51 protein-coding genes (2 of these 51 cut by a window edge) are annotated in these 57410 nt (G+C 64.3%); 18 read left to right on the top strand and 33 right to left on the bottom strand.

The window, feature by feature from the left end; genetic code table 11:
- The 5 genes from QM672_RS18365 to QM672_RS18385 form a co-directional block, all read right to left on the bottom strand.
- Window positions 1-397: the 5' end (the start) of an alpha-N-arabinofuranosidase gene (locus tag QM672_RS18365; protein ID WP_415084283.1), read on the bottom strand. It extends 1115 nt beyond the left edge of the window; only the first 397 of its 1512 coding nucleotides appear in the window; it begins with the start codon at window positions 395-397; its stop codon lies beyond the left edge, outside the window.
- Between the two features lie 194 nt (window positions 398-591).
- Window positions 592-1914 (bottom strand): extracellular solute-binding protein, encoded by a 1323-nt coding sequence (locus QM672_RS18370; protein ID WP_367624071.1) that lies wholly within the window; start codon window positions 1912-1914, stop codon window positions 592-594.
- Window positions 1915-1992: 78 nt separating this feature from the next.
- Window positions 1993-2838 (bottom strand): carbohydrate ABC transporter permease, encoded by an 846-nt coding sequence (locus QM672_RS18375; protein WP_311933393.1) that lies wholly within the window; start codon window positions 2836-2838, stop codon window positions 1993-1995.
- A 3-nt stretch (window positions 2839-2841) separates the two neighbouring features.
- The gene (locus tag QM672_RS18380; RefSeq protein WP_415084285.1) at window positions 2842-3771 is read right to left on the bottom strand and encodes a carbohydrate ABC transporter permease; all 930 of its coding nucleotides are present in this window, start codon (window positions 3769-3771) and stop codon (window positions 2842-2844) included.
- 10 nt (window positions 3772-3781) lie between these two features.
- The gene (locus tag QM672_RS18385; protein WP_415084287.1) at window positions 3782-4861 is read right to left on the bottom strand and encodes an ABC transporter ATP-binding protein; all 1080 of its coding nucleotides are present in this window, start codon (window positions 4859-4861) and stop codon (window positions 3782-3784) included.
- A 260-nt stretch (window positions 4862-5121) separates the two neighbouring features.
- Between QM672_RS18385 and QM672_RS18390 the strand changes: the two genes are divergently transcribed.
- Together QM672_RS18390 and QM672_RS18395 are read left to right on the top strand one after the other, a co-directional pair.
- A complete protein-coding gene (locus tag QM672_RS18390) occupies window positions 5122-5865 on the top strand; it encodes a FadR/GntR family transcriptional regulator (RefSeq protein WP_415084289.1) in 744 nt (247 codons plus the stop codon).
- A 91-nt stretch (window positions 5866-5956) separates the two neighbouring features.
- Window positions 5957-6298 carry a cupin domain-containing protein gene (locus QM672_RS18395; protein ID WP_311933397.1) on the top strand — a complete coding sequence of 114 codons (342 nt, stop codon included), beginning with the start codon at window positions 5957-5959 and terminating at the stop codon, window positions 6296-6298.
- Between the two features lie 37 nt (window positions 6299-6335).
- On the opposite strand, the gene QM672_RS18400 is transcribed toward QM672_RS18395, so the two are convergent.
- Window positions 6336-7376: an alpha/beta hydrolase gene (locus QM672_RS18400; RefSeq protein ID WP_311933398.1), complete on the bottom strand. Its 1041-nt coding sequence runs from the start codon at window positions 7374-7376 to the stop codon at window positions 6336-6338.
- A gap of 323 nt (window positions 7377-7699) precedes the next feature.
- Complete coding sequence (locus QM672_RS18405) at window positions 7700-9163, bottom strand: NAD-dependent succinate-semialdehyde dehydrogenase (RefSeq protein ID WP_415084292.1); 1464 nt, start codon at window positions 9161-9163, stop codon at window positions 7700-7702.
- 151 nt (window positions 9164-9314) lie between these two features.
- Here QM672_RS18405 and QM672_RS18410 point away from each other — a divergent pair, with 151 nt between their 5' ends.
- The gene (locus QM672_RS18410) at window positions 9315-10319 is read left to right on the top strand and encodes an asparaginase (RefSeq protein WP_311933400.1); all 1005 of its coding nucleotides are present in this window, start codon (window positions 9315-9317) and stop codon (window positions 10317-10319) included.
- A 24-nt stretch (window positions 10320-10343) separates the two neighbouring features.
- On the opposite strand, the gene QM672_RS18415 is transcribed toward QM672_RS18410, so the two are convergent.
- Window positions 10344-10781, bottom strand: a complete 438-nt coding sequence (locus QM672_RS18415; protein ID WP_311933401.1) for a hypothetical protein — start codon at window positions 10779-10781, stop codon at window positions 10344-10346.
- A 234-nt stretch (window positions 10782-11015) separates the two neighbouring features.
- Between QM672_RS18415 and QM672_RS18420 the strand changes: the two genes are divergently transcribed.
- From QM672_RS18420 to QM672_RS18430, 3 genes are read left to right on the top strand one after another with little or no spacing between them, the layout of a single operon-like run.
- Window positions 11016-11381 carry a MerR family transcriptional regulator gene (locus QM672_RS18420; RefSeq protein WP_311933402.1) on the top strand — a complete coding sequence of 122 codons (366 nt, stop codon included), beginning with the start codon at window positions 11016-11018 and terminating at the stop codon, window positions 11379-11381.
- The gene (locus QM672_RS18425; RefSeq protein ID WP_311933403.1) at window positions 11378-11713 is read left to right on the top strand and encodes a DUF1330 domain-containing protein; all 336 of its coding nucleotides are present in this window, start codon (window positions 11378-11380) and stop codon (window positions 11711-11713) included. The genes QM672_RS18420 and QM672_RS18425 overlap by 4 nt, the downstream gene beginning before the upstream one ends.
- A gap of 39 nt (window positions 11714-11752) precedes the next feature.
- Window positions 11753-12517 (top strand): metallophosphoesterase family protein, encoded by a 765-nt coding sequence (locus QM672_RS18430; RefSeq protein WP_415084295.1) that lies wholly within the window; start codon window positions 11753-11755, stop codon window positions 12515-12517.
- Window positions 12518-12557: 40 nt separating this feature from the next.
- Here QM672_RS18430 and QM672_RS18435 read toward each other — a convergent pair whose 3' ends face one another.
- The 8 genes from QM672_RS18435 to QM672_RS18470 all read right to left on the bottom strand — a co-directional run bounded on the left by QM672_RS18435 (window position 12558) and on the right by QM672_RS18470 (window position 20164).
- Window positions 12558-13055 carry a hypothetical protein gene (locus QM672_RS18435; RefSeq protein WP_415084297.1) on the bottom strand — a complete coding sequence of 166 codons (498 nt, stop codon included), beginning with the start codon at window positions 13053-13055 and terminating at the stop codon, window positions 12558-12560.
- Window positions 13056-13177: 122 nt separating this feature from the next.
- A complete protein-coding gene (locus tag QM672_RS18440) occupies window positions 13178-14194 on the bottom strand; it encodes an aldose epimerase family protein (RefSeq protein WP_367624077.1) in 1017 nt (338 codons plus the stop codon).
- 64 nt (window positions 14195-14258) lie between these two features.
- Window positions 14259-15197 (bottom strand): phosphatidate cytidylyltransferase, encoded by a 939-nt coding sequence (locus QM672_RS18445; RefSeq protein WP_311933407.1) that lies wholly within the window; start codon window positions 15195-15197, stop codon window positions 14259-14261.
- Window positions 15197-15829, bottom strand: coding sequence for a lysophospholipid acyltransferase family protein (locus tag QM672_RS18450; protein WP_311933903.1), 633 nt, complete (start codon window positions 15827-15829; stop codon window positions 15197-15199). The genes QM672_RS18445 and QM672_RS18450 overlap by 1 nt, the downstream gene beginning before the upstream one ends.
- Before the next feature lie 29 nt (window positions 15830-15858).
- Window positions 15859-16302, bottom strand: a complete 444-nt coding sequence (locus QM672_RS18455; protein ID WP_311933408.1) for a hypothetical protein — start codon at window positions 16300-16302, stop codon at window positions 15859-15861.
- Between the two features lie 5 nt (window positions 16303-16307).
- The gene (locus tag QM672_RS18460) at window positions 16308-17660 is read right to left on the bottom strand and encodes a phosphatase PAP2/dual specificity phosphatase family protein (protein WP_415084300.1); all 1353 of its coding nucleotides are present in this window, start codon (window positions 17658-17660) and stop codon (window positions 16308-16310) included.
- A 115-nt stretch (window positions 17661-17775) separates the two neighbouring features.
- A complete protein-coding gene (locus tag QM672_RS18465; RefSeq protein WP_415084302.1) occupies window positions 17776-19536 on the bottom strand; it encodes a bifunctional alpha/beta hydrolase/class I SAM-dependent methyltransferase in 1761 nt (586 codons plus the stop codon).
- Window positions 19520-20164 carry a CDP-alcohol phosphatidyltransferase family protein gene (locus QM672_RS18470; protein ID WP_415084304.1) on the bottom strand — a complete coding sequence of 215 codons (645 nt, stop codon included), beginning with the start codon at window positions 20162-20164 and terminating at the stop codon, window positions 19520-19522. The genes QM672_RS18465 and QM672_RS18470 overlap by 17 nt, the downstream gene beginning before the upstream one ends.
- 534 nt (window positions 20165-20698) lie before the next feature.
- Here QM672_RS18470 and QM672_RS18475 point away from each other — a divergent pair.
- Window positions 20699-21427 (top strand): SDR family oxidoreductase, encoded by a 729-nt coding sequence (locus QM672_RS18475; protein ID WP_415084306.1) that lies wholly within the window; start codon window positions 20699-20701, stop codon window positions 21425-21427.
- Here QM672_RS18475 and QM672_RS18480 read toward each other — a convergent pair.
- The 3 genes from QM672_RS18480 to glgX are packed head-to-tail and all read right to left on the bottom strand — an operon-like array spanning window position 21378 to window position 26661.
- The gene (locus QM672_RS18480) at window positions 21378-22328 is read right to left on the bottom strand and encodes a LysR family transcriptional regulator (RefSeq protein ID WP_415084308.1); all 951 of its coding nucleotides are present in this window, start codon (window positions 22326-22328) and stop codon (window positions 21378-21380) included. The two genes, QM672_RS18475 and QM672_RS18480, sit on opposite strands and share 50 nt — an antisense overlap.
- Window positions 22329-22378: 50 nt before the next feature.
- Entirely contained in the window at window positions 22379-22822 is a 444-nt protein-coding gene (locus tag QM672_RS18485; RefSeq protein WP_367624082.1) for a hypothetical protein, read from the bottom strand.
- A gap of 2 nt (window positions 22823-22824) precedes the next feature.
- The gene (glgX, locus tag QM672_RS18490; RefSeq protein WP_415084310.1) at window positions 22825-26661 is read right to left on the bottom strand and encodes a glycogen debranching protein GlgX; all 3837 of its coding nucleotides are present in this window, start codon (window positions 26659-26661) and stop codon (window positions 22825-22827) included.
- 198 nt (window positions 26662-26859) lie between these two features.
- Here glgX and QM672_RS18495 point away from each other — a divergent pair, with 198 nt between their 5' ends.
- Window positions 26860-27801, top strand: coding sequence for a lysophospholipid acyltransferase family protein (locus tag QM672_RS18495; RefSeq protein WP_415084312.1), 942 nt, complete (start codon window positions 26860-26862; stop codon window positions 27799-27801).
- Between the two features lie 136 nt (window positions 27802-27937).
- On the opposite strand, the gene QM672_RS18500 is transcribed toward QM672_RS18495, so the two are convergent.
- The 4 genes from QM672_RS18500 to glgB all read right to left on the bottom strand — a co-directional run bounded on the left by QM672_RS18500 (window position 27938) and on the right by glgB (window position 34928).
- Window positions 27938-29566 (bottom strand): alpha-D-glucose phosphate-specific phosphoglucomutase, encoded by a 1629-nt coding sequence (locus QM672_RS18500; protein WP_415084314.1) that lies wholly within the window; start codon window positions 29564-29566, stop codon window positions 27938-27940.
- A gap of 243 nt (window positions 29567-29809) precedes the next feature.
- On the bottom strand, window positions 29810-31243 hold the full coding sequence (gene glgA, locus QM672_RS18505; RefSeq protein WP_367624312.1) for a glycogen synthase GlgA: 1434 nt from the start codon (window positions 31241-31243) through the stop codon (window positions 29810-29812).
- 86 nt (window positions 31244-31329) lie between these two features.
- Window positions 31330-32601, bottom strand: coding sequence for a glucose-1-phosphate adenylyltransferase (gene glgC / locus QM672_RS18510; protein WP_311933417.1), 1272 nt, complete (start codon window positions 32599-32601; stop codon window positions 31330-31332).
- Window positions 32602-32711: 110 nt separating this feature from the next.
- Window positions 32712-34928 carry a 1,4-alpha-glucan branching protein GlgB gene (gene glgB, locus QM672_RS18515; protein WP_415084344.1) on the bottom strand — a complete coding sequence of 739 codons (2217 nt, stop codon included), beginning with the start codon at window positions 34926-34928 and terminating at the stop codon, window positions 32712-32714.
- 386 nt (window positions 34929-35314) lie between these two features.
- Here glgB and QM672_RS18520 point away from each other — a divergent pair, with 386 nt between their 5' ends.
- The 8 genes from QM672_RS18520 (at window position 35315) to QM672_RS18555 (ending at window position 44194) form a co-directional block, all read left to right on the top strand.
- Window positions 35315-36361: a LacI family DNA-binding transcriptional regulator gene (locus QM672_RS18520; protein WP_367624086.1), complete on the top strand. Its 1047-nt coding sequence runs from the start codon at window positions 35315-35317 to the stop codon at window positions 36359-36361.
- A gap of 95 nt (window positions 36362-36456) precedes the next feature.
- Window positions 36457-38106 carry an ABC transporter substrate-binding protein gene (locus QM672_RS18525; protein ID WP_311933420.1) on the top strand — a complete coding sequence of 550 codons (1650 nt, stop codon included), beginning with the start codon at window positions 36457-36459 and terminating at the stop codon, window positions 38104-38106.
- The gene (locus QM672_RS18530; protein WP_415084317.1) at window positions 38106-39089 is read left to right on the top strand and encodes an ABC transporter permease; all 984 of its coding nucleotides are present in this window, start codon (window positions 38106-38108) and stop codon (window positions 39087-39089) included. Before QM672_RS18525 ends, QM672_RS18530 begins: the two co-directional genes overlap by 1 nt.
- Entirely contained in the window at window positions 39086-39976 is an 891-nt protein-coding gene (locus QM672_RS18535) for an ABC transporter permease (protein ID WP_415084319.1), read from the top strand. Before QM672_RS18530 ends, QM672_RS18535 begins: the two co-directional genes overlap by 4 nt.
- Window positions 39973-40785 carry an ABC transporter ATP-binding protein gene (locus QM672_RS18540; protein ID WP_415084321.1) on the top strand — a complete coding sequence of 271 codons (813 nt, stop codon included), beginning with the start codon at window positions 39973-39975 and terminating at the stop codon, window positions 40783-40785. Before QM672_RS18535 ends, QM672_RS18540 begins: the two co-directional genes overlap by 4 nt.
- Before the next feature lie 5 nt (window positions 40786-40790).
- The gene (locus tag QM672_RS18545; protein WP_415084346.1) at window positions 40791-41738 is read left to right on the top strand and encodes an ABC transporter ATP-binding protein; all 948 of its coding nucleotides are present in this window, start codon (window positions 40791-40793) and stop codon (window positions 41736-41738) included.
- Between the two features lie 12 nt (window positions 41739-41750).
- Window positions 41751-42227, top strand: coding sequence for a GNAT family N-acetyltransferase (locus QM672_RS18550; protein WP_367624090.1), 477 nt, complete (start codon window positions 41751-41753; stop codon window positions 42225-42227).
- A gap of 23 nt (window positions 42228-42250) precedes the next feature.
- Window positions 42251-44194 carry a beta-N-acetylhexosaminidase gene (locus tag QM672_RS18555; protein ID WP_415084323.1) on the top strand — a complete coding sequence of 648 codons (1944 nt, stop codon included), beginning with the start codon at window positions 42251-42253 and terminating at the stop codon, window positions 44192-44194.
- A 76-nt stretch (window positions 44195-44270) separates the two neighbouring features.
- Here QM672_RS18555 and QM672_RS18560 read toward each other — a convergent pair whose 3' ends face one another.
- Complete coding sequence (locus tag QM672_RS18560; RefSeq protein WP_415084325.1) at window positions 44271-46784, bottom strand: glycogen/starch/alpha-glucan phosphorylase; 2514 nt, start codon at window positions 46782-46784, stop codon at window positions 44271-44273.
- Between the two features lie 388 nt (window positions 46785-47172).
- On the opposite strand from QM672_RS18560, the gene QM672_RS18565 reads away from it, so the two are divergent.
- Both QM672_RS18565 and nagA read left to right on the top strand, forming a co-directional pair.
- Window positions 47173-48036, top strand: coding sequence for a BadF/BadG/BcrA/BcrD ATPase family protein (locus tag QM672_RS18565; protein ID WP_415084327.1), 864 nt, complete (start codon window positions 47173-47175; stop codon window positions 48034-48036).
- 2 nt (window positions 48037-48038) lie between these two features.
- On the top strand, window positions 48039-49187 hold the full coding sequence (gene nagA / locus QM672_RS18570) for an N-acetylglucosamine-6-phosphate deacetylase (protein ID WP_415084329.1): 1149 nt from the start codon (window positions 48039-48041) through the stop codon (window positions 49185-49187).
- 138 nt (window positions 49188-49325) lie between these two features.
- Here nagA and QM672_RS18575 read toward each other — a convergent pair whose 3' ends face one another.
- From QM672_RS18575 to hutC, 9 genes are all read right to left on the bottom strand, one after another.
- Window positions 49326-49655: a YnfA family protein gene (locus QM672_RS18575; RefSeq protein ID WP_415084331.1), complete on the bottom strand. Its 330-nt coding sequence runs from the start codon at window positions 49653-49655 to the stop codon at window positions 49326-49328.
- Between the two features lie 106 nt (window positions 49656-49761).
- The gene (locus tag QM672_RS18580; RefSeq protein ID WP_311933431.1) at window positions 49762-50451 is read right to left on the bottom strand and encodes an outer membrane protein; all 690 of its coding nucleotides are present in this window, start codon (window positions 50449-50451) and stop codon (window positions 49762-49764) included.
- A 278-nt stretch (window positions 50452-50729) separates the two neighbouring features.
- Window positions 50730-51764 carry an L-glyceraldehyde 3-phosphate reductase gene (mgrA, locus tag QM672_RS18585; RefSeq protein ID WP_415084334.1) on the bottom strand — a complete coding sequence of 345 codons (1035 nt, stop codon included), beginning with the start codon at window positions 51762-51764 and terminating at the stop codon, window positions 50730-50732.
- A gap of 265 nt (window positions 51765-52029) precedes the next feature.
- Window positions 52030-53580: a monocarboxylate uptake permease MctP gene (mctP, locus tag QM672_RS18590; RefSeq protein ID WP_367624095.1), complete on the bottom strand. Its 1551-nt coding sequence runs from the start codon at window positions 53578-53580 to the stop codon at window positions 52030-52032.
- Entirely contained in the window at window positions 53580-53747 is a 168-nt protein-coding gene (locus QM672_RS18595; protein WP_082979752.1) for a DUF3311 domain-containing protein, read from the bottom strand. Before QM672_RS18595 ends, mctP begins: the two co-directional genes overlap by 1 nt.
- A 255-nt stretch (window positions 53748-54002) precedes the next feature.
- Entirely contained in the window at window positions 54003-55034 is a 1032-nt protein-coding gene (locus QM672_RS18600) for an ABC transporter substrate-binding protein (RefSeq protein ID WP_311933434.1), read from the bottom strand.
- A 33-nt stretch (window positions 55035-55067) separates the two neighbouring features.
- The gene (locus tag QM672_RS18605; RefSeq protein ID WP_311933435.1) at window positions 55068-55838 is read right to left on the bottom strand and encodes an ABC transporter permease; all 771 of its coding nucleotides are present in this window, start codon (window positions 55836-55838) and stop codon (window positions 55068-55070) included.
- Between the two features lie 161 nt (window positions 55839-55999).
- The gene (locus tag QM672_RS18610) at window positions 56000-56788 is read right to left on the bottom strand and encodes an ABC transporter ATP-binding protein (RefSeq protein ID WP_311933436.1); all 789 of its coding nucleotides are present in this window, start codon (window positions 56786-56788) and stop codon (window positions 56000-56002) included.
- A gap of 128 nt (window positions 56789-56916) precedes the next feature.
- Window positions 56917-57410, bottom strand: partial view of a histidine utilization repressor gene (hutC, locus tag QM672_RS18615; RefSeq protein ID WP_394310221.1) — the 3' portion only. It continues 244 nt past the right edge of the window; only the last 494 of its 738 coding nucleotides appear in the window; the start codon falls outside the window, past its right edge; its stop codon occupies window positions 56917-56919.

The raw sequence follows: 57410 nt of genomic DNA on the forward strand, positions 1-57410 counted from the left end.
CATGGTCGCGGGTGCCGAGATTGACGCCGAACATCGGCTCGACCCCGACCTTGCGGGACCAGTCGATGAACTCATTGGTACCGAAGGCATTGGTCTCGGTCGAGAACCAGGCGAGGTCGAGCCGGCGCGGCCGCTCTTCCACCGGGCCGACGCCGTCTTCCCAATTGTAGCCGGACAGGAAATTGCCGCCGGGATAGCGCACGATGGTGGTGCCGAGTTCGCGGGTCAGCTCGGCGACATCCTGGCGAAAACCCTGGTCATCGGCGCTGGGATGGCCGGGCTCGAAGATACCGGTGTAGACGCACCGTCCCATATGCTCGACGAAGGTACCGAAGATACGGCGGTCGAGATCGGAGATGATGAAATCGTGATCGACGATCAGGCGGGCGGACGGCATGGCGAAAACTGACCTTTGAACCGGGGAAATATCGGGCGGAAAAGGGACCCACGGCGGGAGGAGAGCCGTGGGTCCTAGAGCGTTTTCCAGAAAAGCTGATAGACTTTTCGATTAAGAAAACGCGTCAAAACAAAGAGTTAGAGAGAGTGGGATTTAAAGAAATCATACTTTCTCTAGCTGTGGCGAACGCGGCCTTACTTCGCGTTCGCCAGCAATTCGTTGATGCGGGACTGGGCATCGGCGAGCGCGGCGTCGATCTCCTTGTCGCCGGTCACGCCGGCGGTGACCTCGTCATTCTCGATCTCCTGGATCGCGAATTGACGCTTCACCGCCGCCGGACGGGCGGCGCCGTTGGTGGTCAGCGGTGCGAGATCGGCCCGGTGCGGCAGGGCCTTGAACTCGGCGCTGTCGGCCACGGACCTGCGGATGGGCAGATGGCCGGTGCGCGCCCACTGGAAATCATTGTCCCACAGGAATTTCAGGAATTCGTAGGCCGATTTGCGCTGGGCATCGCTGAGATCGGCCTTGAGGACCACCCAGCTATGCCCATCGGCCCAGACGCGCGGGCTGCCGGGATAGAGCTGCGGGAAAGGCACCACCGCATAGCCATTGGACAGGGGCGCACCACTCTTCTTGGATTCTTGGTCATAGGTATCGACCAGCCAGGTGCCGCAGATGAACACGCCCGCATCGCCGGCCGCGAAGCTGGCGACCGAGGCGGCATAGTCCTGCCCCTTGGTGGTGTCGCCGTTCTGGTAGAGCGCCTTCAGCAGTGTCGCGGCGTTCTTGGCCTCGGGCGTGGCGAAATTGACCTTGGTTGGATCGGCGAAGAATTCCGAATTCTGCTGGTAGAGCAGCGTATCGAAGGTGCGCGTGAAGAAGGCACGCTCATTGGCGATGGTCCAGACGAAATAGGGCTTGCCCGTCTTTTCCTTGAACTGCTTGGCCTGGGCCAGCAGTTCCTCGCCATTCTTGGGCAGGATCGGCTTGCCAGCAGCATCGACGAGGCCGGCCTGCTTGAACAGGTTCAGATTGATGTGCCAGAGCCAGGTATGGGTATCGAAGGGCAAGGCATAGGTCTTGCCGTCCTTGGTGACCCCGGCCTTGGCGGCATCGGTGAAGTCAGCGGTATCGACACCCGCCGCCTTCAAGCCCTCGTCGAGGGGTTCCAGCAGCCCGCGCGAGGAATAGTCGCTGATCACGGCCTCATGCATGACCGAGATGGTCGGCGGCTCGCCCGAGCGGATGCGGGCGGTGAGCTGGTCGTAGCCCGGCCATTCGACGATATCGACCTTGACGCGGGTGTCCTTGCTCTCCGCATTGAACTTGTTGATCAGCGCCGTGATGATGCCGCACTCGCCATTGGCCTTGGCGACATCCGTCACCGCGCCATAGTCGGCTTCGCAGGCACCGAAGAAGCGTGACACCGAGATCTCGGTCTTGTCCTGGGCGAGGCCGGCCTGCGACGACAGCAGCAAGAGGGCCCCGGCATAGAGCAATCGTTTCAAACCGATCATGCATTTCCTCCGTTTCGGCCGATTTTGTTCAAGGTCGAGCGCGCGGCCGGGACGCGGAACCAGGAGATCTTCTCGGAGTCAGCGGATCGCGGCGCCGGCCACGGCGCGGACGATGTATTTCTGGAAGAACAGGTAGACGATGAAGACGGGCAGCCCGGCGAAGACGGCCTGCGCCATCAAGAAGCCGAGCCCCTCGGACTGGGCAAAATTGGTCTGGGTCGAGGCCATGCCGACGGTGAGGGTGAACATGTCGGGCTTGGTCGCCGAGATCAGGGGCCACAAATAGTCGTTCCAGGCCGACAGGAAGGTGAAGATGCCGAGCGTGGCCTGAGCCGGGATGGTCAGCGGCAGCACCACCTTCCAGAAGATCTTGAAGCGCGAGGCATTGTCGAGCATCGCGGCCTCGTCGATGTCGCGCGGGATGGCCTTGAAATATTGCGTCATCAGGAAGACGCCGAAGGCATGGGACAGCCCCGGCAGGATCAGCGCCGGATAGCCATTATGCATCTTCCAGTCGGTGAACATCTGGTGGCGGGCGATGATCACCGCCTGTTCGGGGATGGCGAGGCCCAGCAGCACCAGCACGAACAGGATGTCTCGGCCGAAAAACTCGGTGCGTGCGAAGCCGTAGCCGGCCAGGGATGACAGCACCAACGTGCCGATGGTCATGCCGCCGGCCACGATCATGGAGTTGAGCAGCCAGCGAAACACGCCGGATGACGCGATGATGTCGGTGTAGTTCTTCAAGGTATAGGGCGGATGCAGGGCCGTGGCGGTGGAGAGCATCAGCTCCGAATTGGGCTTGAAGGAGAGCACGATCACCCAGGCGACGGGAACCAGCCAAGCGAAGGCCAGGACCAGGACGCCCGCCAGGATCACCCGGTCTCCGGCGGTGCGGCCGACGAATTGCTGCGCGCTCGCCATGGCCTAGCCCTCCGCCCGCCGGCGGGCGGCGACATATTGCAAGATCGCGGCAATGGCCATCAGAAGGAACAGCACCTCGGAGGCCGCGGCGGCATAGCCGACATTCCAGCGCTGGAAGCCCTCCTCATAGATGAACTGCACGATGGGGCGGGAGGCGTTGTTGGGCCCTCCCCTGGTGAGAAGCTGCGCCTGGCCGAAGAGCTGGAACTGCGCGACGATCTCGTAGATCGCCACGACGACGACGCTACGCCGGATCGAGGGCAGCGTGATCGACCAGAAGGAGCGCCAGCGCCCGGCATTGTCGAGCGCGGCGGCCTCGTAGAGCTCGCCCGGTATCTGCTGCAGGGCGGCGAGGAAGAGCATCATCGGCAGGCCGATCACCCACCACAGCGTGCACAGCGCGATGGCCGGCAGGGCAAGCTCCTGGCTGGTGAGGAACTGGATCGGCGGCAGGCCGAAGATCGAGAGCATGCCGGCGATCAGGCCCCGGTCCGGCAGATACATCATCTTCCAGATGATGGTGACGATGGTCACCGACAGCACCGAGGTGCCGAAGAAGACCGCCCGCAGGGCGGCGCTACCCTTGCTTTCCCGGTTGAGGGCAAGCGCGAGGCCAAGGCCGATGGCGACGAAAACCGGCACCGTCATCAGCACGAAGACGAAGGTGTTGCTTACCGTGCCCAGGAAGACCTTGTCGGCGAACAGGCGGCGAAAATTTGCCAGGCCGGCAAAGGAGGCCGTCTGGTCGAACATGTCGTATTCCTGCAGGCTGATCCAGATGCCACGAAACAGCGGATAGACCAGGAGAACGACATAGACGGCAAGGAAGGGCAGCACGAACAGGAGATTGCGCCAGCTCGGCCCGATCGAGGCGCCGGCATAGCGGGGTGCGGGCGTCGCGGCCGCCGTGGAGGCAAGGCTCTGCGTGGACATCAGCCCCTCCTCACGCGGCATGGAAGGCGCGGCCGCCATCGTCGAACAGATGGGCAGCTTGCGAATCCACCGAGAAGCGGGCTTCGCCACCTGCAACGGCGGTCGAAGCGCCCTTGTCCTCGGCGACCAGCGAGGTGCCGTCGGGCAGGCGCACATAGAGATGCGTGCGGTCGCCGAGGCGCTCGACCACTTCGATCCGGCCGGCAAGGGAGCCCGCCGGATCGGCGCGGACAGCCTCCGCCCTCACCCCCAGGCGCAGCTTGGCACCCTGAGGCAGGGTGGCGACGGGCACGCGGGTGGCGATGCCGGTGCCATCGGCCAGCCTGGCGGCGGCAAGGCCGCCCTGCTCGGCGACCGTGACGGGCAGGAAATTCATGGCGGGCGAGCCGACGAAACGGGCCACGAATTCGGTGGCGGGCCGTGAATAGACCTCCATGGGCGTACCCACCTGCTCGATCTTGCGGGCGTTCATCACCACGATGCGCTCGGCCAGCGTCATCGCCTCGACCTGGTCATGGGTCACGAAGATGGTGGTGGCCTGCACCTGCTGGTGGAGGCGGGCGAGCTCGACGCGGGTGCGCACGCGCAGCGCCGCATCGAGATTGGAGAGTGGCTCGTCGAACAGATAGGCCTTGGGGCTTTTTACCAGAGCCCGGCCGATGGCGACGCGCTGGCGCTGGCCGCCGGAGAGTTGGCCTGGCTTGCGCGTAAGCAGCGGCTCGATCTCCAGGATGCGGGCCGCTTCCTTCACCCGGCGATCGATCTCCTGGCTGGGCACGGCGATGTTGCGCAGGCCGAAGGCCATGTTCTCGTAGATCGTCATATGCGGATAGAGCGCATAATGCTGGAACACCATGGCGACGCCGCGAGCGCCCGGGGGAAGCTGGTCGACCCTCTGGCCTCCGATCGAGATCGAACCGCCATCGACGCGCTCCAGCCCCGCGATCATGCGCAGCAAGGTGGATTTTCCGCAGCCCGACGGCCCGAGGAAGGCAATGAACTCACCCGAGCGGATCTTCAAAGAGAGGTCTGCGATGACGTTCACGGCGCCAAAGGTCTTGGACACCCTGTCGATGTCGATGGCACTCAAGGCCTCTTCCTCCTACCATCTTTTCTTATTATCATCTGATGATAAGATAGAAGCAATCGCGATCCGGTGTCAATCGCCGCCGACGTGAAGAAGGGCAATTTGTAGGAGGATTTCCCATTGGCAGGAGGGTTGCTGGGCGCTTTGTTCCCCCCCGATAGCAGTGTTAAGAGGTGGGAAGCCCCTCAGATCACGGCGGAATCAGCCGGCGGGAGGAGCACGGTGCCGCCCGCATCCAGCAACGGGCTGGTTTGGAGATGAGTATGTTCGAGCGGGATACCGCCATCAGCACGATGAGCGCGCAGGTCGCGCGCATCATCGGCACCCGCATCACCTCGGGAGAGTTTCGCCCCGGCGACACCCTGCCGATCGAGAACGAACTCTGCCAGGCCTATGGCGTCAGCCGCTCGACGGTGCGAGAGGCCGTAAAGAATTTGGCGGCCAAGGGACTGGTCGAGGTTTCGCCCAAGACCGGCACACGCGTGCTGCCTTTCGCAGACTGGAACCTGCTCGACCAGGATGTGCTGTCCTGGCGCCTCAATGCCCAGTTCGACGAGCGCATCATCGAGGATCTCTACGAAATGCGGAACTGCTTCGAGCCACGTGCCTGCTTCCTGGCGGCGCGGGACGGTTCGGCGGATGATCTGGAACGTATCCGCATGCGCTTCTCGGACCTGGTCTCCATGCTGGGGCAGCCGGCCTTGGCGGCGGGTGCCGAGACCGAGTTCCACCTCGCCATCATGACGGCCACCCATAACGGCCTGTTCGTCACCATCGGACGGGCGGTTAAGACGGCCCTGAAGGTTTCTTTCGGCCTGACCCAGCGCAGCGCCAATGGTCAGGCGATGGACCTGCAGCCCTATCAGGCCGTGGTGTCAGCCATCCTCGCCCGCAAGGCGGACGAGGCCTCGCAGGCCATGAGCCAGTTGCTGGAAATCTCGCGGGCCCGCATGCTGGAGGCCCTGCGCAATGCGCCCCGCGCCGTGGAGAAGACGGCCGGCGAATAGAAGCGGCCCCGGAAGGATGGCGATATGCGGGACAGCGCGCCGGACCTGTGCTTATCTTCCCGCTCGTAACTGGACAGCGAGGCGACGTCCGATGATCCGCAGCAAGGAGCTCTTCACCCGGTCCGGCGACGCCGAATGGCAGCCGACGCCGGACGGCAACCGGCGACGGGTCCTGGCCTATACCGACGAACTGATGATGGTCGAATTCGCCTTCGAGAAGGATGGCGTGGGCTGGCTGCATTCGCATCCCCACATCCAGTCCAGCTATGTCGCCGAGGGACGGTTCGAGGTCACCATCGCGGGCAGAACCGAGACGCTCGTTGCCGGCGACAGCTTCATCGTGCCATCCGGCCTCGAACATGGCGTCAAGGCGCTCGAGAAAGGCCGGCTGGTCGACTGCTTCACGCCGCACCGCGCCGATTTCCTGGCGTAGTCCGGACTTTGCGTGATTGCGCGGCCCGGCGCGAAAACTACTGATCCGCGTTCTCGATCGCCCGGGAGACCACGGCCCGCACTTCCTCGCGGCTCATGAAGATGTCGTGGTTGATGAAGCCGGAGCCGAAGTCGGAGGCGTCGACCACCTTCACGCCGGTCTTCTGCAGTTCCTCGCTGTCACCGGAACCGACCCGCGGCACGCCACCGGCGAGCTTGGTCGAGATCTCCAGGGCGCGGTCGTTCTTGGAGACGATCACCGTCATCTTCGACGACAGCGACGACAGCCGCTTCATCTGGCGACGGAAGAGGTCGAGGTCGACATCCGGGTTGGCCAGCACGATGGCGCCGAAATGATTGGGAAGCGAGGCCCCCATGCGATCGGACATCGAGCGCAGGGCTTCCATCATCACCATGCTGCCCATGGAATGGGCGATCAGGTTGATGCGGCCGACCTTGGGATCGTTGGCGAGCGCGGTGAGTGTGTCCTCCAGGGCATCGCGTGACCACATCGCGCTGTCCTTGTCGGTGACATAGTCCAGCAGAGCTGCACGCGAGGGCCAGGAGAACAGCACCGGCACGCCCGAGAACTTGATGCCGTCGACCAGCTTGGCATAGCTCGTCGCCGCGCTGTCGAAGGTTTCGTTATAACCATGGACATAGACGATGACGTCGCGCCCTTCGGCCTGCGTCGCGAGGGCCGTGGCCGGCTGGTCACCTGGCAGCGTACTCACCCCGGCCACCGACCAGCCAGGTGTGGAAACCGGGTTGACCGCGGCCAGAAGCGACTTGGACGGCGGATACATCACCAGGCGCGCAGCGGTCGGGTCGGAAGCGCGCTTGGCCCCGAACCAGGGTTCCTTGTTGCCGGTCGAATTGCGCGTGGTCATCACCAGCATGGTCATGCCGCCGCGCCAGATGCCGAGCGGGGCGGTGTTGGCCGCCTGGTCGTTCGAGGCCGTGTTGGTCAGCACGGGCTTCAGGGACGAGGTCGAGTCACCGGAATCGTCATCGATCCCGACGCAGCCCGTCAGCACAAGTGCCGAAGCGATCAAAGCGAAGAGCGAGGCGACCCGCATCGAAACCCAATCCTGTTTGCTTAAGCTGCCCTCAATGCAGCAAAAGGGGTGAATAGTCAGTGAACGGGCGAAATTGAGGCGGCTGCGTTCGAACCAGCCAAAAAACCGGCCGCACTGTCGTTTTCCACGAGAATGTCGGCAAAAATATCACACCCCTTCACAGAAGGCCGGCGGTGCAGCCCCCATCTGCTGTCGCGACGCTCTTTTGTCACCCCCGGCCTGGCAAGGAGAGCCACGGCGACCGCGGGCGCAAGCCTGCGGTATCCAACGAAAAAGGGCCGGCGGTGCCGGCCCTTCCCGTGTCATATGCTTTGGAGCAGACCTCAGCCCAGGCCGCCGAGGCAGACATATTTGGCATCGATATAATCCTCGATGCCGTATTTGGAGCCTTCCTTGCCCATGCCGGATTCCTTGACGCCGCCGAAGGGCGCGACTTCGGTGGTAATCAGGCCCTCATTGACACCGACCATGCCGTATTTCAGCGCTTCGGCGACCCGGAAGGCGCGGCCGAGATCCTTGGTATAGAAATAGGAAGCCAGGCCGAACTCGGTGTCGTTGGCCATCCGGACGGCCTCTTCCTCGGTCTCGAACTTGAACACCGGGGCCAGCGGCCCGAAGGTCTCGTCGCGCGCCACCATCATGTCCGGGGTCACCCCCGTCACCACTGTGGGCTCGAAGAAGGTGTGGCCGAGCGCATGACGCTTGCCGCCCGCCACCACCTTGCCACCCTTGGCGACGGCGTCGCTGATATGCTCCTCGACCTTCTCCACCGCCTTCTCGTCGATCAGCGGCCCCTGCTGCACGCCAGTCTCCAGGCCATTGCCGACCTTGAGCGCGTTGGAAGCGGCAATCAGCTTCTCGACGAATGTGTCGTGGATGCCTGACTGCACCAGGAAGCGATTGGTGCACACGCAAGTCTGGCCTGAGTTGCGGTACTTGGCGATCATCGCGCCCTCGATCGCCCTGTCGACATCGGCGTCGTCGAACACGATGAAGGGAGCATTGCCGCCGAGCTCCATCGAGACCTTCTTGAGCGTCTTGGCCGACTGCTCGACCAGGAGCTTGCCGATCGGCGTGGAGCCGGTGAAGGTGATCTTGCGCACCAGCGGATTGGAGGTGAGCTCGCCGCCGATGGCGCTCGCCGAACCGGTGAGGACGTTGACGACACCGGCCGGAATGCCGGCCATTTCGGCCAACACGCCCCAGGCGAGGCCCGAATAGGGCGTCTGCAGGGCCGGCTTGATCACGATGGTGCAGCCTGCGGCCAAGGCAGGGCCGAGCTTGCGGGCGATCATCGAGGAGGGGAAGTTCCAGGGCGTGATGGCGCCGACGACCCCCACAGGCTCCTTGGTGACCAGGATGCGGCGGCCCGGCCAGGGCGAGGGAATCACATCGCCATAGACGCGCTGGGCTTCTTCGGCGAACCAGCGCACATAGGCGGCCGAGAACACAACCTCGCCGCGCGCTTCGGCGAGCGACTTGCCCTGCTCGACCGTGAGCAGCACGCCGAGCGCATCGGCATTGGCCTCGATCAGATCGGCGAGCTTGTGCAGGATCTTGGCCCGTTCTTTCGCCGTCTTGGCGCGCCAGGCCGGGAAGGCCGCATCGGCCGCGGCAATGGCCCGCGCCGTCTCGTCCTTGCCGCAATCGGGCACGCTGCCGATGAGTTCACCGGTGGCGGGATTGGTGACCGGCAGGGACTTGCCGTTGTCGGCAGCGATCCATTGACCGTTGACGTAGGCGGCCTCACGCTTGAATTCGAGTGTCTGCGCCAGCTTTTCCAACATGCGCCTTCCTCCGTTATGTCTCTCGCTGGCGCTTAGATAGGCGTTCGGCGCGCGCGGATCAATGTAGAAATGTGATCACATATTCGGGTGTTGCCTCGGCCCGCGAAGCCTGCGATGGAGGCCCGCCTGCACATAAAGAAAGCAAGTCGCCATGTCCAATCCCGTCCTGGCCGAACTCATCCGCGGCGGCATGGTCGAAAGCCGGCATAGCGGCGCCGTTGCCGTCAGCGATCCCGAAGGCCGCCTCGTACTCGCGCTCGGCGATGTCACCCGCCCCGTCTTCCCCCGCTCGGCGGTGAAGGCGTTCCAGGCCCTGCCCCTGCTGGAATCGGGAGCCGCCGACAAGCTCGGTCTTACCGACGCGGACATCGCCCTCGCCGTCTCCTCCCATGGCGGCGAGCCGCGCCATGTCGAGCAGGCTGCCGCCATGCTGGCCAAGGCTGGCCGCGATGCCGGCACGCTCGAATGCGGCGTCCATGCGCCGAGCTTTCGCCCGGCCGCCTGGGCCCTGCTGCGGGCCGGAGAAGAGCCCTCGGCCCTGCACAACAACTGCTCGGGCAAGCATGCCGGCTTCATCTGCCTTGCTTGCGCCAGCGACCGTGATCCCCACCATTACATCGAGGCCGGGCATCCGGTGATGCGCGAGGTGATGGGGGCGGTCAACGCGATGAGCGGAGCCGCCCTTGCCGGCGATGGCGTCGGCATCGACGGCTGCTCCATCCCCACCCAGGCCGCTCCGCTCGCAGGCGTGGCGCGGGGCTTTGCTCGCTTCGGCACCGGCGCCCATCTCGGCCCCGAAAGGGCGAAGGCCGCCGCCCGCATCCGCCGCGCTGCGGCCGCGGAGCCCTTCCTGGTCGCCGGCACCAGGCGCTTCTGCACCGAGATCATGACGATCTTCGGCGAACGCGTCTTCGTGAAGACAGGCGCCGAGGGCGTGTTCTGCGCCGCCTTTCCCGAACTCGGCTACGGCATCGCCCTCAAATGTGACGATGGCGGTACCCGGGCTGCGGAACTGATGATGGCCGGCGTGATCGCCAAGCTTCTGCCCCTTTCCGACAGCGAGGCCGAGGCGCTGAGGAGCTTCCTCGAACCGGTGCAGAAGAACTGGAACGGCCTCGAGGTGGGCAGGCTGCGCCTGGCGGGAGCCTTGGCCTAAGGCGCCGCCGCCCATCACTCTTCTTCACGTCGAAGCCGCCTTCTTCCAATCGCCGGTGCTGTTCCACCAGCGATTGGGGTTCTTGCTGTCGTCAAGCCCCTTGGAACGGCTGGACAGGATGGCCTGCAGCCTGATTACCGGCTCCTGGTAGGAATGGGCCTGGAAGATCGCCTCGACCACCCTCTCCGCAACATCCTGTGCATCGGGAAGCTCGAAAACGACTTCCACCACCCCCTGGCGCCGACGAAGATCACATTCCGCGCCGACCGCGGCCCCTTCCTGCGGGCGATAGCGCTCAATCCCGGGAGAGGACTGATAGGCATTGCTATCATAGGCTCCCATCGCCAGGGGAACGATGGCGACGACGGCCTCCATGATGCGGTCGACATCCTCGACCGGGGCCTGAAAGGTCAGAAGGCGCATGGGAACCATCGCTACCGACAATGTCTCGAAACCTGTCATGGCCCTCGCCCCTCCCCGCCGATCGAAGTGCGAAGGTTAGTTCATTGCTGCTGACAACGATCTGTCAGCACTGTCGCTATCCGAGGTCCGTGCGAGCCGCTATGCGCCTGCAGCCCGCCGCGGTCTCTCGGACGGACGGTCGGCTGTCGACCGACATGCCGCAAATCAGCGCTTGATCTAGAGTGCACTCCAGCAAGTAGCCTCGACAGCGGTCCGGGAGTGCGATGAAGACAGATGAAGATCGGAGAACTGGCGCGCCGTTCGGGATTGTCGGTCCACACGCTGCGCTATTACGAAAAAGTCGGCCTGCTTCCGCCGGCCTTTCGGAACGGCTCGGGCCAGCGGGACTATGACGCCGCCATCCTCGGCTGGATCGACTTTCTCGGCCGCATGAAGGCCGCGGGCATGCCGATCCGGGACATCGCGGCCTATGCGCTCTTATGGCAGCAAGGCGCCGGCACCGAGGCCGCGCGCCGCGACATGCTCGAGAAACAAAGCCGGCGGGTGGCAGCCCAGATCGAGGACCTTCAGTCCTGCCTCCTCGTCATCGAGCAGAAGATCCTGGACCTGGCTGAACTGGAAAAAGGACGAAAATCATGAGTGCCTATGTCATTTCCGACGTGGTTCCGCAGGATGAGGAAGCCTGGAACGCCTATGTGCGGCTTGCCCCCGCGACGATCGAAAAATATGGCGGCCGCTATCTGGCGCGCGGCGGCCCGGTCCGAACCATGGAGGGCAATTGGTCGCCTCGTCTGATCGTCCTTGTCGAATTTCCCGATCGTGCCGCCGTCGAGGCCTGGTATGCCTCCCCCGAATATGCCGAAGCCCTGGCGTTTCGCAGCAAGGCCCTAAGCAGAAACCTGATCTGCGTGGATGGCGTGGGTACACATGGTTCGACGCGCGTCGAAACATTGCCCGGCACGGCCCGCTAGAACGGGGCGACAAGTCGATGCAATTGCCAGGCCGCCGTGATGACGAGAAAACTTGCTTATTTCACCGACGCCCATCTCGGGCAAAAACTCGTCATGGGCGGTGCGATGGACAGCGACAAGATGCGCTATGCCAGTGAGCCGGCAGAACATCGAGACCATCTGCGCTGGGTCCTTGACGACATTGCCGCGAGAGGCATATCGGAGGTGATCTTCGGTGGCGACATCGGCGCACGCAACTCCGTCCCCGACTTCTTCGAGATCCTGGGATCCTACGATTTCAAATCGAGAATAGTCCTCGGGAACCACGACGACTATGACGCGGTTTCACCCTTCCTTTCCGATCAGACCCATGCCGTTGAGGGCAAGGCCTGTTTTTCCGAAGGCAATCCGGCGCTGAAATGGGTGTTTCTCGATTCATCGGCCAACCGGGTGGATGAGGACCAACTCGCCTGGTTCGCGCGCGAACTGCAGGACACGCGCCGCCTCCTGCTGTTCCTGCATCATCCGGTCCTGCCGATCGATACACCGGTGGAGCACGCCGGCGCCGCCTTGAGGGAACGCGATACTCTCAAGGCGCTTCTGATCGGCAGCGAATGCGACATATCGCTGTTTTGCGGCCACTATCACATGGCGGATGAACGGCGCGAGGCGAACATCCGGCAGTTCTGCACCCCCGCCGTCTCCTACCAGATCGTCAAGGAGGCCGATCGGCTTGAAGTCGATACGACGCGACGCGGCTATCGCATTGTGGAGATCGACGGCGGCGAGATCGAAACCGAGATCGTCTATCTCGGCCTGCTCTAATCAATCGAGTGCCCGCTTGCCATCGGACCGATGCCTCCCGTCACGCCCCATTGCAGATGGGGCAGCCATGGGCATGCTTGATCAGGCCATGCGCCGGACAGCGCTCGAATTCGGGGGCCGACCACAAACCCTTCCGGTCCGTCGCCTCGGCGCGAATGTCAGCGGGCACAAACGCCGCCAGCAGCACATGGAATTTATCCAGGCATGGCATAAGCCACTCTTCCTTCGGCTCGTAGCCGAGCCGGTGCCAATCGCGCTTCGCTTTCGCCGTTTCGATCGTGCGGAGGATGAAGGATCGGTCTTCGACGAAACTCTCAATTTCCCAGGGCATCTCGGCGATATCGAAGCCCACGGTCCCAAGGCCAAAGATGCCTTGGTCCCGCGCGGCGATCCACGCTGCAAGCTGGCATTGCCGAGGGGTCGAAGCCAGTGACGAGGCAGCCAACGCCAAGACGTCGATGAACACCGACATCAGCGAATTATTCATCGGCAGGTATGGCAGGTCAGGCCGCGCATCGTAGGTGATGGAATTCGCCATCGGTAAGGTCCGATTTGCTCCCTTGATGCAGAAACTAGGAGGCAGATTGATCGTGGCGCAGTTCGGTTTCGGATGCGCGGCCATGATGTCCGCGCACCCGAACGAGAACCGGATTATCCCGCTCACACCTGTCCGAAGCGATATTGCGTCTCGTGATCGTAGACCTGGCCCGGCCGGATGATCGAGGACGGGAAATGCGCCTTGTTCACGGCATCCGGCAGGTTCTGGGTCTCGAGGCAGAAGCCGCCGAAGGCCCCATATTTGGCGCCGCCGAGGCCGGGAACCGGGATGTCCAGCTTGGCGGCATCGTAAAGCTGCACGCCGGGCTGGGTCGTCCAGGTCTCCAGGCTGACGCCGCTCTTGGGAGACCAGGTCCGCGCCGCCCGCGCCAATACGCCCGAGCTCCTCAGCACCAGATTCCCGTCATATTTGAACGGCCCTTCCGGCGTCTCCAGGCGCAAGGTGCGCTCCTGACGGAAGTCCCATGGCGTACCCGCCACCGAGAGGATCTCGCCGGTGGGGATGAGGTCGGCGTCGGTGGGCGTATAGAAATCGGCATCGATCTCCATGCGATGGTCGAGCACATCGGCCGAACCATCGAGATTGAAATAGGAATGCTGGGCGAGATTGACTGGCGTCGCCTTGTCGGTGGTGGCGGTGAAGATCACCTGCAACGTCGCCGGCTCCAGCAGGCGATAGGTACAGGTCGTCACCACGCGGCCGGGGAAGCCCATGTCGCCGTCCTCGGAGACGAGCACCAGCGTGGCCGAGCGCTGGTCCGATTGCACCAGGGACCAGACGCGCTTGCCGAAGCCGGTGGCACCGCCATGCAGCGTGTGCGGACCGCCATGGCTCTTGGAGAGATCGTAGGTCACGCCATCAAGGGTGAAGCGGCCAAAGCCGATGCGATTGGCGACCCGGCCAGGATTGGCGCCAAAATGCGGGGAATATTTGGGGTAGTCCTCGAACTTCTCGAAGCCGAGCACCACACGCTGCGGCCCGTTCTTCGAGGGCACCAGGAGATCGCGCACCACGCCGCCATAGGTAATGATCCGGGCCTCGGCACCGGCATCGGAGCGCAGGGTGACCTCGAGCACATCGGCGCCGTTGAAGGTTCCGAACAGGACAGGCTTGGACATGGGATTTCCTTGGCAGAGATGAGGCGTGAACATCCGATCGCCGGCAGGCAGCGACGACTCGTTTCTACACAGTCCACCAATAGCGGACCACATGGAAGAAGATCGGCGCGGCGAAGACGACGGAATCGAGCCGGTCGAGCATGCCGCCATGCCCCTCGATCAGATGCCCCCAATCCTTGACGCCGCGATCGCGCTTGATCGCCGACATCACCAGCCCGCCGAAAAAGCCCATCAAGGTGATCACCAGCGCCACCAGCCCGGCCTGCCAGAAGGAGAACGGGGTGATCCACCACAGGCCGGCACCGAGCAAAGTGGCACTCGCTACCCCACCGACCAAGCCTTCCCAGGTCTTGGAGGGCGACAATTTCGGCGCCACCTTGTGCCGGCCGAAGAGCTTGCCCCAGACATATTGCAGGACGTCGCTCATCTGCACCACGATGACCAGGAAGGCGATCAGCAGGAGCTTGCGGCCCTCGAAAGCGGGAATATCCAGCGTCAGCAGCGCCGGCACATGGGAGAGGCAGAAGATGGCGATCATCACGCCCCATTGCATCTCGGCGACACGGGTCATGAACTTGGCAGTATCGCCCCTCAGCGCGATCAGGATCGGCAGGAGCAGGAAGACATAGACCGGAATGAAGATCGAATAGAGCCCGTACCACTCGATCCATATCAGGTAGTACTGGATCGGCAGCACCACGAAGAACATGGCGAACAAAGTGCGATGGTCGGCCCGGCGCGTCGGCGTCAGCGTCAGGAATTCACGCAGGGCCGCAAAGGAGGCGAAGGCAAAGAGGGCGATCACGCCGGCCTTGCCGAGGAGGAAGGCACCGCCCATCAGCGCCACCATCACCCACCAGGCGCGGATGCGGGCATTGAGATTGTCGATGGCGGCATTGCCCTGCGGGCCGGCCCTGCGGTCGAGCTGCCAGCCGATGAGGGAGGCCAAGACCAGGAAGGCGATGATGCCGCCAAACAGGGCCAGGGTATGGTTCTCGAACATCAACCCTCGTCCCCCTCATGCGGCCTGAGAGCCAGCAGGGCATTGCGGCTGCGATCGAGGAAGGCCTGCTTCTCCTCCCCGGGCCCCAGCCGCAGCGGTGCTCCGAAGGTGACGGTGCACAGGAAGGGCACCGGCAGAAACTCACCCTTGGGCATCACGCGATTGAGGTTCTCGATCCAGACCGGCACCATTTCCACGTCCGGCTGGCGCTTGGCGAGCCAGAACAGGCCGGACTTGAAAGGCAGCAGCGGCTCCTCGCCCATGTTGCGCGTCCCCTCCGGAAACAGGATCAGCGAGGATCCCGCCTCCAGGGCAGAGGCCATCTGGCCGATCGGATCGACACTGCGGGTCGTGCTCTCGCGGTCGATCAGCACGGCATCGAAGACATTGTGGGCGAGGAAGCGCCGCGTCGCGCCGGCATTCCAGTAATCGCGCGCCGCCACCGGGCGTGCCGTCGCGCGCAGGGCAGACGGAAAGACCGTCCAGACCAGGATGAAATCGCCATGGCTGGCATGGTTGGCAAAATAGATGCGCGGTTTGCGCGCCGGCAGGCAGCCCTGCCAATTGCCGCGCACGCCGGTGACGAGCCGGGCAAAACCGATGGTAGCGCTTCCCACCAGCCGGCCGAACAGGGAACGGCCATCCCGCACCGCGATGTCGCTCACAGCATGGCCCCAAGCAGCGGCAAAGCCAGCAGGCTTGCGACCTGCAGCACCAGGAAGATGGCCTGGCGGCGCACCAGGGCCATGGCGCCACGAGCCCGCTCCGACATCGGGCGCGAGGCGCGGTCTTCAGCAAACAAGCCGAGACGCTTCATCGCCCCGTCGAAATTGGTGGTGCTGAAGGCATTGCCGGCCAGATGGCCGAAAATCTCGGCATCAAAGCCCGCGCGCAGGGCGAAATAGCTCTGTACCAGGCCGAGCAGCACGGCCAGCACTGCAAGCCCGCTGACGGACAGGGGCGCTGATGCATAGGTGGCGATCACGACGGCGAGGACACCCAGCAGCGTCAATCCGCGCGAAATCCAATCGAGCGCCCTGCCCTGCCGCAAATAGGAAGCGGCGATGGCGGCGATCACCGCCGGATTTTCCTGTGCCTCAGCCATGGACTTCAATCACTTTGGACATCAACCAGTTTGGCGGCCGCCACGATGGCGGCCTGCGCCTCGGACCCCAACACGATTCGCGGGCGGACGGCACGTAGGATCGCAACCGCGTCGTCCACCGTTTGCGCCTGCCCACCGGCGAGCAGCCAGGTCGCAACCGCCGCGGCGCTGCGCGAATAGCCGAGTGCGCAGCACACCAGCACCGTGCCCTTGCCGCGCGCCGCTTCGATCGCTTGCGAAGCCTCCACCAGCTTTGCCGGCTGCGGCGCTATCAGGTCGAGCATCGGCACCGCACGCGTCGACACGCCCCGCCAGGCGGACAGTTCGGCGGCAAGATCGACAACGCTGCCATAGCTCCCCGGTGCGCGATCGAGGCGCGAGGGTATACGGCCGAGATAGATCCCGGGACGGACTTCGCCGGCGGATGGCTGGCGGCGCGTCCACCAGCGCGAATTGAGGAAAGCCCCGAGCTGATAGGGCGCGAACAGGAGCCGGACCGCCAGCGGCATCGAACCGTCGCCCCGTTTCTGGAAACCGGCCGCCCCGCGCCAGAGGTAGTTCGCCGCGACAAAGGCGAGCGATGCCGCCGGATAGCAGAGCCACAGCCCCCAGCCGCCGACCCCGATGCCGATGACGACAAGAGCCAGGGCGCCCAGACCATAATAGGCGGCGAGCTTTCGACGCTTTCTAACCTCTCCCGGAGGGGGAGAGGGAACGCCCATCTCATCGGGCCACAGCCACAGACAGAACAGGCCGAGCAAGGCACCGGTCGGTATGTCGAAGAAGTGATGCTGGTAGGTGGTGAGGACGGAAAGCCCGATCAGGGCGAACCAGGGATGGAGCAACCACCGGGCCCAGGCCGGCAGATGGCTGGCGTAGTGCACCCAGAGGATCACCAGGAGCGCGATATGCAGCGAGGGCGCCTGGTTGTAGGGCTTGTCGAAGCTGAGTAGCGCATCGAACATGAAGCCGGACAGGCCGCCGCCGATCTCCGGCTTGGCAAAGCTGAAGCGCAGCGGAAAGAGGAGGAAACAGGCGACCGCGATCACCTGTGCGGTCAGCAGCCGGCGCCCCAGTGTGTCTAGCTCCGTCCTGCTAGTGCAGACGAACAGCGAGGCGGCATAGAACAGGTTGACCGACCAATAGGGAATGATCGTCCAGGGCAGGAACGGCATGCCGTGTTCCCAGCCGAACACGATGGACGGCACGAAGGCGCGCTGGTCGGCGAGGTAGTTGGCAAGGCCATAGCTCGAATAGAAGAAGATGCCGAGGCCTGCGAGCCAGACAAGCGCCCTGCCCCAAGGGCGCCTGTCGGAGCGCCCGCCATCGGCAGGCTTCGCCGGTATTGCCATGGTCATGACGATACCTCTTGCCGGAAGTCCCTTGGAGCGCGGACATCCTGTCCGCTTCTTCCCTTCCCATCAGCAGGGCGTTTCCAAGAGCGGACTGGAAGTCCGCGCTCCAAAACAGGGGTCATGACACGGCCTTGCGGCGAGCGAGCGAGACCGAGAAGATGCCCCATTCGTCTATACGCTGTTCGAGCTTCTCGAAACCGGCGGCCTCGACGAGCTGGTCCATCTCGGCCTGCGTGCGCCGGCGCATCACCCAGGCCTGCCCCTGGCGGTGGCTGGTCAAGGCGCGCGCGATGAACTCGAGCTGCGGATGCCAGGGCTGGCCGGTGTAGATCAGATAGCCTCCGGCTGGGATGGCGGCGGCAAGGCCGCCCAGCGACCATTTGATCAGGTTGTTGTCGGCGAAGAGCTCGTAGAGCCCGGAAACCAGCCCGAGAGTGGGCTTGGGCTCGATGCCGGCAAGGCTGGCCGCATCGAAGGCATCGCCCTTGACGAAGCGGGCGATGTCGGCGAGGCCCTTTTCGGCGATCAGCCGCCCGCCCGCCTCGACATTGATGTCGCTGTAGTCGCGCAGCAGGATCGAATCCGGCCGTGAGACGCCTTCCGCCTCCAGGGCTTCGAGCACGTAGCGGCCATGGCCGGCAGCGATGTCGACGATGGAAACCGGCCGCCCCTCTTCCCGCAGCCGGGCGATGGCGGCGCGCAGCAATTCCTCGACATGAAGCTTGCGCTGGCGGATGCCGCGCCAGCCGATTGCCTCCAGATAATTCTTGTCGGCCAGCCGCCCGAGAGCCGAACGCCCCGACGGCGTGTTGCGATAGACATAATCGAGGGTGGAGCCGGAATCGAAGCCGGTCTCATGGCCAAGCCTGATGCCGTCGGAGACCAGTCCCGTCGCCTTCAGCCCGAGCCTGGTGCCCGCCCAGTAGAGGCCCTTCGACGAGGCGAGCGGCAGGGGCGAGGCAAGCCTGTCGGCTTCGTCGCGGGTGTAGCCCTGGCGATCGGCCTCGGTGAGGACGGTGCGTTCCAGGGGCGCGGCGAAGCGCTCGCCGAGAAAGCGCCTGACATGGCCGATCGCCACCGCCCTGTCCTTCTCGCCGAGCGTGTCGTGGTAGAATCCCGGCAGCACGTGCCGCTCCTTGGTAGCCGATCCCAGATTCTCGTAGAAACGGTGCTGGGGCCCGTGATGCACCACCCAGTCGGCGCCCGAGACGAGCAATTGCGTCGGCACCGTGATGGCCCGGGCATCCTCGACCACCCGTCGTGCTGCCTCATAGAGCCCGAGCAGGATGCGCACCGAGATCGCCCGGGTGATCTTGGGATCGGCGTCGAAGGTCGCCTGGCGCTCGAGATCATGGGTGAGGAACTTGGCCTTCACATAGGATTGCACGAAGAAATTGCCCTTGTAGGCCTGCCACAGCTTCAGGCCCGGCCGGGCGAAGGGCACATAGAGCTTCACCTTGAAGGCGGGAGAGGCCACCACGAGCGCGCGGATCTTGGGCGCATAGTCATGCACCCAGGCCGAGGCGACGACGGCCCCGACGCTCTGGGCGAGCACGGCGATATCGGCGGGCGCGAAACCATGCGTAGCGCCGATATGGTCGATGAAGCTCTGCACATCGCGCACCAGGGCGCCGAAACTCGGGGCATCGCCACGTTCGCCGGGCGAGTCGCCGTGGCCCCGGGCATCCCAGGCGAAGAACTCATAATCGGGCATGGCGAGTTCATCGGGCAGATGCGCCATGCGCCCCGAATGCTCATGCCCGCGATGGAACAGCACGACCGCGCCCTTGGCGGGCGCGTTCACAGCCGGCCAATGGCGGTAGAACAGCTCGACACCGTCATGGCTGCGAAAAAAACCGGTCTCAGAGGGACGCATCATGACTCCTGCCGTCATCGGCCTGCTTGGCGCGGGCTTCACGCAGGCCCTTATGCACACGATTGACGATGGTCAGTGTGAGAAAAAGCACGGCAAGCGGCATGATCCAGCCGAACCAGCCGGGCAGCGGCAGGCCGAGGCCGACCCACAGGCCGAGCGCGCCGAACACGAAGGCGCGGTCGCTCTTGCCGAGCGGGCCGTCATAGCGCCGGGAAGCTCCCACCATCGGCCCCATCACGCCGGCGAACTCGCTGATCACCGCGAGCACGATCACCGTCCCGGTCCAGAACGGTCCGAAGACCGGCAGGGTGGCAAAGGGCAGGATCAGCGCGGCGTCGGAGACGACATCGGCGATCTCGTTGAGATAGGCGCCGAGCAGGCTCTTCTGGCCGAATTCCCGCGCCAGCATGCCGTCGATGGCATTGAGAGCCATGCGGATGGCGAGCCAGACCGGCAGCAACAGGAAGAGGATGCGCAGATCCGAGAGCCAGGCGACACCGAGACCAACGACGAGAGAGCCCGCCGCCGCCGCCAGCGTCACCTGGTTGGCGGTCGTGCCCCGCTCGGCCAGCCGCGTGACGCGCGGGCGCAAAAGGGCCTGAAAACGAGGCTTGAGAGCATAGAGACTCACGGGACCGTCCAGATTCGCGGTTTAGCCGGCTATCATGGCTCAGCCGGCGAGCCTCATGCAACCCGACCGACCAGCCCGCACGTACCGGTGCATGGAATTTCCGGCCACGCCCCGAAAACAGGGTTCTCGCAGGCATGCATGGTGATTTCGAGGGCGGACGAGACGTCCATAGGCGCTAAGATCAGGCGAGAGGCGCGAGGCCGGCCACCCCTTCGCCTCGTTTACGGGGAGAAGGTAAGGATGAGGGGCGGCGCGACCTCACAAACTGACGCCTTCCGTAGCCCCTCACCTCCATCCTCTCCCCGTAAACGGGGCGAGGGGGCTCGTATGTCGAGCTCGATCTCCAACCGCCTCATCTCGCCCAACCCCTTATCTTAGCGCCTATGGACGTCTCGTCCGTCTCCCCTTCCCGTCAAGCACAGCTCTGCCATCGGAAACCTCGATGGCACTATCGGTTTCTTCCGTTTTCCAGGCCGTCGCCGATCTGGGATGCCCATGCGCAGGTTCATCGGCATCGAAAGGAAACGCTTCATCATGAGTCTTGCAAAATCGAGAATTCTTATCGCCGGCGGTAGTTCCGGCATGGGCCTGGCACTGGCACGGCGTTGCCTCGATGCCGGTGCGCGGGTCGTCATCGTCGGACGGAGTGAGGAGAGACTGGCCCAGGCCCGCTCGAGCCTCGGTGCCGCCGACGCTCTCGATACCGTTTCTGCCGACATCACTCGGGAACACGAGGTCGCAGCGTTGTTCGAGCACATCGGCCCGCTCGATCATATCGTCAGCACCGCAGCCGACATCGAAGGCGCCTATGCGCTTCTGCCCTCCCTCGACCTGAAGGCCGTCCAGAGAATCATGGAGAGCAAGGTCTACGGGGCCCTCCTCCTGGCCAAGCATGGCGCCGGGAAGCTGGTACCGTCCGGCTCCCTGACCTTCGTCTCCGGTATCGCGGCCTACCGGCCCCTGCCGCGGGGTGCAGCGGTCGCCGCCGTCAATGCCGCCCTGGAGGGGCTGGTCAAGGCGCTGGCGGTCGAGCTTGCGCCCTTGAGGGTCAACGCCGTGTCGCCCGGTTGGGTCGATACCCCGATCTGGGCCTTCGTCGCCGGCGACAGGAAGGACGAGACCCTGGGAGCCATGGCCAGGAAATTGCCGGTCGGCCGGGTCGGCCGGCCTGAGGACATCGCCGATGCCCTGGCCTTCGTGATGGGCAACGGCTTCACGACAGGATCGGTTCTGCATGTCGAGGGTGGGCACCGCCTGGTCTGAGCGCGTCGAGCCCGGTGCTCGCCGAGGCGAGCAGCAGCTTCAAGGCCGGCGGCTGCACCCGCCGCCGGCGCCAGATCATCACCAGCTCCGCGTCGAGATTGGCAGTTTGGGCCGGGGCCGGCCAGGAAAGCTCGATGACCTCGCCCCGCGCGAGTGTCTCCGCGACCGCCAGGCGCGGCACCAGGCCAAGGCCCGTTCCGGCCGCCACCAGCCGGGCAATCGCGCCGATGCTGCCCGCTTCGGCCGCGAGCTTGGGTGCCGCAAGCCCGGCGGTGGCAAAGGCCGCATCGAACAGATGGCGGTAGACGCAGCCCATCTCCGTCACGACGAACCGTCTTGTGGCAAGAATGGACAGACCTTCATCGGCCGGCAGCGGCGGTTCGCCGGCCGGCGCAATCAGGATCAGCGGCTCTCTGGAAATGCCACGCCTGGCGAAACGCTCGTCGAACTCGCCATTGTCGAAGCAGAAGGCGACGTCCACCTCACCATCCTCCAGCTTGCGCAGGAGGTCGCCCGTACCCGCGACGGACAAGCGAAGTGCGATTTCAGGATGGGCCTGCCCGAAACGCGAGAGCCAGGCCGGCAGACGGGCGGCCGCAATCGTTTCCAAGGCGCCGATCGATACCGCTCCGCGCTCCTGCCCCACCGTCATGGCCACGGCGCCGCGCGCCTCCTCCGTCAGCGTCAGGATCTCCTCGGCATAGGGCTGCAGCGCCGCTCCGGCTGCCGTCAGTTGCAGGCCCGACCGCGAGCGCGTGAACAAAGGCGTACCGAGTTCGGCTTCCAGCGCCTGGATCTGGTCGCTCACGCTCGACTGGGCCAGATGCACCGCCTCGGCTGCCCGGGTGACATTACGATGGCGGGCAACGGCGAGAAAGGTCTTGAGCAATCTGGAATGCATGGTCTTTCAGGCCTCGGTCTCGAATGATGCAGCAGAGTCCCGAACGCGCTTCAGCGGGCCACAAGACGGATGCCCGATACGAGGCAGAAGACGATGCCGGAGGCCAGGCCATACGCTGCAGACAGCAACAAGCCCTCCGGTTCCAGCAGTTCTCCCGGCCTTCCTCCCAGCAGCCAGGCGTAGCCATACATCGTGATCGGCCCGAGCAGGATACACCAAAGGCACAATCTTGCGCTCGACAAACTCTGTTTGCGCCGCAGCCACAAGGCCACCGGCATCACCAGGATCAAGGTGACGGCGTAGGTGAAAGGCAGTCCAAACATCAGAAAAGCCGCAAAGACACCGGCAATCTGAGAGTCGGGAATGCCGTCCTGCCCGCCGGCCAGGAGATCCAGTACGACAAACAGGAGTGGAAGGCCGGCAGGAACCGTCCAGGGACTGACCAGGGCCCCGAGCGCCAGGCTTCTCTCATGCTGCTTGCCGGTCGGCGCCATGGCTACTCTGCCCGTCCCGCCTGCCGCATCGCTTCGAACACCGCCTTGGCTTCGTCGGTTTCCAGCATGGCGTGGACATCGAGGTCGAGGCGGCGGCGCCAATTGGGATATTCCCGATCGGTCCCCGGCAGGTTGACCGGGTCGACCTCACCGGCAAGGTCCTCGACCTGCGCGGCGACGAGGCCCGAGGAAGCAGAGGCCAGGAAGCCATGGATGGCGCCGACGAGAGCCGGCGTCAACACACTCTCCTCGCTGCCGACGGCCTGCAGCAGCGCCTGCCTGTCCTCGGCGCGCACCGCCTCGGCGTCCTCGGCGACGGGCCGGCCAAGCGTGCGCTCCAGTGCGATGTCCGCGCCGCTCCACCAGCCGCGCAAGGTCGGCAGGTCGTGCGTGGCAACGCAGGCCAGCGACGCGGCCGGATAAAGATCGGGCCGGCGAAACACTCCGCCGTCCCGCTCGAAGAACAATACGCGATAGGAATAGAGCTCGGCTTCGGAGAGCCGCTCGCGCAGGCCCTCCGGCACGGTGCCGAGGTCCTCGCCCACCACCATGCAGCAATGGCGCTGGCTCTCCTCGGCGAGCACCGCCAGCATGCCTTCGAGCGGATAGGTCAGATAGGCGCCCTCGCTGGCCGGCGCACCATCGGGCACCACGAAGAGCCGGGTCAGCGCCATGACGTGGTCGATGCGCAGGGCCCCGGCATGGCGCATATTGGCGGCGAGCAGTTCGCGGTAATGGGCAAAACCGCTCTGGCGCAGAGCGACCGGATCGAGCGGCGGGATATGCCAGACCTGGCCGCTGGCCGAGAAGGGGTCGGGCGGAGCTCCGGCGGAGACCCCTTTCAGGAAGGCATCGGGCGCCGTCCAGACCTCGGCGCCATCCGGCGCCGCTCCCACGGCGAGGTCTCGGCAAAAACCGATGGCAAGGCCGCCGCGGCTGGCCGCGGCAAGCTGCTCCTCCGCCAGGAATTGCAGATAGCCGGCGAAATCGGCGGCATGCTGCAGGTCGGAGGGCAAGGCCGCCGTCGACATCGCCGGGATCGCGCTCGACCCGGCCTGCTCCTCCAGCGCCTGGAACAGGCAGAAGCGAGCCAGCGCCTCGCCGCCCGCCATCTGGAAGGCCCGTAAGGCAGCCAAGCGCGCAGGGCGTTCAGTCAGGATCGAAAAAGCCTGGGCCAGCGCCGCCCGCTTGTGGCGCCAGACTTCGGGCCAATCGATGAAACGCCCGGCCGGTGGCGGGACCGTGAGCCGGCCTTCCAGTTCAGGCACGGCGTCAAGGGCGATCAGGGCCGGATCGAGGAAGCGCCGGTCGGAGGGCTGATAGGGGCTGGCCCGCTGCCGGTCGGAGGGGAACATGGCATGGAAGGGGTTGAGCGCGATCAGGCTCGCGCCCTTGCCGGCCGCGTCCCTGGCCAAAACCTCCAGCGTGCGGAAATCCCCGACGCCCTGGTCCCCCTGCCGTCGCAGCGTATAGAGCTGGGCGGAAAGGCCGAAGCGCTTGCCGCCATCGGCGAGCATCGGCGGCAAAAAGGCCTTGGCTTGTCGGTTCTCGACGGGCGCAGCGAGCGAGCGTAGATGCTCCAGGCTCTCGCGTGCCTGGGCGAGCGAGTGATGGGGCAGGCCCATGGCGGTGAGCAGAGCGCGCTTGGTGTCTCCGGAGACCAGTGTGTGGCGGCCCGAAACCTCCCACCACTCCGGCGCGATGCCTGCCGCCTTGGCCAGAAGCTCGAGCACTTCGGGCGGCGCGTCGCCATCCCGGCGCGGCGCACGCCCCGGCTCGGCGATGAACACGCCGACCGAGCGCGGCGCAAGCTCCATGATGTCGAAGGCGCCGTAGAGGGCCGGCGGTGCGAAGGCCTGGTATTCGTCGCTGACATGCGCCAGCCGCCAGGCCAGCCCGGGTGCAAGATCCGGCAGCCGGGCATAGAGCGGCTCGGCGCCCGCATGGAACCAGATCAGCGCTTTAGAGCCATCCGGTCCTGCCAGGGCCATGCCGAGGCTGCGCAAAGCCGGATTGCCCCATTCATTGTCCTGCAAAGGCTGGCCGCTCGGCCCGAGCCAGGTCACGTCGGGCTGCCCATCTGCCCCATCGTCGGGATGGGGCTTGCCGGTGAGGAACCGATCCGCCGTCACCAGAGGCAGCGATCTGCGCAAGCGCGTCAGGCTCGCCACGAACTGGATCAGGGAGCGATCGGCACTGGCCCAATCGATCCAGGTGATGGCATTGTCCTGGGCATATGCGTTGTTGTTGCCGCGCTGGCTGCGGCCGAGTTCGTCGCCCATGGCGATCATCGGCGTGCCCCGCGACAGCAGGAGGCTCGCCAGCAAGGCCCGGACATGGCTGCGCCTGAGCGATACGATCTCCGGCGCGGTGCTGGGGCCTTCGGCGCCATCGTTCCAGCTCACCTCGCCCGAATGCCCGTCGCGGTTGCCCTCGCCATTGGCGTCATTGTGCTTGCCGGCGAAGCTCACCGTATCGGCCAGGGTGAAGCCGTCATGGGCCGCGACGAAATTGATGCTGTCGCTCGGGCGGCGGCTGCCGGGGTCGAACAGATCCGAGGAGCCGACCAGTCGCGTCGCCAGCGCGCCGATGCCGCCGTCGCCGCGCCAGAACCGCCTGACGTCGTCTCGGTAGCGATCGTTCCATTCCGCCCAGCCTTGCGGAAAATGGCCGAGCTGGTAGCCGCCGGGGCCGATGTCCCAGGGTTCGGCGATCATCAGCCGCGTGCTCAGCACGGGGTCGGCGGCAATGGCGGCAAACAAGGGCGCTTGCCGGTCGAAACCATCGGGCCGGCGCCCCAGCACCGGGGCGAGATCGAAGCGAAAGCCGTCGAAGCCGCCGATCTCCGCCCAATGCCGGAGGGCAGCGAGGGTGAGGCCGAGCCCCGGCTCGCGATCGAGCGCCAGCGTGTTGCCGCAGCCGGTATCGTTGGCATAAAAACGCGGATTGTCGGCGAGCCGGTAATAGGAACGATTGTCGAGCCCGCGCAGCGAGTGGGTGCCGCCACGCTCGTCGCTCTCCGAAGTGTGGTTATAGACGACGTCGAGCAGCACCTCGAAGCCAGCCTCGTGCAGCCGGTCCACCGTATCGGCGATCTCGGCCATGCCGCCGGGGGCGAGCCGCGGATCGGGCGCCAGGAAACAAGCGGGATTGTAGCCCCAATAATTCCTCAGCCCGAGCGGCTCGAGATGGCGCTCGTCGATCGCCGCGGCCAGCGGCATCAATTCGAGCGTGGTGATGCCGAGCTCGGTGAAATGGGCGATCGCAGCCGGATGGGCCAGCGCGGCCACCGTCCCACGCAGCTCGGGCGGGATGCCGGGATGAGCCTGGCTGAAGCCCTTGACATGGACTTCATAGATGATGCGGCTCTCGGGCCTCACACCGGAAGGGCGGGTCCTGCCCGGCGCGGGCCGCTCCAGCACCGCCTTCGGCATGATCGCGGCAGTGTCGGTTTCGTCCAGCACGATATCGTCCACACCCTGTGCGCCCTTTATCGGCAAAGCAGAGGTCATGCCCTCCGGCAGGACGAGCCTGACAGCGTGGGGATCGATCAGCAGGCGCGCCGGGTTGAAGCGCAGCCCCTCCTCCGGGCGCCAGGGACCATGGGCGCGCAGCCCGTAGAGCTGTCCCTCCGCAAGGCCGCCGATGCGGCCGTGATGCACCGGCCCGTCGCGTCCCGACAGCAGGATTCGCTGGCTCTCGGTGCCATCGGCATCGAACAGGCACAGCTCGATGCGTTCGGCTTCGGCAGCGTGGACGGCGAAATTGGCCTCTTCCCCGATCCAACTCGCTCCGAGCGGAGCTGCCGCACCGGGATTCGCCATGCTTGAACGTGCCATACGGTCCTTGCCTCGACTGTCGAATGCCTGTCGTACTTTCCTGACATCTTGGACGATCAAAACGCAAAGACTAGATGACAGGATGCGGCGAAATTTCTGTCCGCTATCCATTGCGGCTGAATCGTCGCCGACCAATGTCCTTGTCGCGCGTTTTGCTGTAGGAACGTCCTGGCGCGATCGTGTGCCCGAAGGAAAACCATGGTTCGCCATATTGCCGACCCAGCCGGGGCCGAAACGGACGTCGTCCAGTTCACCTATGCGGACCCCACCTTTTCCAAACCGAAACAGGCCCTGATCCGGGCCATCGAGAAGGTGACGGGGCAGCCTCGGCTGAAGCGTCTCTACCTCGAAAACCAGCGCAATCCGGTGGCTGGCGAGAGCTTTTTTGCCGCAGCGGTCCGCCAGCTCCGGCTCGACGTCCAGTTCGACAGGACCCAGCTCGACAAGATTCCAAAGACGGGGCCTTGCGTCATCGTCGCCAACCACCCCTATGGCGTGCTCGACGGCATCACCATCGCCTGGCTGATCGGCCTGGTCCGCCAGGATTTCGTCATCCTCACCAATGCCGTGCTTCTGCATGCGCCGGAAACGCAGGCCTTCCTGCTGCCCGTCGATTTCGCGGAGACCGAGGAGGCGATGCAGACCAATTTGCGCACCCGCGCCGAAGCGCGCCGGTTGCTTGACCGCGGCGGCTGCGTGATCGTCTTTCCGGCCGGCGGCGTCTCTACTTCGCCCGACAAGCTCGGGCGACGCCCTGCGATGGACGCCCCCTGGCAACCCTTCACGGTGCAGTTGATCCAGCGCTCCAAGGCCACGGTGGTGCCGATCTTCTTCGGCGGCCAGAACAGCCGCCTGTTCCAGATCGCCAGCCATCTCAACCAGACCCTGCGGCTGTCCCTGATCTTCAAGGAAGTGCGCGACCGCATCGGCACGATCCTGCCGATCGCCATCGGCGATCCCATCGACGGTACGGCTTTCGCGGCCGCCACCGACCGCAAGGCGGTCGCGCTGGAGCTGATGCGTCTTACCTATGCCCTGGCGGGCCAGCTGAGGGATGACCGCACCGCCAAGCGCATCGCTGCCGGCCTTCTCGAGCCGGCGGTGCTGAACCAGCCGAAGCTCTGCGCGCCGCGGGTGTAGGGTTTCCTTCTCCCCTTGCGGGAGAAGGTGGCACGAAGTGCCGGATGAGGGGTCGTGCCGAGCTATCAAAGGGTAGCGCGACCCCTCATCCGCCTGCCGGCACCTTCTCCCGCAAGGGGAGAAGGGCGGCCTCCCTTCAGGTCACCACACTCGGTTCGGCCATGCCGGTTTTCTCGGCGATGCCGCTGAGCTGGCGCGCGACAGCGATGACATCGGCGAGAGCGGCCTGCGTCTCGATGGCATGATGGGCAGGATCGGCCTCGTAGCGCTCGAGATAGACGCGCAAGGTCGCGCCTTCCGTACCGGTGCCGGAGAGGCGGTAGACGATGCGCGAGCCGTTGTCGAACAGCACGCGCAGGCCCTGGTTCTTCGAATCCGAACCGTCGACGGGATCGTGATAGGCGAAATCGTCGGCCGACTTCACCTTCAGCGCGCCGAAGCTCTTGCCGGGCAGGCTGGGGATCTGCGAGCGGATCGCCTCCATCACTGCATTGGCCGCCTCGGTCGGCACGGCCTCGTAGTCGTGGCGAGAATAATAGTTCCGCCCATATTTGGCCCAATGCTCGCGCACGATGTCGAGCGTGGGCTGGCGGCGCTTGGCCAGCAAGGTGAGCCAGAGCAGCACCGCCCACAACCCGTCCTTCTCGCGAACATGGTTGGAGCCGGTACCGGCGCTTTCCTCGCCGCAGATGGTGACGCGATCGGCATCGAGTAGATTGCCGAAGAATTTCCAGCCGGTCGGCGTCTCGTAGATGTTCACGCCCATTGCCTTGGCGACCTGGTCTGCCGCAAGGCTGGTGGGCATCGAACGGGCGATGCCGGAAATGCCCTTGGCATAGCCGGGCGCCAGATGGGCATGGGCGGCGAGGATGGCGAGGCTGTCCGAGGGCGTGACGAAGATACCGCGGCCGATGATGAGGTTGCGGTCGCCGTCGCCATCCGAGGCCGCCCCGAAATCGGGGGCGTTCGGCCCCATCATGAGATCGTAGAGCTCCTTGGCGTTGACCGGGTTGGGATCGGGATGATGGCCGCCGAAATCGGGCAGCGGTGTCGCGTTCACCACCGTGCCGGCAGCGGCACCCAGCTGGTCCTCGATGATGCGTCGGGCGTAGGGGCCGGTGATGGCCGACATCGCATCGAAGCGCATGGTGAAGCCGGACTTGAACAGCTCCCGGATGGCATCGAAGTCGAAGAGCTTGCCCATCAGCTCGGCATAATCGGTGACGGGATCGACCACTTCGACGATGGTATCGCCGATCGCCGTTTCGCCGAGCTTGTCGATGTCGATATCGGGCACGTCGGCGATCTTGAACTCGCTGATCGACTTGGTACGGGCAAAGACGGCATCGGTGATCTTCTCGGGCGCCGGACCGCCATTGCCGATATTGTACTTGATGCCGAAATCTCCGTCGGGCCCGCCGGGATTGTGCGAGGCGGAGAGCACGATGCCGCCGAAGGCGCCATATTTGCGGATGACGGCCGAGACGGCCGGCGTCGACATCAGGCCGCCCTGCCCGACCTTGATGCGTCCGAAGCCGGCGGCGGCGGCCATTTTGAGGATCTTCTGCACGACCTCGCGGTTGTAGTAGCGCCCGTCGCCGCCGACGACCAATGTCTTGCCGGCAAAGCCCTCAAGCGTGTCGAAAATCGACTGCACGAAATTCTCGACATAATGCGGCTGCTGGAACACCGGCACCTTCTTGCGCAAGCCGGACGTGCCGGGCTTCTGGCCATCGAAGGGTTGGGTCGGGACGGTACGGATCATAGTGAGGTTCCGGTTCTGGTTTATCCGAAGGTCTATCGATAGCATATGGGAGCAGCGCTGCCCCTCACCCTTACCCTCTCCCCGTAAGAACGGGGCGAGGGGCGCCAAGCGTGATGCCTCGATGCGAGACGTCGCGCCCGCTGGATAAGTCGCGACATCGAGGTCCCCCTCGCCCCGTTCTTACGGGGAGAGGGTAAGGGTGAGGGGCGGCTCCTCCCCTCAAAAACCGCGGCCGAGCTCTCCTCACGCCACCAACTCGCGATAGAGCTTGGCATAGCCGGCAGCCCTGAGATCCCAGGACTGGTCCAGCCCCATGCCGCGGCGCTGCATCGCCTGCCACACGGGCTTGTCGTGGTAGAGCGCGATGGCCCTCGAAATGGCATCGCGCAGCATGTCCGGCGTAATCGGCTGGAACTGCACGCCGGTGGCGGCCTTGAGCGTCAAGGCGGCATCATTGGCGTCGACGATGGTGTCGGAGAGCCCCCCGACACGTGCCACCACGGGAATGCAGCCATAGCGCAGGCCGTAAAGCTGGGTGAGGCCGCAAGGCTCGAAGCGCGACGGCACCAGGGTCATGTCCGAGCCGCCGAACATCAGATGCGAGAGCGCCTCGTCGAAACCGAACACCGTACCGACGCGCCCTCGATGCTGAAGGCTTGCCTGGCGGAAGATGCCCTCCAGTTCCCGATCGCCGGAACCGAGCAGGGCCAGCCGCGCGCCGGAGGCGACCAGATGCGGCAACGCCTCGGCGAGAATGTCGATGCCTTTCTGCCAGGTCAGGCGGCTGACCAGGCAGAACAGCGGCGAGTCGTCGTGATCGAGGCCAAAACGCTCCTCCAGTGCCTTGCGATTGCCCCCACGCCTGGCGAGGGACTTGGCATCGTAATTCACGGCCAGGCTCGGGTCGGTCTGGGGATTCCACACCCGTTCGTCGATGCCGTTGACGATGCCGGAGAGCACATCGGCGCGGCCAGCGAGCAGGCCTTCCAGCCCCATGCCGGCTTCCGCCGTCTTGATCTCGGCGGCATAGCGCGGCGAGACGGTGGTGATGCGGTCGGCAAAATGCAGCCCGGCTTTGAGGAAGCCGATCATGCCGTAATACTCGACCCCGTCCAGGGCAAAGGCCCGCTGCGGCAGGCCGAGACTGCCGAGGATCGAGCGGGGATACTGGCCCTGGAAGGCAAGGTTATGCACCGTGATCACCGATTTCGGCCTGACGGCATCGGTGTAGTTGAGATAGGCCAGCGTCATCGCCGCCTGCCAGTCATGCACATGCACGATGTCGGGCCGGTAGGTCTTGACCAGACCGTGGCAGATTTCCGCCGCCGCGCTCGACAGGGCACAATAGCGCTGGGGATTGTCGAGCCAGTCGCGCCCATCGGCGTCGACATAGGGATTTCCCGGTCGGTCGAACAGATGCGGCGCATCCACGGCCAGGAGATCGAGCTCGCCGATGGTGGCGCGCTTGATGGCGGTGCGACCACCGAAGAACCCCGGCAGCTTGGCCACCGTCTCCCAGGCCGTGCTGGCCGCCATCACGGCGGGGTAGCCGGGAATGACCGTCGTCACCGCGACGTCATGACCTTTCAGGGCAGCAGGCAGCGCGCCGACGACGTCGGCGAGCCCCCCCGTCTTGATCAGCGGATGGATTTCGGACGCAACCGCGAGAACTTTGATCATCGAAAGCGCTAACTTCTTGTTTTGACGCATTTTCCTGGCCGATGAGCCTGTGGCTCCGCCGGAAAATGCCCTGGATCGTGTCGTCAGAGCTTCAGCTTGTCGATCATGGGCTGCGTGATCAGGCAGATGCCCTTTTCCGTCCGCCGGAAGCGCTTGGCGTCCAGTTCCGGATCCTCGCCGACGACCAGGCCCTCGGGAATTATCACGCCGCGGTCGATCACCACATTCTTGAGCTGTGCCGATCGCCCGATCTCGACATAGGGCAGGATCACGGCATTCTCCACACTGGAATAGGAGTTGATGCGCACGCCGGTATAGAGCAGCGAGTGCTTGGCCGTTGCCCCGGAGACGACGCAGCCGCCGGACACCAGCGAGGAGATCGCGGTACCGCGCCGTCCCTCGGTGTCATGCACGAATTTAGCCGGTGGCGTAATTTCGGCGAAGGTCCAGATCGGCCATTCCTGGTCGTAGAGGTCGAGCGCGGGCACGACGTCGGTGAGGTCGATATTGGCCTCCCAATAGGCGTCCACCGTGCCGACGTCGCGCCAATAAGATTCCTTTTCGTGCTCGGAGCGCACGCAGCTCGCCGGGAAGCGGTGCGCCACCGCCTTGCCGTTCTTGACGATGTGGGGAATGATGTCCTTGCCGAAATCACGGCTCGAATTGGGATCGTTGGCATCCCGGTTGAGTTCCTCGGTGAGGAACTTCATCGAGAAGACATAGATGCCCATCGAGGCCAGGGCCATTTCGGGATTGCCGGGAATGCCGGGTGGATCCTTGGGCTTCTCCACGAAGGCGACGATGCGGTCCTGCTCGTCGACATGCATGACGCCGAAGCCGGTAGCCTCCATGCGCGGCACTTCGAGGCAGCCGATGGTGACATCGGCGTTCTGCTCGACATGCTGCTTGAGCATCAGCTCATAGTCCATCTTGTAGATATGGTCGCCCGCCAGGATGACCATGTATTCGACGCCGGTGCCGTCGATGATGTCGAGGTTCTGATAGACCGCGTCCGCCGTGCCGCGATACCACATGTCCTCGGAAATGCGCTGGCTGGCCGGCAGGATGTCGAAGCTTTCATTGCGCTCCGGCCGCAGGAAGTTCCAGCCGCGATTGAGGTGGCGGATCAGCGAATGCGCCTTGTATTGCGTGGCCACGCCGATACGACGGATGCCCGAGTTGATCGCGTTCGAAAGGGCGAAGTCGATGATGCGGCTCTTGCCTCCGAAATAGACCGCGGGCTTGGCGCGCCGGTCGGTCAGTTCCATCAGGCGGCTGCCGCGGCCTCCGGCCAGCACATAAGCCATGGCCGAACGTGCCAGCGGCCCACCCTTCGAATGCCTCGGTTCCGTCATACAGTTCCTCCCACTGATAATCCGGGATGACGCTGCTGCCTTCTTGTTCAGCCTTGGCTCCTATCGCAGAGCCGCGACTCTCCAAAGACATGCAACGCCCACTCCCCAGCCTAGTTCCCCGCCCATTCCAGCATGATGGCCGTCAGGGGCGGCAGATTGATACGCGCGGACGCCGGTTTGCCCTTCCAATCGCCCGCATAAGCATAGACTCCGCCGGAATTGCCTCGATTGAGCCCGAAATAACGCTCGGAGTCGGTGTTGAGAATTTCCCACCACTGCCCGGCCAGCGGCAGGGGCAGCAGATAGTCGTCGCGCGCGACGGGAGTGAGATTGGCCACCACCACGATCGGCATCGCATCGGTGGCATAGCGCGCCCAGGCGAACACCGAATTGGCATTGTCGTCGACGACCATCCACTCGAAGCCGTCACCCTCGCAATCGCGCTGATGCAGCGCCGCGCGGCCGCGATAGAGATGGTTGAGATCGCGCACGAGATCGCTCAGCCCCTTGTGCGGGCCGTATTGCATCAGGTCCCAGTCCAGCCCGACATTCTCGTTCCATTCGCGGCGCTGACCGAAATCCTGCCCCATGAACAGCAATTTCTTGCCGGGATAGGCCCACATCAGTGCGTAGTAAGCCCGAAGGGTCGCGAATTTATCGCCCTCCATGCCGGACATCTTGTTGACGATGGAATTCTTCCCATGGACCACCTCGTCATGGGAGAGCGGCAGCACGAAATTCTCGGCAAAGGCGTAGATGAGGCCGAAGGTCAGGTCGTCATGATGATATTGGCGATAGACCGGCTCGCGCTGCATGTAGCTCAGCGTGTCATGCATGAAGCCCATGTTCCACTTGAATCCGAAGCCGAGACCGCCGTCATGCACGGGCTTGGACACACCGGGCCAGGCGGTGGATTCCTCGGCGATGGTCATCACGCCGGGATGGGCGGCATAAACTTCCTTGTTCATGCGCTGCAGGAAGGCGATGGCGTCGAGATTCTCACGCCCGCCATGGACATTGGGCAGCCACTCTCCGTCCCGGCGCGAATAATCCAGATAGAGCATGGAGGCGACGGCATCCACGCGCAGCCCGTCGATATGGTAGCGCTCCAGCCAGAACAGGGCGTTGGCGATCAGGAAGTTGGCAACCTCGCGCCGGCCGAAATCATAGATCGCCGTGTTCCAGTCGGGATGGAAGCCGCGCCGGGGATCGGGATGCTCATAGAGCGCGCTGCCATCGAACCAGGCCAGGCCATGCGAGTCGGTCGGGAAATGCGCGGGCACCCAGTCGAGGATCACGCCGATGCCAGCGGCATGGGCACGGTCGACGAAACGGGCGAACCCCTCGGGCGAGCCGAAACGGCTGGTCGGCGCGAACATGCCGGTCGGCTGGTAGCCCCAGGACGCATCGAGGGGGTGCTCCGTCACCGGCAGCAATTCGATATGGGTGTAGCCCATATGCTGGACATAGGCGATCAGCTCGTCGCCAAGCTGGTCGTAGCTGAGGAAGCGCTGGTGCTCGCCGCGCTTCCAGGAACCGAGATGCACCTCGTAGATCGACATCGGTGCCCGTCTCGCATCGCGATGCGCCCGCTCCTCGAGCCATTGCTGGTCCGTCCAGACGAAGGGCTCCGACGAGGCGACCCGGGAGGCCGTGCCAGGGCGCAATTCGCTGGCAAAGGCGAAGGGATCGCTCTTCAGCGGCAGCAGCGCGCCATTCGGACCGATGATCTCGTATTTGTAATGGGCGCCGACCCCGACACCGGGCAGGAAGATTTCCCACACGCCGGTATCGACGCGCTTGCGCATGGGATGGCGACGGCCGTCCCAGTCGTTGAAATCGCCGACGATCGACACTCGCCGGGCATGCGGCGCCCACACGGCGAAATGCACGCCCTCCATGTCGCCATGCTGCAGGGGACGAGCACCGAGCTTGTCCCAGAGCCGGAGATGCGTGCCTTCCGTCAGCAGATAGTCGTCGACCTGGCCCAGCAGCGGCCCGAAACGATAGGGGTCCTCGACCTCCCACTGCCCTCCCGAATTGACGGCATGCAGGCGGTAGATCCCGACGCTGTCGGGCACCAGGCCTTCGAAGACGCCATCGTCATGCCGCCGCTCCAGGGCAACGGGTCCGACCAGATTGGGCGCGAGCACCGACAGCGTCTCGGCGTTGGGAATGAAGGCGCGGATGACGAGGCCGGCAGGTGTCTCATGCGGGCCGAGTACGGCGAAAGGATCGGCATGACGCCCGGCCGCGAGCGCGGCGACTTCCACTTCGGACAAACGCCAATCCGCTGTCTTGCTGCGGCTGGCCGGCCGCTTGGCCAAGGGTGCCGGCTTTGCGGCTCTGGCGACGGGAGCGTTCGTCTTCGTTGTCTTTGCCAAGCGCTACGACCCCTTTTCGAATCGGATCGAAACGCCTGGACTTGCCGGGACCAGGCGTCTTCCTGTGATCCTCTCAAACACAAGCTAGGGCTTTTGCTACAACGGTCAACGATTAAACGCAGCCTGCCCAAATGGGTTATGCCGAGGCTGCTGCAGGGTGAAAAATTTGGTGGTTCCGGCCTTATGGCGCGTTGTCGGCGACCTTCGAAGAAGCGCCGGCGCCGACCGCCCGGCGAGGGTCAATCGAAAATCCATGGGGTGATTTGACATCGTCTCCAACATGGGCTCTAGATATGGGATCGATCCCACAATGCAGCAGCGGAGCCTTGGTGGCCACGATCAGAGACGTATCCAGGCGGGCCGGTGTTTCGCGATCGACGGTATCGCGGATCATTGCCGGCAATGGCTATGTCTCGGACAATGCGCGCCAGGCGGTGGAGGCGGCCATCGCGGAACTGGGCTACCGGCCCAACACCATGGCACGGGGACTGCGCTCCAATCGTTCCGAGATCATCGGCGCGGTGGTCGTCAACGTCGCCAGCCCCTTCTACGCCCAGATGGTCGGCGGCATGCAGAGCGTGTGCCGCGCCGCCGACAAGTCGATCCTGCTCGCCTCGGGCTACGCCCAGGCGCATGAGGAAGCGCGGGCGATCCTGGAATTGATCGACCGCTCCTGCGACGGCCTGATCCTCTATCTCGAAAATGCCGTGAGCGACGAGGTCAAGGAAGTGGTGGCCAAGGCCGATATCCCGATCGTGGCGATCGGCGGAGAGCCGACCTCGCTGGCCTGGGCCAGGGTGGGCATCGACAACTACAACGGCGCGCTCGACGGCATGCGTTATCTGCTGACCATGGGCCATCGCGACATCGCCTATTTTGCCGGCACCCTCACCTATTTCGACACGCGCGAGCGCCTGCGCGGCATCGACACCGCCCTGGCGGAAGCCGGCATGAGCCGGGCCGACATCCATTTGGAAGCCGGCGACTACAAGGAGCGCTTCGGCTACGAAGCCACGGAACGGCTGCTGGCGTCGGGCCGGCAGGTCAGCGCCATCTTTGCCGGTGACGACGACATCGGCGCCGGCGTCCTGCTGGCGCTGCGCCACCACGGCGTCAGGGCGCCGGAACAGATCTCCCTCCTCGGCTTCGACGACAATTTTCACGCGAGGCATCTCACCCCGTCGCTGACGACCATCCGCCAGCCGACGGACATAGCCGGTCAGACGGCTGCAAGACTCCTGCTCGACATGATTGCCGACAGGAATTTCACACCGGAGGACATCGTCATTCCCGCCGAACTGATCGTCCGGGAAAGCGTCATCCCCCATTCGGCAGGACAGCGGACGGACCACGCCGCGGAGGCAACAAGAGCGTAGGACGGCCCGCCCCGCCCAGCACCATGTGCCGGCCGGGATGGGTTGTGAAATGACCATAAACAAATGTGGGATCGATCCCATAACAGAGGTGGACCATGAAACGCATCCTGATCGCTTTGTGCGCGAGCACCATCATCGGCAATGCCTCGGCGGAGGCGCTGCTCACCATGCATATCGAGGAGCAGACCAGCTGGGTGCGCAATTTCAACCCCTTCGACGCAGCTGGCCGTCGGCAGAGCACGCTCGACTTCATCTACGAGCCGCTTGTCATCTTCAACGCCTACGACAACGGCAAGCCGATCTATCGCCTGGCCACCGCCTACAAGTTCTCCGATGACCTCAAATCCGTTACCTACACCATTCGTGACGGCGTCAAATGGTCGGACGGGCAGCCCCTGACCGCCAAGGACGTCAAATTCACTTTCGACCTGATGATGAAGAACCCTTCCATCGACATCGTCGGGGTCGGCGCTGCCGTACAATCGGTGGAGCTGCCCGCGCCCAACCAGGTCAAGGTCAATCTCAAGGACGTCGATTCCCAGTTCCCCGAGTCCCTCGCCGACTTCACCGTCGTGCCCGAGCATGTCTGGAAGGGCGTCGGCGATCCCTTCGCCTACAAGAATGAGAATCCCGTCGGCTCCGGCCCGATGACCGAAATCCGCCGCTTCACCCCGCAGGTCTACGAGCAATGCCGCAATCCCAATTATTGGGATGCCGAGCATCTGAAGGTGGATTGCCTGAAGCTGCCCCAGATCAGCGGCAACGACCAGATGCTGGCGACCTTGCCCGAGGGCAACATGGACTGGTTCGGTTCCTTCCTGCCCGAGATCGAAAAGACCTATGTCTCGCTCGATCCCAAGCATAATGGCTACTGGCAGCCCTCCGCCAATACCGTCTCCTTCGAGATGAACCTCAAGACCACCAATCCGGGCAACAAGGCGGCTTTCGACGACATCAAGTTCCGCCAGGCCGTCAGCCTGCTGATGGACCGCAAATCGATGGTCGATATCGCCGGTTTCGGCTACCCACAGGTCAATCCCCACGCGACCGGCCTGCCGCTGCATTTCGACAATTGGGCCAATCCGCAGGCCCAGCAGGGCCAGGACGCCTGGATGGGCTATGACGTCGACAAGGCCAACAAGCTCCTCGACGAGGCGGGCTACGCCAAGGGTGCCGACGGCTTCCGCAAGACCCCGAAGGGCGAGCCGATCGCCTTCACCGTCGCCGTGCCGAATGGCTGGACGGACTGGATCGACGCCGTGCAGATCGGCGTGGAGGGCCTGCGCAAGGCCGGCATCAACGCTTCGGTCGCCACACCCGAATATGAGCAGTGGAACAAGCAGATCGTCGAAGGCAATTACGACACCGTGTTCCAGTCCCGGCCCGACGGCCCCACCCCGTTCCGCGCCTATTACCAGACCCTCGCCACTCCCTTTGTCGGCCGGTCGTCCTTCGCCGCCTCGCGCTATAGCAATGCCGACCTCGACAAGCTGTTCGAGGACTATAAGCGCGCCTCCAAGGATGCGGACTTCCGAGCCATCTTCGGCAAGATCCAGCTCCACATCGCCGATAATTTCCCCATGGTTCCCCTGTTCAACGGCCCGACCTGGTATCAGTACAGTTCGAAGCGTTTCACCGGCTGGGTCACCAAGGACGATCCCGCGATGAATCCGGAGAACCACGACGACAACCGCATCAGGCTCATGCATCTGCTACGCCTGAAGCCAGTGGCGAATGCCGACTGATGCGGCTCTCATCCCGCCGGCTGGCGGTCTATGGTACCGCCTTCATCTTCGCCATCCTGGTCAACTTCCTGCTGCCGCGGCTGATGCCCGGCAGCCCTGTCGACGGGATGATCGCCCAACTCGGCCCGCGCGCCACGCCTGCGGCCGTCGATGCCATCCGCGCCCGCTTCGGTGCGGTGGACCAGTCCTATTGGAGCCAGTTCCTGGAATATCTGCAGGGGCTGGCGACGTTCGATCTGGGGGTATCGGTCAAATACTATCCCCAGACCGTCACCCAGGTCCTCGCCCGCTCCGCAGGCTGGACCGCCTTCCTGATCTTCGGCGCCATCACCTTCTCACTCATTGTCGGCTGCCTTCTCGGTGCCCTGGCGGCCTGGCGCCGCGGCGGACGTCTCGACACCATCGTCTCGCCGCTGGCAATCGTGATGAAATCGGTGCCGCCGGTGGTGATCTGCCTGTCGATCCTCTTCGTCTTCGGCGTGTCCCTGCGCTGGCTGCCGGTGGGCTATGCCTATGATCCATCGCTGGATCCGTCCTTCTCGCCAGGCTTCATCGGCAGCGTCCTCCTCCACGCGGCCATGCCGGTCCTTGCGCTTTCGCCTGCACTGATCGGCGAATTCCTGACCACCATGCGCACCAGCATGATCTCCGTGCTCGGCGAGGATTACGTCACCATGGGCCGGGCCAAGGGCCTGAGGGAAATGGTCGTGATGTTCAACTACGCCGCCCGCAACGCCCTGCTGCCCGTGCTCACCAACCTTGCCCTGATCCTGGGCGCTGTCTTCGGCGGCTCCATCGTCACCGAGATCGTCTTCAATTATCCGGGCCTCGGCCTGACGCTCTATACGGCGAGCGTCGCGCGTGACTATCCGGTCATCCAGGGTCAGCTCCTCCTGATGACGCTGGCGACGCTCGGCGCCAATCTCCTGGTCGACCTCGTCTATGGCGTGATCGATCCGCGCATCGGGGAGGCCAGGGCATGAACGCCGTCCTGAAACAGAAGAAAGCCGTCTTCGGCCTGGTCATCGTCGCGCTGCTCTGCCTGACGGCCCTGCTGGCGCCGGTCCTGGCCCCCAACGATCCGGCGGCCCGTGTCGGTCGCCCGCACCAGCCCCCCAGCACCGAACATGTGCTCGGCACCACCAAGATGGGGCGTGACGTCTTCGCCCAGTTCGTCTGGGGCGCGCGCTCCTCGCTGGCGGTGGGCTTTGCCACCGGCCTGGCCATCACGGCCCTCGGCACGCTGCTCGGCCTGCTCGGCGGCTATTTCGGCGGCCGCACCGACAATGCCCTCGACCTCCTCACCAATGCGGTGCTGGTCATTCCCAACATACCGCTCCTGATCCTGCTCGCCTCCTTCGCAGGCAAGGTCGGCCCGGTCGCCATCATGACCATCATCGCCCTGACGTCCTGGCCATGGGGCGCGCGCATGACGCGCTCCCAGACGCTGGCGCTGCGCAACCGCGAATTCGTGGTTGCCGCCCGCATGATCGGCGAGCCGAGCTGGCGTGTCGTCTTCGTCGAGATCCTGCCCAACCTGCTGCCGCTGATCGCCCTCAACTTCGTCGGCAGCGTCATCTACGCCATCGTCGCCCAGACGACGCTGGAATATCTCGGTTTCGGCGATCCCCTGAACGTCAGCTGGGGCACCATGCTCTACAATGCGCAGAACTCCTCTGCCATCATCGTCGGTGCCTGGTGGGACATCGCCACGCCCTGCATCGGCATCATGCTGGTCGGGCTCGGCCTGTCGCTCGTCAACTTCACCTTCGACGAGATCGCCAATCCGCAATTGCGCTCCGGTCCTGCCTTGACCCGCTGGCTGCAACTGAGCAACCGGCGCAAGCGGCTGTCGAGGAGCGGGTCATGAGCGAGGTGCTTCTCGATATCCAGAATCTGAGCGTCGACTACCTCACCGACAAGGGGGCCTTCCAGGCCGTCAGGGAGGTCTCCTTTCAGATCCGTCGCGGCGAACTCTTCGGGCTTGCCGGGGAATCCGGTTGCGGTAAGAGCACGATCGCCTATGCCATCACGCGCCTCGCCAAGCCGCCGGCCTGGACAAGAGGCGGCCGCATCCTGCTGGACGGCCAGGACATCCTGGCCCTGCCGGAGGACGAACTCCGGCATATCCGCTGGCGCAAGATCGGCATGGTCTTCCAGAGCGCAATGAACTCCCTCAACCCGCTGCTGCGCGTGGAAGCGCAGTTTCACGACGTGCTCCGTCTCCACAAGGGCTATTCGCGCGCGCAGTCGCGGGCCAGGGCGGAGGACATGTTTCGCCTGGTCGGCATTCCCACCGATCGCCTCGGCCACTATCCGCACCAGTTCAGCGGCGGCATGCGCCAGCGCATCGTCATCGCCATCTGCCTGGCGCTTCATCCCGAGCTGATCATCATGGACGAGCCGACCACTGCGCTCGACGTCGTGGTGCAGCGCGAAATCCTGGAACAGGTCCTGGACCTGCAGCAGAGCCAGGGCTTTTCGGTGCTCTTCATCACCCACGACCTGCACCTGATGGCGCAGATCTGCCATCGCATCGGGGTGATGCTGAAGGGCGAACTCGTCGAGGTCGGCGATACCGTTCAGATCAGCACGGCCCCGCGCCACGACTATACCCGCAAATTGTGGAGCGCCATCCCGGTCCTGCCCACGGCCCGCCATCTCGAGGGGAGCCTTTGATGAACATGCTGGCCACCCCCACCCGCCTGCAACCGGCAGCGACCCCGATCATCAGGCTGGAGAACATCACCCGCTCCTTCGGCGCCGTGCAGGCGCTGCGCGGCATCACCCTGTCGCTCGTGCCGGGCAAGGCCCTCGCTTTGGTCGGCGAGTCCGGCTGCGGCAAGACCACCTGCGCCCGCATCATCGCCCGCATGGACCAGCCGACCGGGGGAGCGCTGCACTTCCACGACCGGAACGTCACGCTGGCCGGCAGCCGCGCAGAGGAAAAGGCCTATCGGGGCGCGGTGCAGATGGTGTTCCAGGATCCCTTCGCCTCCCTCAATCCGGTCTTTTCCATCGGCCATCACCTCATCCGCCCCCTGCTGCTGCATGGCCATGCCCGGGGACGCGCCGAAGGCCGGGCGGGGGTGAAGCAGCTCTTGGAGAGCGTCGGCCTCGATCCCGAGCTGACCATCGGCAAATTCCCGCATCAGCTCTCCGGCGGGCAGCGCCAGCGGGTCAACATCGCCCGCGCCATTGCGGTTCGCCCGCAGGTCCTGCTGGCGGACGAGCCCACCTCGATGCTCGATGTCTCGATCCGGCAGGGCATTCTCGACCTGCTTGCCGGCATCAAGCGGGAACGCAACCTGGCTCTGCTCTACATCACCCACGACATCGCCACGGCGGCCCATGTGGCGGAAGAAATCGTCGTGATGTTCGCCGGACAGATGGTGGAATGGGGCGATGCCCTGGCGGTGATCACCAATCCGCGCCACCCCTACACCAAGCTGCTGCTCTCGGCGGTTCCCGATCCGAACCGCCCGTTCATCCCGGGCCAAAGCGGAGCCTTCCTCAGGCGCGCCGAAGACATTCGCCGCATTTCGCGTCCCGCCTCGACCACGGTCGAACAGGCGGGCCCGAACCATTTCGTCCGGATGCCCGGATCTGCGGACCACAACGCTTCAGACTGAACAGGACTTTGCATGGACCTTCTCGTCAAACTCTACGACCTCGCCCCGAACAAGGCGCTGGACGCCCGCCTCGACGATGCCGACGTCACCCTCCGGCGCGCCCTGCCCCCGGAGCTCGCCGCCATAACGGAGTGGATCCGCCGGCATTTCACCGCCGGCTGGGCCAGCGAGGCGACCGTGGCTCTCTGCCGCCAACCGGTCTCGTGCTTCATTGCGGTCAGGCACGGACAACTGCTCGGCTTTGCCTGCTACGACGCCACCGCCAGGGGCTTCTTCGGCCCCACCGGCGTGGACGAGGCCGAGCGCGGCCGCGGCATCGGCCATGCCCTGCTCCTCGCCTGCCTCAACGACATGCGCGCGCAGGGCTATGCCTATGCCGCCATCGGCGATGTCGGGCCGGTGGAATTCTATGCCCGTACGGTCGGCGCCACACCGATCGCCGACTCCACGCCCGGCATCTTCGCCGGTCTCCTCAAAGCTTCCAGTTGATCCTTGCCCTTCGAGAGACTTTCATGACGATATCCGTGCGCAATCTTCTTCGTCTCGAAACCCAATGGACGCCGTCCGGCGAGGATCGGCCGCTCGCCTATGCCCTGACCCTGACCAATGCGTCGGACAGGCCGATATCGGGCTTCCGGCTCTGCATCAGCGGGCCGGGACGCATCGACCCGGCGGCCACGATCGAAGGCGGCTCGCTTCGAACCCGCCTGTCGAACTATGCCGAGTTCGCGCCACCCGAAGGGTTCGTCCTGCATCCGGACACGGCCTGGACCGTCACCGCCCGGGGCCTCAGCTACCCGCTGCGGCATTGGACGGACGGAACCAACACCGCCTATGTCGTCTTCGACGATGGAACCAACCTGCCGGTCACGGTCATGCCCAGCCGGTCCAGTGGCGACAACGCCTCCCCCAAGCGAGGCGCGGACGTCTATCCGGTGCCGGATATCGCGCCCGCCGCCATCTCCATCGTGCCCTGGCCGAACGAGGTTTCGGTCACGGGCCGGCGCGGCGTGCCGTTGGGGCTTGCCCCCCAGCCCGATTGCGATGAGGCCAGCCGGGCCATCGCCGCCTTTGACGAACTGGCGACCAGCCTCTTCCCGGTCGAAGGCATCGTACGGCCGGAGGCCGAAGGTGGACTCGCCGTTGCCCTGCGGCGCCAGGACGGCACGGCCGCCGAAGCCTATTCGATCCTCTTCGCGGAAGACGGTGTCACGCTCACGGCCGCGAGCCATGCCGGCTTCCTCTACGGCCTGATCACGCTCGGCCAGATGCTGCGCGGCGCGCGCCTCCATCCGCAGACCTTCCTGTTCCCGCTGGAGGGCGAGATCCGGGACGAACCCTGGGCCCGCTGGCGCGGCACGCATCTCGACGTCGCCCGCCAGTTCTATGGCTCGGCCGAGATCGCGCAATTCCTGCGCGTTCTCGCCTGGAACAAGCTGAACCGTTTCCACTGGCACCTGTCCGACGACGAGGCCTGGCGCGTTGAGATCGAGGCCTATCCGGAACTGGTCGCCACCGGCGCCTGGCGCGGCCATGGCCTGGCCATTCCCTCTCTCCTCGGCTCCGGCGCGGCGCCTACGGGCGGCTACTACACCAAGGCGGCGATCCGGCAGATCGTGGATCTGGCAACGCGCCTCGGCATCGACGTCGTGCCGGAGATCGACATGCCGGGCCATTGCTACTCGGTGCTGCAATCCCTGCCCTCGCTGCGCGACCCGGACGAGCAGGGCGAATATTTCTCCATTCAGGGCTTTCCCAACAACTGCCTGAACCCCGCCCGTGAAGAGACCTACGCCTTCGTGGAAAAGCTCCTCGACGAATTGCTCGAACTGTTTCCCTCCCGCACCATCCATGTCGGCGCAGACGAGGTCCCGGCGGGCGCCTGGGAAGGCTCTCCCCAGGCCATGGCACATCTCAAGGCATTGGGGGGCGGCGGCACCGCCGAATTGCAGGCCCATTTCCTGCAGCGCGTCCAGGCCTCGCTGACCGCCAGGGGCCGCATCACGGGCGCCTGGGAAGAGGCCGCACATGGCGGCGGCATCGACAAGGCCAGTTGCTACCTCAATGGCTGGCACACGGTGGAGATCAGCGCCAAACTCGCCTCCGAAGGCTATGACATCGTCGTCTGCCCCGGACAGGTCTATTATCTGGACATGGCCAACAGTCCGGCCTGGTCGGAACCGGGCGCCGGCTGGGCCGGCTGGTCCGACGCCGAGAAGATCTATGGCTTCGATCCGGTGGAAGGCTGGTCAGACACCCAGAGGCAACATTTCCTGGGCGTACAGACCTGTATCTGGTCTGAACCGATGACCGACAGGGGCGTGTTCGACCGCCTGATCTTCCCCCGCATTTCGGCTCTTGCGGAAACCGGATGGACGACCCCGCCCAGGAAATCCTGGGATCGCTTCAGGGCCATGGTCGGTCTGATGCCGCTGCTCTACGGGATCAGGGCGTAACCCAGGGCTGAGGCGATACCGACGGGGCTTTGCGCCGCCCCTCAAAATCCATAAGCCCGCAAACGATATGTGACATCTATTCCACCGGCGTCGTCTGCACGCCCCAGATCTCGTCGGCATATTCGCGGATGGTGCGGTCCGAGGAGAACCAGCCCATGCGGGCGACGTTGAGGATCGACTTCTCGCGCCAGGCCGCCTTGTTGGCCCAGAGCGCATCGACATTGCGCTGCATGGCGGCATAGGCGTCGAAATCGTCGGTGACGAAGAACCAGTCGCTGGAGCGCAGCGCCTGCACCGTACCGCGATGACGCTCGCGATCGCTCGGCGAGAACACGCCGCTTTCCACCGCGTCGAGCACCTCGGCCAAAGCGGGCGAGGCCGCGATGGCGTCGGCAGGATTGCGGCCCTGGCGCTTCTTCTCCTCGACCTCATGCGCCTTCAGGCCGAAGATGAAGATATTCTCGTCGCCGACATGCTCCTTCATCTCGACATTGGCGCCATCGAGCGTGCCGATGGTGAGGGCGCCGTTGAGACCGAACTTCATGTTGCCGGTGCCCGAAGCTTCCAGGCCCGCGGTCGAGATCTGCTCGGACAGGTCGGCCGCCGGAATGATCACCTCGGCGAGGCTGACATTGTAGTTCGGCATGAAGACGACCTTGAGCAAATTGCGCACGGCCGGATCCGAATTCACCACCTTGGCGACGTCGTTGATCAGCTTGATCACATATTTGGCCGCGGTGTAGCTCGCGGCCGCTTTGCCGGCAAAGATCTTCACGCGCGGCGCCCAATCCTTCTCGGGATGGGCGCGGATGGCGTTATAGAGCGCGATGGTCTCGAGGATGTTGAGCAGCTGGCGCTTATATTCGTGGATGCGCTTGATCTGGACGTCGAACATCGCCGAGGGATCGACGCGCAGGCCCACGGTCTGCTGCAGCACCTTGGCCAGGCGCGCCTTGTTGGCATGCTTGACCGCCGCGAAGGCCTCCTGGAAGGCAGCGTCCTTGGCGTAGGGCTCCAAGGCCACCAGCTTTTCGGCATCGTCGAGATAGGCATCGCCGATGGTTTCGCGCAACAGCGTGGTCAGCCCCGGATTGGCCGTCGTCAGCCAGCGCCGCGGCGTGATGCCATTGGTCTTGTTGGTGATGCGGCCCGGGAACAGCGTGTTGAGGTCGCGGAACACCGTCTCCTTCATCAGCTCCGAATGCAGGGCCGACACGCCATTGACCTTGTGCGAGCCGACAAAGGCGAGATTGCCCATGCGCACGCGCCGGCCATGGCTCTCGTCGATGATCGAGACGGTGGCGATCATGGCATCGGAGGCGCCGCTCTCGCGTGCCTCGGTCAGCACGCGGGCATTGATGGCGTAGATGATCTGCATGTGCCGCGGCAGCAGCCGCTCGATAAGCGGCACCGGCCAGGTTTCCAGCGCCTCGGGCAGCAGGGTGTGGTTGGTGTAGGAGATCGTCTCGCGGGTGATGGCGAAGGCATCGGCCCAGTTGACCCCGTGAATGTCGATCAGGATACGCATCAGCTCGGCCACCGCGATGGCTGGATGCGTATCGTTGAGCTGGATCGCCGCCTTGGACGGGAGGGTCTTGATGTCGCGATGCTGCTGCAGGTGGCGGCGAACGATGTCCTGCAACGAGGACGAGGTGAAGAAATACTCCTGACGCAGGCGCAGTTCCTGCCCCGCCGGGGTGGAATCGGCCGGATAGAGCACGCGCGAGATCGACTCCACCTTGGTGCGGTCGTTCAGGGCGCCGATATGGTCACCGGCATTGAAGGCGTCGAGCGAGATCGGATCGAGCGAGCGGGCCGACCACAGGCGCAGCGTGTTGACGCGGTTGCCGCGCCAGCCCACGGCCGGCGTGTCATGGGCAACAGCGAGCACGGTCTCCGCCGGCTTCCAGCTGTGTATGGCCGAGCCGTCCCAGCCATCGCTTGCCTCGACGGCACCGCCGAAGCCGACCTCATAGGCGACTTCCCGGCGCGGGAATTCCCAGGGATTGCCGTTCTGCAGCCAGTTCTCGGGCGATTCCGTCTGCCAGCCATCGACGATGTTCTGGCGGAACAGGCCGTTCTCGTAGCGAATGCCGTAGCCATAGGCGGCGATGCCGACGGTGGCCATGCTCTCCATGAAGCAGGCAGCAAGCCGGCCGAGACCGCCATTGCCGAGGGCGGCATCGGGCTCCATCTCGGCAATCATGTCGAGATCGACGCCGACAGAAGCCAGCGCCTCGCGCGCCGTGGCCACGAGGCCGAGATTGTTGAGGCCGTCCTTGAGCAGGCGGCCGATCAGGAATTCGAGCGAGAGATAATAGACGCGCTTGCCGCCCATGCGGTAGACGCCGCGCGTCGTCGCCATCCAGCGGTCGACGATATGGTCGCGCAGCGCCAGGCTCACCGCCCGCAGCCAGTCATGGTCGCGCGCCACGATCGGGTCCTTGCCGACGGCATAGGTCAGCTTGGCGAGGATCAGGTCACGGAAGGCGCGTGCCTCGCCGGTCGCTTCGGGCAGCTTGGCCGCATCATCACCGACAGCCATCGCCGCCTCGGCCGAATAGAGCTTGTCGTGCAACGTTGAAGTCATGTGTCGCTTCTCGATCGTTGATCCCAGGACGGTGGTCCTTAACCCAAGTGACGCCCGGTTACGAGTGCCCCTTTTGCATAAGATGTAGGCAAAAACACTGATATCTTGTGATTTTGGCACGCTACGCCGCCATGATCATCTCATATGTTGGTTCTGCATAGCTCTCGCGCCTTGTGCATGGTGCGCACAGAACGACCCGATGCTGTTGCCGATGGCCGTGGAGAGTGCGCGCTCATGACGGAATCCTGGCTGAATTCCGCTGGCGATGATGATATGCCACCGACACGGAGGCATGCGATTGCGTGGGATCGACAGGAATCGCAAAGCCGCGTCGAAACAAGGAGTTAGGGCAATCGAACGCTCCGGCGTTCTGCCCTGGGAGACAGGTATGACGGGTATCCTCTATCTTGCGGTCGACGGCGGCGGCACCAATACGCGCGCAAGGCTCTACGACGAGGATGACAAGCTGATTGGTGAAGGCCTGTCGGGCTCTTCCAATCTCACTCTCGGCACCGAGATCGCGGGTCCGGCGATCGCAGCGGCCGGCGATGCCGCCCTTGCCGCGGCCGGGCTGGCACCGGACGCGAAGCGGCTTATCCGGGCCGGTCTCGGCCTTTCCGGCGGCAATATTCCTGCTCTCGCCGACAGTATCGCCGCCTTTCCCTTCGGTTATGGGACCCTGACGGTCACTTCGGATGCCGTTACCGCCTGCCTCGGCGCCCATGCCGGCGAGGACGGCGGCATCTTCATCCTCGGCACGGGCTCGCAGGGCCTGGCCCTGGTGGGCGGCAAGGAAACCTCGGTCGGCGGTTGGGGGTTTGCCCTGGGCGATGATGCCTCCGGCGCCGTGCTCGGACGCTCTGCCCTCCGGGCCGCCCTGCTCAGCGTCGACTTGCTTGGTCCGGTGAGTGACCTGACCCGCCGCCTGCTGGCGCATTTTCATGACGATCCGAACGAGGCGGTGATCTGGGCCAAGACCGCCACACCGAGAGACTACGGCCGCTTCGCTCCCCTGGTGTTCGAGGCCGCCGGCGGGGATGTGGTGGCGGACCATCTCATTGCCGGGGCGACCGGCTCCATCGTCGCCATGCTCGATCGCCTGACGGACCTGGGCGCGCCAAGGATCGCCCTGATGGGGGGGCTCGCCGAACCCTATCGCCCCTATTTGCCGGTGCGCTATGACGAGATCCTGGTTCCGCCCAGGGGCGATGCCCTGGCAGGGGCCCTGACCCTGGCAAAGAGGGAGCGCTGACGATGTCGCTCAACGCACTGACCGCCCCGCGCCTGTTCAATGGCGAGGCTTTTGTCGAGGGCCACGCCGTCCTGGTGGAAGCCGATACCATCCTCGGCCTGGTGCCGCGGGCCGACATTCCCTCCCATGCCGCTGTGACCACCCTGCCCTCCGGCGTGCTGGCCCCCGGCTTCGTCGATGCCCAGGTCAATGGCGGCGGCGGATTCCTGTTCAACCAGTCTCCTGATGTCGCGACACTCGAGGGCATGGTCGCGGCCCATCGCCGCCACGGCAGCACCGCTTTGCTGCCCACCTACATCACCGACACGGCCGAAGGCATGAAGAGCGCCATCGCCGCCGCCCGCCAGGCGATCATCGACGGTGTCCCGGGCATGGCGGGCATCCACCTCGAGGGCCCCTTCCTTTCCGTACCACGCAAGGGTGCCCATGATCCCGCTTTGATCCGCCCGCTGACGGAAGCCGATGTCGAGCTCATTCTGGGCAGCGGCATCGAGACTGTCCTGCTCACGGTAGCGCCGGAAAACGCGCCGCTTCACCTGATCCGGCGCCTGGCAGATGGGGGCGTGATCGTCAGCCTCGGCCATACCGACACCAGCTATGAGGCGGTGATGGCGGCGGCGGATGTCGGCGCCACCGGCATCACCCATCTCTTCAATGCGATGTCGCCCCTGCAGGGCCGCCACCCCGGCGTCACCGGCGCCGCCCTCGATCATGGCGGGCTCTGGGTCGGCATCATTGCCGACGGCCTCCATGTGCATCCGGGCTCGCTCTCGCTGGCCTTGCGGGCGAAAAAGGCTCCGGGGCGGCTGTTCCTCGTCACCGACGCCATGCCGACGGCCGGCGATGCCAACGATGTCTTCTATCTCAACGGGCGCAAAGTCACGCGGCGCGACGGTGCCCTGACGCTGGAAGACGGCACGCTCGCCGGCTCCGACCTCACCATGGATGCGGCGCTGCGCTACAGTGTCGGCCATCTCGGCATCGGTCTCGGCGAGGCCCTGCGCATGGCCAGCCTCTATCCCGCCCAGTTCCTGCGCCTCGACAGCCGTCGCGGGCGCCTGGCGCCACGCTATCGTGCCGATCTGGTGCATCTCGACGAGCAGCTGACCGCGCGCGGCGTGTGGGTGGGTGGCCGCAAGCTGGCTGGGTGAAGTGAGTTCTCATACCAAGAGTCATTGAAAATGACTTTTGGTTCCGCCTCGCGATTGTCGATTCCAAATCTCTGATTTGGCCTCGGCAAGCGCGAGGTGTTCAAGTCACGGATGCGCAAGCATCTTCGCGACTTGGTATCAAGCGGTACGGTGCGGCGCGAATAGGATGACAGCCATACCGGCGAGGCACAGGACCGCTCCGACCAGGTCCCAGCGATCAGGCCTGATCCCCTCGACGCCCCAGAGCCACAGCAGCGAGGCAGCAATATAGATGCCGCCATAGGCGGCATAGGCCCGACCCGCCGCATCCGTCTCGATCTGGGAGAGCAGGAGGCCAAAGGTGACGAGGGCAGCCGTGCCCGGCACCAGCCACCAGGCCGACTTGCCCAGCCGCAGCCAGCTCCAGAAGGCATAGCAGCCGCCGATCTCGCCAGCGGCCGCCAAGACGTAGAACAGAATCGATTTCATGCCGGCTGCGCACTCCGCTTCCGCGTCAGCTTAACGGGCTGCCGCAGAAGGCGGAAGGCGGCGAAGATGGCGGCGGGAGCCCATGGCGCTCCCGCCCCCGATCTGCTCAGAATTTGTAGCTGACGCCGACCAGCGCGACCGTCTCGTGGAAGCCGGCCTTGAAGCGGGTATCGGGCGCCACCCGGAAGCGCGACTTGCCGAAATCGGTATAGCGTACTTCGACGCGGCCGATCCAATTGTCGGTGAAAGCGTATTCGACGCCGGCACCCACGGTCCATCCCGCCTTGGTCTTGGACCCGGAGCCAACGATATCGCCGTCAAACAGGTTCCAGCGCTCGCGGATGTCGGCAAAGGCGACACCACCGGTGGCATAGACCAGGACCCGGTCGAAGGCATAACCCAAACGGGCACGGATCGAACCCTGCCAGCGGTTGCGCATATGCAGACGACTATTGCCGTTATTGGCGTCGATCACGGTATGAGAGCCGTTGATGCCGCTGAGATCGATGTCGCCTTCCAGGCCGACCACGATATTGTTGGAGAACTGCTCATTGTAGCCCGCATGCAGACCGCCAAGCACGCCATTGACGTTGAAGCTGTCGGCGGGCACGGGCAGCGTCCGGCTCAGATCGTCCCTCTCCTTGCCCCAGGCATAGCCGATATGGGCACCGACATAGAAACCGGTCCAGCTATAGGGCGTTATTGGCGCTACCGGCTCGACCGGCGTCGCCGCGAGATCTGCAGCGAGAGCAGACGTTGGCGCCAGCAAAAAGGCCGCCAGGACGATTTTTTTCATGATCCCCACCCCATCGTGACATGATTCAACAATAAACCACTGTCACAATTCTTATTAGCTGTCCACATTTTCGACAAAATTTCGATGATTTCGGAGTGGGATGATTTTTATGAAATATACTTCATGCTTTATAAGAATAATTTGATTGCTTGTTACTATGTCGCCCTTAAGTCTAATTAGCCTCTAGGGAAACACAGGCATGTTTCCTTGCCAAGTCCTGACAGCAAAACGGGCCGCAAAGCGGCCCGCTGCTGGATCGACGTTCAGCTGTCTCGCGATCAGCCCTTGCTCGAAGCCGCCCAGAGATTGACGTTGCCTTCCTCGGCATAGTGATCAATCTCGGCCAGCTCCTCGGCCGAGAAATCCAGATTCTTCAAGGCACCAACGCAGTCCTCGATCTGTCCGGGCCGGCTGGCACCGATGAGGGCCGAGGTCATGCGCGGATCGCGCAGGACCCAGGCGATCGCCATCTGGGCCAGCGACTGGCCACGGCGACAGGCAATCGCATCGAGCGCCCGCAGCCTTGCCAGATTCGCCTCGGAAAGCTGGTCGGGCGAAAGCGACTTGCCGGCTGCAGCCCGGCTGTCAGCCGGAATGCCGCTTGCGCCGAGATATTTGTTGGTGAGCAGGCCCTGCGCCAACGGCGTGAAGGCGATGCACCCTGCACCATCGGCCTCGAGCTGGCCGAGCAGACTGTCCTTCTCGATCCAGCGGTTGAGCATGGAATAGCTCGGCTGATGGATGAGCAAGGGCGTACCAAGGCGGCGCAGGATTGCGGCCGCCTCCTTGGTCCGTTCAGCACTGTAGGACGAGATGCCGGCATAGTGGGCCTTGCCCTGGCGCACGGCATCATGCAGCGCCGTCATGGTTTCTTCCAGCGGGGTGTTCGGATCGAAGCGGTGGGAATAGAAGATGTCGACCGTCTCGATACCCATGCGCTTGAGGCTGGCATCGAGGCTGGAGAGCAGATATTTGCGGCTGCCCCACTCGCCATAGGGGCCGGGCCACATGCGGTAGCCGGCCTTGGTCGAGATCACCAGTTCCTGGCGGTGATGGGCGAAATCCGTCTTCAGGATACGCCCGAAGGTCTCCTCGGCCGAGCCGGGCGGCGGACCGTAATTGTTGGCGAGATCGAAATGCGTGATGCCGAGGTCGAAGGCCTTGCGGCAGAGCGCCCTGGCGTTCTCGAAGGGGATGTCGCCACCGAAATTATGCCAGAGCCCGAGCGAGAGCGCCGGCAGCTGGAGCCCGGATCGGCCGGATCGGCGATATTGCATGGCGTCGTAACGCGTTTCATCCGCAACATAGGTCATGGCAGTTCTCACAATTGGAAATGAACGTTCTACAATATGATTCATCTGACAAAATGCCCCGCCCCTGGCATTTGTTCAACCGTTCAGATGACCGTTTCCGCTAAAGCGTTTTGCGATTTGGTGGAATCACCGAGAATCGCAAGGACGTGTCGAAACAAGGAGCGAAAGCAAACAAGCGCTCACGCCCGAACGCGCTTTGCTCCAGTGGAAACAAAGAAGCCGGCGTCACCGCCGGCCTCCATCGTTGTTTCAAGACGCGACGCATTCAGCGGGTCGGCACGGCATCCTCGTAGTCCGCATCCGAGGTTTCGTCCTGCGTGGTCGAACCGAGCACCATGGTGAGCACCACCGAGACGACGAAGTTCAGCACCACGGCGATCAGGCCGATATAGAAGGAGGTGCCGAACAAGGCGTAGGTCGGCGCCACCGCTCCCGAAGCCATGGCCATATAGGTGCCGGCGAGCATGCCCACGGCCCAGCCGATCAAGAGGGCCCAGCCATTGAACCAGCGCGTATAGAGCCCGGCGACAAGGGCGGGGAAGATCTGGATCATCCACACGCCACCGAGAAGCTGCAGGTCGATGGCGAACTTGGTCGGCAGCCAGAAGATCACCGCAAGGGCGCCGATCTTGACGATCAGGCTCATCAGCTTGGCGAGGTAGGATTCCTTCTGCGGCGACATGTCCGGCTCGATGAAGGGCCTCCAGACATTGCGGGTGAAGGTGTTTGCCGCCCCGATCGACATCACCGCGGCCGGTACCAGGGCGCCGATGGCGATGGCCGCAAAGCAGAAGCCCGCGAACCAGTCGGGGAACATCTTGTTGATCAGGAGCGGAATCGCCATCGAGGCATCGCCATTCGGCGTCTCGATGCCAGCGGCAACCGCCATCACGCCCAGCAAAGCGATGAGGCCGAGGATCAGCGAATAGGCCGGCAACGCCACCGCGTTGCGGCGGATGGCATTGGGGCCGGTGGCCGACAGCGTGCCCGTGAGCGCATGCGGATACATGAACAGCGCCATGGCCGAGCCGATGGAGAGCGTGATGAAGGGCCAGATCTGCGCCGGCGTCAGCGTCAGGCCGACATTGGCAGGCTTGCCGGCCGCGGCAAGGGCTGCCGCTTTGGCATCATAGACGACCTTGGCCTTTTCGAAGATCGAGCCGAAACCGCCGAGCTGGTAGGGAATGATGACGACCGCGGCGATCACGAAGATGTAGATCATGATGTCCTTGATGAAGGCGATCATGGCCGGGGCGCGCAAGCCGCTCTTATAGGTGTAGAGCGCCAGGATGATGAAGGCGATCGTCAAGGGCAGATGAGAGGCGAAACCCGTGGCCGAGAAACCGAGGGCCTGGATCACCTTCTCCATGCCGACGAGCTGCAGGGCGATATAGGGCATGGTGGCGAGGATGCCGGTGAAGGCCACCGCCAGCTCCAGCCAGCGATTGCCGTAGCGCCCGGCAATGAAATCGGCGCCGGTGAGATAGCCATGCTTGTGGGTGGCGTTCCACAGCCGCGGCATGATCAGGAAGATCAGGGGATAGATCAGGATGGTATAGGGCACGGCGAAGAAGCCGTAGGCGCCCACTGCATACATCAGGCCGGGCACGGCGATGACGGTATAGGCGGTATAGAGATCGCCACCCAGGAGGAACCAGGTGATCCAGGCCCCGAAGCGCCGGCCGCCGAGGCCCCATTCGTGCAACTGGTCGAGATCACCCGCCTTCCAGCGCGCCGCCACGAAACCCACCACGGTGACGAGGAGGAAGAAGAAGACGAACACCATCGCCGCCGTCCAATTGAGATTGTCCAGCATCAGCGTTCAACCTTCCAGGCGAGGTAGACGAACAGCGACGAAATCGGCACCAGGACGAGAAGATAGAAATAGAAGAAGGGCAGGCCGAACAGCACGGGATCGATGCTGTTATAGAGCGGCGTCAGCAATGCCAGTACGCAAGGTACCAGCAGAAGCAGGTATTTCATGGCATTTCCCCCGGAGACTCTGAGAACGTGGCGGCAGCCGAATCCTCGCCTGCTGCAAACTCTTTGGACGGATTCTTATTCCCTTGGAGAAAGATTGAGTCCAGCGGCAATACGGCTGACTTAACGGGAATGGCTGCGATTTCTAGCCGGGCTCGCGGGCTCGGCCCGGCTATTCAAAAGCCCCGCTCGATACGAGCCGAGGCAGGATTGCCGGGCCAGGCCCGCTGACAAAGCTCTTTCCCGCCCGGCCGCGCGTCAGATCTTGGCCGCCTTGACGAAGGCCGGATCGAAGGTCTTTTCGTAGGGGACGTCGGCGTTGGCGAGTTCGGGATCGAGCGCCTTGAGCGCGTTCATCATCGACTCATAGCCGTCCTTGGTGACCATGCCGTCCGGCGAATACATCTGCCGCGAATTCTGGAACGCCTGCATATAGAGGTCCCGATTGCCCAGCAGATATTCCTTGGGCACGAGATCGGCGACATCCTCGGGCTTGGCCTGGCCGAGCCACTTCAGGGCCTTCATCATGGCATTGACCACGCGCTGCGTGGTGACCGGATTGTCCTTCGCGAAGGACTGCTTGAGATAGACGGTCGCCGCCGGATTGGTGCCGCCGAACAGGGCTTTGGTGCCCTCCTCGGTACGCGTATCGAGCAGGATGGCGATGTCGTCGTCATGCTGCAGCTGGCTGATCACCGGATCGAGATGCGACAGGCCGTCGATGCCGCCATTCTTGATGGCCGCCACGGCGCTGGCGCCGCCGCCGATGCCGATCTGGGCGACGTCGGCCGAGGTCAGCCCGTTCTTCTGCAAGGCATATTGCAGCAGGAGAGCGGTGGAGGATCCCGGCGCCGTCACGCCCACCTTGCGCCCCTTGAGATCGGCAATGGTCTTGATCTCGCCGGCGAGGCTCTTGCGCACCGCGATGACAATGCCGGGAAAGCGGCCGAGGTCGCAGACGGCGATGACATCCTGCCCCTTGTTCTGCATGCGGATGGTGTGCTCATAGGCGCCAGTGACCACGTCCACAGAGCCGCCGACCAGCGCCTGCAGCGATTTGGAGCCGCCGGCGAAGTCGTTGATGGTGACGTTGAGACCTTCCTCCTTGAAGAAGCCTTTCTGCTCGGCCACGGTCAGCGGCAGATAATAGAGCAGCGGCTTGCCGCCGACACCGATGGCGAGGTCGGTTTTCTCGGGCTTGGCATCCTCCGCGAAGGCCGGCAGCGTTCCGCCGAGCGAGGCACCAAATACCATGCCGGCAGTGCCGACCAGAAAAGTCCTGCGTTTCATGATTTTTCCTCCCAATTCGCTTTCCAATATGCGTTAGCCGCGCCAGACCAGCAGCCGGCGTTCCACCGCCGTCATCAGCCAGTCGACGATGAGAACGAAGGCCATCAGCACGAACATGCCGGCAAAGACGCCGGTGACGTCGAACACGCCTTCGGCCTGCTGGATGAGATAGCCCAGGCCCGCCGAGGAGCCGAGATATTCGCCGACCACCGCCCCGACCACGGCAAAGCCGACCGAGGTGTGCAGGCTGGAGAACACCCAGGACATCGCCGAGGGCAGATAGACATGGCGCAGGAGCTGGCGCTCATTCATGCCGAGCATGCGCGCATTGGAGAGCACGGCCGGGCTCACTTCCTTGACGCCCTGATAGACGTTGAAGAAGACGATGAAGAACACCAGGGTGAAGCCGAGCGCCACCTTCGACCAGATGCCGAGGCCGAACCACAGGGCGAAGATCGGCGCCAGCACCACGCGGGGCAGCGCATTCGCGGCTTTGACATAGGGATCGAAAATGGCGGCGACCACGGGCTGGCGGGCGAACCAGAAGCCGAGAATGACGCCGCCCACAGCGCCGGACAGGAAGGCCAGCGCCGATTCAGCCAGGGTGATCCAGAGATGGTACCAGATGGAGCCGTCGGTGAACCACTCCACGATCCGCTTCCACACGCTGAGCGGCTCGCCGAAGAAGAAGGCCACGGTCTTGGGCGAGCCGAACAGCGACGTCGTCGAGGCCAGATGCCAAAGGGTGATGCCGACGACCGCGACGAGCACCTGCAGGACGAGCAAGACGATCTTGTTGTTCATTGAGTCCCCCAGGACGGCCGTCTTCGGATGGCAGAATTGAATTTCGTCATTGCGAGCGCAGCAAGGCAATCCACCTGCCATAAAGCGAGAGCCCTGGATTGCTTCGCTGCGCTCGCAATGACGACGAATGATCGATCGAACTCATGAGAAAAACCGCCGAACTAGCTGTAGGCCTTCATCACCTCGTCGCGCAGGGCGTCCCAGATATCGCGATGCAGGCGGATGAAAGCGGGGTCATGGCGAATTTCCGCAATGGCGCGGGGCCGGGGCAGCGGCACGCTGAACTCGCCGATGATGCCAGCCTTCGGGCCGGCCGACATGATGACGATGCGATCGGCCAGCGCGATCGCCTCATCGAGATCATGGGTGACGAACATCACCGCCTTGCGATCCTCCGACCACAATTTCAGCAGGAGGTCGCCCATCACCAGCCGGGTCTGGGCGTCGAGCGGCCCGAAGGGCTCGTCCATGAGAAGCAGCTTGGGATTGCGGATGAGCACCTGCGCAAGACCCACGCGCTTGCGCTGCCCGCCGGACAGCATGCGGGGATAGCGATCGCCGAAGCGGGCGAGACCGACCCGCTCCAGCCAGGTCTGCGCTGCCTGCCTGGCCTTTTCCGCAGGCGTGCCGGCGACTTCCAGGCCGATGGCGACATTCTGCAGAACGGTCTTCCAGGGCATCAGCGATTCCTGCTGGAAGAGGTAGCCGGCCTGCCCGTTCAAGCCCTTGAGCGGCTTGCCGAAGACTTCGACCGTTCCGGCGACCGGGATCAGCAGCCCGGCCGTGGCATTGAGCAGCGTTGACTTGCCGCAGCCCGTCGGCCCGACAATGGCAACGAATTCGTGCTCCCCCACCGAGAGATCGACATTGGCCACGGCATCGAAGCGGGAATCCCTGGTCGCGAATGAAATCGAAACGCCCTTCAGCGCAACGGCTTGCGCTGCGCTCATGCGGCCTCGGCCCTTCTCATCTGCAGTCCTCCCGAATTGGTCCTACGAGTCGGCTTTGTGCGAACTCTATACCGCGACAGCAAGCAACGGCCAGCCCCGCGAACAGGCTCGTCAGGAGCAAGGCATGGTCAGGACGGCGAGAAACGGGCCACCAGCTGATGGCGGTCGCCCGGATAGGTGAAGCGCACCGCCGTGACGAACTGGTCGCCGCGCCAGGTGCGCCGCTCCACCACAAGGCAGGCGCTGCCGGGCTCGAGCTTCAGCAAGGCCGCCTCTTCCCCGCGAGCCGCCGCAGCCTTGATGTGGTGTTCGGCCACCGTCCAGGGCACATGCCCGAGGAGCCAGACCCCCGGCGGTTCCCGGCCAAAGTCTGCCTCTTCCGCCAACGGCACCGCCTCGAGATCGATCAGGCGCTCTTCCAGGCAGAACGGGCTGTCACCGGCGAAATGGCGGCAGGTCAGCGCCAGCAACGGCCTGGAACCCTCCAGCGCGAATGTCAGGCGTTCCGCCGGCGTCGGCCGACGCTGGCGACGTTGCAGCAATTCGAAGCGATATGGCAGACCAAGCGCGGTCACCTCCGCCTCGATGCCGTGAATGGCGAGTACGGCGGCCTCGCTGCGCG

Source organism: Labrys sp. (in: a-proteobacteria), assembly GCF_047605565.1.
Classification (GTDB): Bacteria; Pseudomonadota; Alphaproteobacteria; order Rhizobiales; family Labraceae; genus Labrys; species Labrys neptuniae.

Coding starts and splice junctions, on each gene's coding strand:
- QM672_RS18370 (WP_367624071.1), bottom strand. CDS start 1,914: ATGATCGGTTTGAAACGATTGCTCTATGCCGGGGCCCTCTTGCTGCTG.
- QM672_RS18375 (WP_311933393.1), bottom strand. CDS start 2,838: ATGGCGAGCGCGCAGCAATTCGTCGGCCGCACCGCCGGAGACCGGGTG.
- QM672_RS18380 (WP_415084285.1), bottom strand. CDS start 3,771: ATGTCCACGCAGAGCCTTGCCTCCACGGCGGCCGCGACGCCCGCACCC.
- QM672_RS18390 (WP_415084289.1), top strand. CDS start 5,122: ATGTTCGAGCGGGATACCGCCATCAGCACGATGAGCGCGCAGGTCGCG.
- QM672_RS18395 (WP_311933397.1), top strand. CDS start 5,957: ATGATCCGCAGCAAGGAGCTCTTCACCCGGTCCGGCGACGCCGAATGG.
- QM672_RS18400 (WP_311933398.1), bottom strand. CDS start 7,376: ATGCGGGTCGCCTCGCTCTTCGCTTTGATCGCTTCGGCACTTGTGCTG.
- QM672_RS18405 (WP_415084292.1), bottom strand. CDS start 9,163: ATGTTGGAAAAGCTGGCGCAGACACTCGAATTCAAGCGTGAGGCCGCC.
- QM672_RS18410 (WP_311933400.1), top strand. CDS start 9,315: ATGTCCAATCCCGTCCTGGCCGAACTCATCCGCGGCGGCATGGTCGAA.
- QM672_RS18415 (WP_311933401.1), bottom strand. CDS start 10,781: ATGACAGGTTTCGAGACATTGTCGGTAGCGATGGTTCCCATGCGCCTT.
- QM672_RS18420 (WP_311933402.1), top strand. CDS start 11,016: ATGAAGATCGGAGAACTGGCGCGCCGTTCGGGATTGTCGGTCCACACG.
- QM672_RS18425 (WP_311933403.1), top strand. CDS start 11,378: ATGAGTGCCTATGTCATTTCCGACGTGGTTCCGCAGGATGAGGAAGCC.
- QM672_RS18430 (WP_415084295.1), top strand. CDS start 11,753: ATGACGAGAAAACTTGCTTATTTCACCGACGCCCATCTCGGGCAAAAA.
- QM672_RS18435 (WP_415084297.1), bottom strand. CDS start 13,055: ATGGCGAATTCCATCACCTACGATGCGCGGCCTGACCTGCCATACCTG.
- QM672_RS18440 (WP_367624077.1), bottom strand. CDS start 14,194: ATGTCCAAGCCTGTCCTGTTCGGAACCTTCAACGGCGCCGATGTGCTC.
- QM672_RS18445 (WP_311933407.1), bottom strand. CDS start 15,197: ATGTTCGAGAACCATACCCTGGCCCTGTTTGGCGGCATCATCGCCTTC.
- QM672_RS18455 (WP_311933408.1), bottom strand. CDS start 16,302: ATGGCTGAGGCACAGGAAAATCCGGCGGTGATCGCCGCCATCGCCGCT.
- QM672_RS18460 (WP_415084300.1), bottom strand. CDS start 17,660: ATGACCATGGCAATACCGGCGAAGCCTGCCGATGGCGGGCGCTCCGAC.
- QM672_RS18465 (WP_415084302.1), bottom strand. CDS start 19,536: ATGATGCGTCCCTCTGAGACCGGTTTTTTTCGCAGCCATGACGGTGTC.
- QM672_RS18475 (WP_415084306.1), top strand. CDS start 20,699: ATGAGTCTTGCAAAATCGAGAATTCTTATCGCCGGCGGTAGTTCCGGC.
- QM672_RS18480 (WP_415084308.1), bottom strand. CDS start 22,328: ATGCATTCCAGATTGCTCAAGACCTTTCTCGCCGTTGCCCGCCATCGT.
- QM672_RS18485 (WP_367624082.1), bottom strand. CDS start 22,822: ATGGCGCCGACCGGCAAGCAGCATGAGAGAAGCCTGGCGCTCGGGGCC.
- glgX (WP_415084310.1), bottom strand. CDS start 26,661: ATGGCACGTTCAAGCATGGCGAATCCCGGTGCGGCAGCTCCGCTCGGA.
- QM672_RS18495 (WP_415084312.1), top strand. CDS start 26,860: ATGGTTCGCCATATTGCCGACCCAGCCGGGGCCGAAACGGACGTCGTC.
- QM672_RS18500 (WP_415084314.1), bottom strand. CDS start 29,566: ATGATCCGTACCGTCCCGACCCAACCCTTCGATGGCCAGAAGCCCGGC.
- glgC (WP_311933417.1), bottom strand. CDS start 32,601: ATGACGGAACCGAGGCATTCGAAGGGTGGGCCGCTGGCACGTTCGGCC.
- QM672_RS18525 (WP_311933420.1), top strand. CDS start 36,457: ATGAAACGCATCCTGATCGCTTTGTGCGCGAGCACCATCATCGGCAAT.
- QM672_RS18530 (WP_415084317.1), top strand. CDS start 38,106: ATGCGGCTCTCATCCCGCCGGCTGGCGGTCTATGGTACCGCCTTCATC.
- QM672_RS18535 (WP_415084319.1), top strand. CDS start 39,086: ATGAACGCCGTCCTGAAACAGAAGAAAGCCGTCTTCGGCCTGGTCATC.
- QM672_RS18540 (WP_415084321.1), top strand. CDS start 39,973: ATGAGCGAGGTGCTTCTCGATATCCAGAATCTGAGCGTCGACTACCTC.
- QM672_RS18545 (WP_415084346.1), top strand. CDS start 40,791: ATGCTGGCCACCCCCACCCGCCTGCAACCGGCAGCGACCCCGATCATC.
- QM672_RS18550 (WP_367624090.1), top strand. CDS start 41,751: ATGGACCTTCTCGTCAAACTCTACGACCTCGCCCCGAACAAGGCGCTG.
- QM672_RS18555 (WP_415084323.1), top strand. CDS start 42,251: ATGACGATATCCGTGCGCAATCTTCTTCGTCTCGAAACCCAATGGACG.
- QM672_RS18560 (WP_415084325.1), bottom strand. CDS start 46,784: ATGACTTCAACGTTGCACGACAAGCTCTATTCGGCCGAGGCGGCGATG.
- QM672_RS18565 (WP_415084327.1), top strand. CDS start 47,173: ATGACGGGTATCCTCTATCTTGCGGTCGACGGCGGCGGCACCAATACG.
- nagA (WP_415084329.1), top strand. CDS start 48,039: ATGTCGCTCAACGCACTGACCGCCCCGCGCCTGTTCAATGGCGAGGCT.
- QM672_RS18575 (WP_415084331.1), bottom strand. CDS start 49,655: ATGAAATCGATTCTGTTCTACGTCTTGGCGGCCGCTGGCGAGATCGGC.
- QM672_RS18580 (WP_311933431.1), bottom strand. CDS start 50,451: ATGAAAAAAATCGTCCTGGCGGCCTTTTTGCTGGCGCCAACGTCTGCT.
- mgrA (WP_415084334.1), bottom strand. CDS start 51,764: ATGACCTATGTTGCGGATGAAACGCGTTACGACGCCATGCAATATCGC.
- mctP (WP_367624095.1), bottom strand. CDS start 53,580: ATGCTGGACAATCTCAATTGGACGGCGGCGATGGTGTTCGTCTTCTTC.
- QM672_RS18595 (WP_082979752.1), bottom strand. CDS start 53,747: ATGAAATACCTGCTTCTGCTGGTACCTTGCGTACTGGCATTGCTGACG.
- QM672_RS18600 (WP_311933434.1), bottom strand. CDS start 55,034: ATGAAACGCAGGACTTTTCTGGTCGGCACTGCCGGCATGGTATTTGGT.
- QM672_RS18605 (WP_311933435.1), bottom strand. CDS start 55,838: ATGAACAACAAGATCGTCTTGCTCGTCCTGCAGGTGCTCGTCGCGGTC.
- QM672_RS18610 (WP_311933436.1), bottom strand. CDS start 56,788: ATGAGCGCAGCGCAAGCCGTTGCGCTGAAGGGCGTTTCGATTTCATTC.